At 44.2% G+C, this 57,671-nt stretch carries 45 protein-coding genes and 5 tRNA genes (1 of these 50 running past the window's edge); 19 read left to right on the forward strand and 31 right to left on the reverse strand.

Going from position 1 to position 57,671, the window contains the following annotated elements; translation table 11 throughout:
* Positions 1–883 precede the first annotated feature (883 nt).
* The 8 genes from NI468_RS06725 to secA all read right to left on the reverse strand — a co-directional run bounded on the left by NI468_RS06725 (position 884) and on the right by secA (position 7,245).
* Positions 884–960, reverse strand: a tRNA-Pro gene (locus NI468_RS06725).
* A gap of 17 nt (positions 961–977) precedes the next feature.
* Positions 978–1,053, reverse strand: a tRNA-His gene (locus NI468_RS06730).
* Positions 1,054–1,086: 33 nt separating this feature from the next.
* Positions 1,087–1,163: transfer RNA gene (locus NI468_RS06735), tRNA-Arg, on the reverse strand.
* 34 nt (positions 1,164–1,197) lie between these two features.
* A tRNA-Pro gene (locus NI468_RS06740) sits at positions 1,198–1,274 on the reverse strand.
* A 151-nt stretch (positions 1,275–1,425) separates the two neighbouring features.
* On the reverse strand, positions 1,426–2,493 hold the full coding sequence (gene nadA / locus NI468_RS06745; RefSeq protein WP_253100871.1) for a quinolinate synthase NadA: 1,068 nt from the start codon (positions 2,491–2,493) through the stop codon (positions 1,426–1,428).
* 153 nt (positions 2,494–2,646) lie between these two features.
* Complete coding sequence (gene argJ / locus NI468_RS06750) at positions 2,647–3,867, reverse strand: bifunctional glutamate N-acetyltransferase/amino-acid acetyltransferase ArgJ (protein ID WP_253100874.1); 1,221 nt, start codon at positions 3,865–3,867, stop codon at positions 2,647–2,649.
* A gap of 160 nt (positions 3,868–4,027) precedes the next feature.
* Positions 4,028–4,381 (reverse strand): hypothetical protein, encoded by a 354-nt coding sequence (locus NI468_RS06755; RefSeq protein ID WP_253100877.1) that lies wholly within the window; start codon positions 4,379–4,381, stop codon positions 4,028–4,030.
* Positions 4,382–4,518: 137 nt separating this feature from the next.
* Positions 4,519–7,245 (reverse strand): preprotein translocase subunit SecA, encoded by a 2,727-nt coding sequence (gene secA / locus NI468_RS06760; RefSeq protein ID WP_253100881.1) that lies wholly within the window; start codon positions 7,243–7,245, stop codon positions 4,519–4,521.
* 332 nt (positions 7,246–7,577) lie between these two features.
* Between secA and NI468_RS06765 the strand changes: the two genes are divergently transcribed.
* On the forward strand, positions 7,578–8,219 hold the full coding sequence (locus NI468_RS06765) for a peroxiredoxin (RefSeq protein ID WP_195725615.1): 642 nt from the start codon (positions 7,578–7,580) through the stop codon (positions 8,217–8,219).
* A gap of 208 nt (positions 8,220–8,427) precedes the next feature.
* Complete coding sequence (locus NI468_RS06770) at positions 8,428–9,036, forward strand: dual specificity protein phosphatase family protein (protein WP_005263670.1); 609 nt, start codon at positions 8,428–8,430, stop codon at positions 9,034–9,036.
* On the opposite strand, the gene NI468_RS06775 is transcribed toward NI468_RS06770, so the two are convergent.
* From NI468_RS06775 to trpA, 4 genes are read right to left on the reverse strand one after another with little or no spacing between them, the layout of a single operon-like run.
* Entirely contained in the window at positions 9,033–10,076 is a 1,044-nt protein-coding gene (locus NI468_RS06775; protein ID WP_004281671.1) for an SPOR domain-containing protein, read from the reverse strand. The genes NI468_RS06770 and NI468_RS06775 overlap by 4 nt on opposite strands.
* Complete coding sequence (gene folC / locus NI468_RS06780; protein ID WP_253100884.1) at positions 10,073–11,356, reverse strand: bifunctional tetrahydrofolate synthase/dihydrofolate synthase; 1,284 nt, start codon at positions 11,354–11,356, stop codon at positions 10,073–10,075. Before folC ends, NI468_RS06775 begins: the two co-directional genes overlap by 4 nt.
* Positions 11,353–12,249: an acetyl-CoA carboxylase, carboxyltransferase subunit beta gene (accD, locus tag NI468_RS06785; RefSeq protein ID WP_004645174.1), complete on the reverse strand. Its 897-nt coding sequence runs from the start codon at positions 12,247–12,249 to the stop codon at positions 11,353–11,355. Before accD ends, folC begins: the two co-directional genes overlap by 4 nt.
* The gene (gene trpA / locus NI468_RS06790; protein ID WP_085064171.1) at positions 12,246–13,049 is read right to left on the reverse strand and encodes a tryptophan synthase subunit alpha; all 804 of its coding nucleotides are present in this window, start codon (positions 13,047–13,049) and stop codon (positions 12,246–12,248) included. Before trpA ends, accD begins: the two co-directional genes overlap by 4 nt.
* A gap of 365 nt (positions 13,050–13,414) precedes the next feature.
* Here trpA and NI468_RS06795 point away from each other — a divergent pair, with 365 nt between their 5' ends.
* Complete coding sequence (locus tag NI468_RS06795; RefSeq protein WP_253100887.1) at positions 13,415–14,749, forward strand: Na+/H+ antiporter NhaC family protein; 1,335 nt, start codon at positions 13,415–13,417, stop codon at positions 14,747–14,749.
* 49 nt (positions 14,750–14,798) lie between these two features.
* On the opposite strand, the gene NI468_RS06800 is transcribed toward NI468_RS06795, so the two are convergent.
* Positions 14,799–15,836, reverse strand: a complete 1,038-nt coding sequence (locus NI468_RS06800) for an AraC family transcriptional regulator ligand-binding domain-containing protein (RefSeq protein ID WP_253100890.1) — start codon at positions 15,834–15,836, stop codon at positions 14,799–14,801.
* A gap of 142 nt (positions 15,837–15,978) precedes the next feature.
* On the opposite strand from NI468_RS06800, the gene NI468_RS06805 reads away from it, so the two are divergent.
* Positions 15,979–16,857: a metal-dependent hydrolase gene (locus NI468_RS06805; protein WP_005252814.1), complete on the forward strand. Its 879-nt coding sequence runs from the start codon at positions 15,979–15,981 to the stop codon at positions 16,855–16,857.
* A 63-nt stretch (positions 16,858–16,920) separates the two neighbouring features.
* Here NI468_RS06805 and NI468_RS06810 read toward each other — a convergent pair whose 3' ends face one another.
* A complete protein-coding gene (locus tag NI468_RS06810) occupies positions 16,921–17,913 on the reverse strand; it encodes a DUF2804 domain-containing protein (RefSeq protein WP_005252817.1) in 993 nt (330 codons plus the stop codon).
* Positions 17,914–18,050: 137 nt separating this feature from the next.
* Positions 18,051–18,560 carry a DUF1543 domain-containing protein gene (locus tag NI468_RS06815; protein ID WP_253100894.1) on the reverse strand — a complete coding sequence of 170 codons (510 nt, stop codon included), beginning with the start codon at positions 18,558–18,560 and terminating at the stop codon, positions 18,051–18,053.
* Positions 18,561–19,044: 484 nt separating this feature from the next.
* Between NI468_RS06815 and NI468_RS06820 the strand changes: the two genes are divergently transcribed.
* Positions 19,045–21,276, forward strand: coding sequence for an NADP-dependent isocitrate dehydrogenase (locus tag NI468_RS06820; protein WP_222112251.1), 2,232 nt, complete (start codon positions 19,045–19,047; stop codon positions 21,274–21,276).
* Between the two features lie 260 nt (positions 21,277–21,536).
* Here NI468_RS06820 and NI468_RS06825 read toward each other — a convergent pair.
* Positions 21,537–21,623: transfer RNA gene (locus NI468_RS06825), tRNA-Leu, on the reverse strand.
* A gap of 167 nt (positions 21,624–21,790) precedes the next feature.
* On the opposite strand from NI468_RS06825, the gene queA reads away from it, so the two are divergent.
* The 8 genes from queA (at position 21,791) to secF (ending at position 30,070) form a co-directional block, all read left to right on the forward strand.
* Complete coding sequence (gene queA / locus NI468_RS06830) at positions 21,791–22,825, forward strand: tRNA preQ1(34) S-adenosylmethionine ribosyltransferase-isomerase QueA (RefSeq protein ID WP_005106092.1); 1,035 nt, start codon at positions 21,791–21,793, stop codon at positions 22,823–22,825.
* A gap of 16 nt (positions 22,826–22,841) precedes the next feature.
* Positions 22,842–23,870: a hypothetical protein gene (locus NI468_RS06835; protein ID WP_005106091.1), complete on the forward strand. Its 1,029-nt coding sequence runs from the start codon at positions 22,842–22,844 to the stop codon at positions 23,868–23,870.
* Positions 23,871–23,919: 49 nt separating this feature from the next.
* Complete coding sequence (locus NI468_RS06840) at positions 23,920–24,489, forward strand: LemA family protein (protein ID WP_253100897.1); 570 nt, start codon at positions 23,920–23,922, stop codon at positions 24,487–24,489.
* A 113-nt stretch (positions 24,490–24,602) separates the two neighbouring features.
* Positions 24,603–25,457, forward strand: coding sequence for a DUF4303 domain-containing protein (locus NI468_RS06845; RefSeq protein ID WP_195725605.1), 855 nt, complete (start codon positions 24,603–24,605; stop codon positions 25,455–25,457).
* 118 nt (positions 25,458–25,575) lie between these two features.
* Complete coding sequence (tgt, locus tag NI468_RS06850) at positions 25,576–26,706, forward strand: tRNA guanosine(34) transglycosylase Tgt (protein WP_005252828.1); 1,131 nt, start codon at positions 25,576–25,578, stop codon at positions 26,704–26,706.
* Positions 26,707–26,807: 101 nt separating this feature from the next.
* Positions 26,808–27,137, forward strand: coding sequence for a preprotein translocase subunit YajC (gene yajC, locus NI468_RS06855; protein ID WP_064095203.1), 330 nt, complete (start codon positions 26,808–26,810; stop codon positions 27,135–27,137).
* Positions 27,138–27,188: 51 nt separating this feature from the next.
* On the forward strand, positions 27,189–29,087 hold the full coding sequence (gene secD / locus NI468_RS06860) for a protein translocase subunit SecD (RefSeq protein WP_253100900.1): 1,899 nt from the start codon (positions 27,189–27,191) through the stop codon (positions 29,085–29,087).
* A gap of 8 nt (positions 29,088–29,095) precedes the next feature.
* Positions 29,096–30,070: a protein translocase subunit SecF gene (gene secF, locus NI468_RS06865; RefSeq protein WP_171057021.1), complete on the forward strand. Its 975-nt coding sequence runs from the start codon at positions 29,096–29,098 to the stop codon at positions 30,068–30,070.
* A 58-nt stretch (positions 30,071–30,128) separates the two neighbouring features.
* On the opposite strand, the gene NI468_RS06870 is transcribed toward secF, so the two are convergent.
* The 5 genes from NI468_RS06870 to cysM all read right to left on the reverse strand — a co-directional run bounded on the left by NI468_RS06870 (position 30,129) and on the right by cysM (position 36,383).
* On the reverse strand, positions 30,129–30,779 hold the full coding sequence (locus NI468_RS06870; protein ID WP_004645154.1) for a hypothetical protein: 651 nt from the start codon (positions 30,777–30,779) through the stop codon (positions 30,129–30,131).
* Positions 30,780–30,879: 100 nt separating this feature from the next.
* A complete protein-coding gene (locus NI468_RS06875) occupies positions 30,880–33,189 on the reverse strand; it encodes a RelA/SpoT family protein (protein WP_253100903.1) in 2,310 nt (769 codons plus the stop codon).
* Between the two features lie 32 nt (positions 33,190–33,221).
* The gene (gene rlmD, locus NI468_RS06880; RefSeq protein ID WP_253100906.1) at positions 33,222–34,610 is read right to left on the reverse strand and encodes a 23S rRNA (uracil(1939)-C(5))-methyltransferase RlmD; all 1,389 of its coding nucleotides are present in this window, start codon (positions 34,608–34,610) and stop codon (positions 33,222–33,224) included.
* Between the two features lie 6 nt (positions 34,611–34,616).
* Positions 34,617–35,435: a 3'-5' exonuclease gene (locus NI468_RS06885; RefSeq protein WP_005248065.1), complete on the reverse strand. Its 819-nt coding sequence runs from the start codon at positions 35,433–35,435 to the stop codon at positions 34,617–34,619.
* Positions 35,436–35,453: 18 nt separating this feature from the next.
* A complete protein-coding gene (gene cysM, locus NI468_RS06890) occupies positions 35,454–36,383 on the reverse strand; it encodes a cysteine synthase CysM (protein WP_253100909.1) in 930 nt (309 codons plus the stop codon).
* A gap of 362 nt (positions 36,384–36,745) precedes the next feature.
* On the opposite strand from cysM, the gene NI468_RS06895 reads away from it, so the two are divergent.
* From NI468_RS06895 to rsfS, 5 genes are all read left to right on the forward strand, one after another.
* On the forward strand, positions 36,746–39,553 hold the full coding sequence (locus tag NI468_RS06895; protein WP_253100912.1) for a GacS-like sensor histidine kinase: 2,808 nt from the start codon (positions 36,746–36,748) through the stop codon (positions 39,551–39,553).
* A 107-nt stretch (positions 39,554–39,660) separates the two neighbouring features.
* Positions 39,661–40,449, forward strand: a complete 789-nt coding sequence (locus NI468_RS06900; RefSeq protein WP_071851623.1) for a crotonase/enoyl-CoA hydratase family protein — start codon at positions 39,661–39,663, stop codon at positions 40,447–40,449.
* A gap of 36 nt (positions 40,450–40,485) precedes the next feature.
* Complete coding sequence (locus tag NI468_RS06905; protein WP_247144102.1) at positions 40,486–41,355, forward strand: NAD(P)-dependent oxidoreductase; 870 nt, start codon at positions 40,486–40,488, stop codon at positions 41,353–41,355.
* A gap of 39 nt (positions 41,356–41,394) precedes the next feature.
* The gene (locus NI468_RS06910) at positions 41,395–42,183 is read left to right on the forward strand and encodes a hydroxypyruvate isomerase family protein (protein WP_005101810.1); all 789 of its coding nucleotides are present in this window, start codon (positions 41,395–41,397) and stop codon (positions 42,181–42,183) included.
* An 81-nt stretch (positions 42,184–42,264) separates the two neighbouring features.
* The gene (gene rsfS, locus NI468_RS06915) at positions 42,265–42,672 is read left to right on the forward strand and encodes a ribosome silencing factor (protein ID WP_004645144.1); all 408 of its coding nucleotides are present in this window, start codon (positions 42,265–42,267) and stop codon (positions 42,670–42,672) included.
* 559 nt (positions 42,673–43,231) lie between these two features.
* Here rsfS and NI468_RS06920 read toward each other — a convergent pair.
* From NI468_RS06920 to NI468_RS06930, 3 genes are read right to left on the reverse strand one after another with little or no spacing between them, the layout of a single operon-like run.
* Positions 43,232–44,677 carry an NAD(P)(+) transhydrogenase (Re/Si-specific) subunit beta gene (locus NI468_RS06920; protein ID WP_005252850.1) on the reverse strand — a complete coding sequence of 482 codons (1,446 nt, stop codon included), beginning with the start codon at positions 44,675–44,677 and terminating at the stop codon, positions 43,232–43,234.
* Between the two features lie 3 nt (positions 44,678–44,680).
* Positions 44,681–45,004 (reverse strand): proton-translocating transhydrogenase family protein, encoded by a 324-nt coding sequence (locus NI468_RS06925; protein WP_004281642.1) that lies wholly within the window; start codon positions 45,002–45,004, stop codon positions 44,681–44,683.
* 11 nt (positions 45,005–45,015) lie between these two features.
* Positions 45,016–46,143 carry a Re/Si-specific NAD(P)(+) transhydrogenase subunit alpha gene (locus NI468_RS06930; protein ID WP_005106077.1) on the reverse strand — a complete coding sequence of 376 codons (1,128 nt, stop codon included), beginning with the start codon at positions 46,141–46,143 and terminating at the stop codon, positions 45,016–45,018.
* Between the two features lie 984 nt (positions 46,144–47,127).
* Here NI468_RS06930 and NI468_RS06935 point away from each other — a divergent pair.
* Positions 47,128–48,315: an MFS transporter gene (locus NI468_RS06935; RefSeq protein ID WP_253100914.1), complete on the forward strand. Its 1,188-nt coding sequence runs from the start codon at positions 47,128–47,130 to the stop codon at positions 48,313–48,315.
* A 15-nt stretch (positions 48,316–48,330) separates the two neighbouring features.
* On the opposite strand, the gene NI468_RS06940 is transcribed toward NI468_RS06935, so the two are convergent.
* From NI468_RS06940 to NI468_RS06970, 7 genes are all read right to left on the reverse strand, one after another.
* A complete protein-coding gene (locus NI468_RS06940) occupies positions 48,331–48,975 on the reverse strand; it encodes a hypothetical protein (protein ID WP_253100917.1) in 645 nt (214 codons plus the stop codon).
* A gap of 664 nt (positions 48,976–49,639) precedes the next feature.
* Positions 49,640–50,257 (reverse strand): DUF805 domain-containing protein, encoded by a 618-nt coding sequence (locus tag NI468_RS06945; RefSeq protein ID WP_004281638.1) that lies wholly within the window; start codon positions 50,255–50,257, stop codon positions 49,640–49,642.
* Positions 50,258–50,476: 219 nt separating this feature from the next.
* On the reverse strand, positions 50,477–53,581 hold the full coding sequence (locus NI468_RS06950; protein WP_253100920.1) for a type I restriction endonuclease subunit R: 3,105 nt from the start codon (positions 53,579–53,581) through the stop codon (positions 50,477–50,479).
* Positions 53,582–53,598: 17 nt separating this feature from the next.
* Positions 53,599–54,504, reverse strand: coding sequence for a Kiwa anti-phage protein KwaB-like domain-containing protein (locus NI468_RS06955; RefSeq protein ID WP_062034921.1), 906 nt, complete (start codon positions 54,502–54,504; stop codon positions 53,599–53,601).
* A gap of 2 nt (positions 54,505–54,506) precedes the next feature.
* Positions 54,507–55,064: a hypothetical protein gene (locus tag NI468_RS06960; RefSeq protein WP_253100923.1), complete on the reverse strand. Its 558-nt coding sequence runs from the start codon at positions 55,062–55,064 to the stop codon at positions 54,507–54,509.
* A gap of 16 nt (positions 55,065–55,080) precedes the next feature.
* On the reverse strand, positions 55,081–56,355 hold the full coding sequence (locus NI468_RS06965) for a restriction endonuclease subunit S (protein WP_062034924.1): 1,275 nt from the start codon (positions 56,353–56,355) through the stop codon (positions 55,081–55,083).
* A 17-nt stretch (positions 56,356–56,372) separates the two neighbouring features.
* A protein-coding gene (locus NI468_RS06970; RefSeq protein WP_062034925.1) for an AlbA family DNA-binding domain-containing protein crosses the window boundary here: on the reverse strand, positions 56,373–57,671 show its 3' portion. Its footprint extends 105 nt past the window's final position; the window shows 1,299 of its 1,404 coding nt (coding positions 106–1,404); the start codon falls outside the window, past its right edge — the gene reads right to left on this strand; it ends in the stop codon at positions 56,373–56,375.

Here is a 57,671-nt window from a genome sequence, read left to right on the forward strand (position 1 = left end):
TCTTGGCTCATCAATTTTCTGACAAATATTTCTCAAATAAACTTCGAGTAATTTCTACCATCAATCAATGAAAATAATTTCGATCAATCAACCAGTAAAAATCCACACAAGTTGTTCTTCATAATCTCTTAATGATCTTCTTGCTAATTCGTCACCAGCAAGCTAGGTCGGCTATATTACTCTCTATCTCTAGAAAGTCAACCAGTAATTTAGATTATCTCTAAACTTTCTTTCTAAAACCCAACTCAATCAAACTTAACTAAGTCACTGTTTTATCAGAAGTTTTAATCTTCATCACCGCCGATGGATGTGCATTCTACAGGATTCCCAACCCAATACAACCCCTATTTTTAAATAATTCAGCAAAAACACCACGACTGTTTATTTATTCTACAAAAAATACAGGTTTTTCTATTTTTCACTCAAAATTTATTCAATTATTGATGTTTTAAAGTAGTTTATTTACTTATCAATGGGTATTTCTAGTTAATTTAATTGCTATATCTATCTAAAAATTTTTTATTGTCTTTATTTCAGATCAAACACAACAGATGAGTTAATAAAATAGATTTACTATGGAATCCCTTACCCATTTTAAAAATATAATCCTCATCCATCCATTAAAATTCCATTCAACAAGATAATCACTCTATAGATAAACTCTGGTTAAATTGTTGAATGATTAAAATTAAGAGTGAAGCAATGCGAGAAGAAAGCAATCTTCAATGCACAGTTTTATTAGATGAAAAATAATTTAATAGGAATTCGAGCATTCATCATGATAGCCACCGATAACAATTGTATATTTTTTATTCACATTGAATTTCAGGCATAAAAAAACCGCTTAACGCGGTATCTTTTATCTCGACCATCTTGAAGGAGATGGTCGGAGCAGTAGGATTCGAACCTACGACCCCCTGGTCCCAAACCAGGTGCACTACCAGGCTGTGCTATGCTCCGATTTCAACTTTAAAAGTTGGGGTGAATGACGGGATTCGAACCCGCGACAACTGGAATCACAATCCAGGGCTCTACCAACTGAGCTACATCCACCATCATTTTGATTCTTAACATCAAGCGACCAAATGGCGCGCCTGACAGGATTCGAACCTGTGACCATCCGCTTAGAAGGCGGATGCTCTATCCAACTGAGCTACAAGCGCGTTACTGATGCAAACATCATTTGCCTTGAAGAATTGGTCGGAGCAGTAGGATTCGAACCTACGACCCCCTGGTCCCAAACCAGGTGCACTACCAGGCTGTGCTATGCTCCGATTCATCTCAGCTTTCGTATCGAACATCGTTCGGTACGGTGTGCATTCTAGGCGCGACGCCCGGAGACGTCAACACCTATATTTAAAAAAAACCGAAAAAACGCTTCAAGCGTTTATTTATCAATCGCTTCAGACATTTTTTATACAAATTTTAACGTATTAGTCCGGCACTAAAGTTCAGCATGCGATCTAGAGGCAGTTTAGCTCGTTCAGCAAGTACCGGATCGACATGCACTTCCTGATCTTTATGCTGTAACACATGCAAGATACCATCCAGCTCGTTCATGGCCATCCAAGGACAATGCGCACAAGAACGACAAGTTGCCCCCTCTCCTGCGGTTGGTGCTTCAATCAGAATTTTATCCGGCACTGCCTGCTGCATTTTATAAAAAATACCGCGATCAGTAGCTACGATTAAACGCTGATTTGGCAAAGTTTGTGCTGCTTTAATTAATTGTGAGGTACTACCCACCGCATCGGCAATCTCGACCACAGACATCGGTGATTCGGGATGTACCAGAACTGCCGCATCTGGATAGAGCTCTTTCATATTGGCAATACCGCGTGAACGGAATTCTTCATGCACGATACAGGCACCATCCCAGAGCAACATCTCTGCACCGGTTTTTTTCTGGATATAACGACCCAGATGCTGATCTGGTGCCCAGATGATTTTTTCGCCCAGACTGTCCAGATGTTCGATAATTTCCACTGCACAACTTGAAGTGACGACCCAATCGGCTCGGGCTTTCACGGCCGCTGACGTGTTGGCATAAACCACCACGGTATGATCCGGGTGCGCATCGCAAAAAGCGGTAAACTCATCGACAGGACAACCTAAGTCCAGTGAACAGGTCGCTTCCAAAGTTGGCATCAGCACGGTTTTATTGGGTGAAAGAATTTTAGAGGTTTCGCCCATAAATTTCACACCAGCTACCACAAGCGTTGAAGCTGGATGATCGCGACCAAAACGCGCCATTTCCAGTGAATCGGAAACACAGCCCCCCGTCAGTTCAGCCAGTTCTTGCACTTCAGGATCACAATAATAATGCGCCACCAAAACAGCATCCTGTTTTTCCAGCTCTGCCTTGATCTGTGCAAATTTGTCCAATTTTTCCTGCTGGCTCATTTGATGTTCTTGTGGAACACCTAAACGATCTAAATGCGCCTGCACAATCGATTTAGCTTCATTGGCTATTAATTTGGTCGCATCATTCATAACAACTCTTACTCTACCCTCATGGTTCACTATTCAATGAACCTTTCACCCTACATCCCGGTCATCTCTGGCGAAATGCTATTTTTGACCAGTCATTAAAAATCATTAAGTATAAAAAAAGCCCCACAACGGAGGCTTTATAAACAATCTGAATTATGAGCGATAATCTGCATTGATTTTTACGTAGTCATACGACAGGTCACAGGTATAAACCGTATCTTTTGCCTGACCTCGTCCAAGATCAACACGAATCGTCATTTCAGCCTGGGCCATCACACGTGCACCGGCTGCTTCAGTATAGTCTGCTGCCGCACCACCATCTTTGCAGATTTGTACATCATCTAACCAAACCTGAATTTTTGCAACGTCTAAATTTGGCACACCGGCATAACCAATCGCTGCCAGAATACGGCCCCAGTTTGGGTCAGAAGCAAAGATTGCGGTTTTGACCAGCGGTGAATGCGCAATGCTATAGGCAATATCGCAGCACTCTTGAGTATTGCCACCACCTTCTACAGTCACGGTAATGAATTTAGTCGCACCTTCACCATCACGTACAATCAGTTGCGCAAGGCGTTTCATGGTACGTGTCAATACGTCTAGCACCACTGCATAACGTGGATCTTCAGTCGAAGTGATTTCAGCACCACCGGCCTGACCTGTGGCAATAAAAATACACGAGTCATTAGTTGAGGTATCGCCATCAATTGTAATACGGTTAAACGATACATTGACTGTTTCAGTTAATAACTGTTGAACCAGTTCACGGCTGATCGGTGCATCCGTCGCAACATAGCCCAGCATGGTCGCCATATTCGGGCGAATCATGCCTGCACCTTTGGAAATACCGGTCATGGTATAAGTCACACCATTCAGCTCGAACTGTTCTGACGCACCTTTCGGAGTGGTATCTGTGGTCATGATTCCAGTCGCTGCATCGCCCCAGGCATCATCACGCAATGAATCCAGCGCAGGCTGTAAACCTGTAAGCAAACGCTCCATTGGAAGCTGCTCACCAATCACACCAGTCGAGAATGGCAACACTTCAGCAGCCTGTACGCCTGCAAGTTCAGCTAACTTGGCACAGGTGGCTTCTGCATTTGCCATGCCTGTAGGACCTGTTCCTGCATTGGCATTGCCGGTATTGATTACCAGGTAACGTGGATTTCCCGCTTGCAAATGTGCTTTGGATACATGCACAGGTGCTGCACAAAAGGCATTCTGGGTAAACACTCCAGCAACATTGGAGCCTGCAGCCAGTTCAAATATCACCAGGTCACGTCGGTTCTGATAGCGCACATAGGCTTCAGCCGAACCAATTTTAACCCCTTTCACCACATGCATCTGTGGCATAGATACGTCACCAACTGCCATTTTAAAGTCCAATATTGAAGTTTTAGAAAAATATAGCTTAGTTGATCTGCAACAAAAAATCGAGCCAAAGCCTGAGCCAGCCTGAGATTTGTTATGGGTTTTCACAATAAAAAAACCAGTCATCAAGACTGGTTTCTACGTTTTTAAAATTAAGATATTTTTAATTTTGTGCAAGTTGTCCAGATTCGCTTAGTAAAGCCTGTTTCGCTTGTTGTTGACTTGCACTAGAAAGTGCAGGATTAGTAGCAACAATACGGTCTGCATTTGCCGCATTAGCAGCTGCAATCGCAGCGGTCTGCAACACAATCGGACGATTCTGGTTGGCAAAGGTATAACGGATGCCGGTACGTGGGCTTGCTACAGTCACTTGTGCATCGGTACGTTGTACTTGAGCAGTGTTAGTACCCACCGCTTGCTGAACTTTATCAATTGTTGTGGTCGCTGCAGTTTGTGCAAAACTTAAGGCAGGCATTGCCAAAACGGCAATCATGAGCGTTTTTAATACTTTTTTCATTCAGGTTATTCCACTTTGAGGTGTTGAATGAGCCATTAAATAGCATTTAATTCCTAAGACTGCAAACAGTATTCAATTTCTGAAAAATCTTCATACATAAAAAATCAGAGCCATGGGGCTCTGATTTTTAATAGCGTTTAGATCTTACCATGACACTGTTTGTATTTCAGGCCTGAACCACATGGACAAGGTGCATTACGACTTGCCGGTGCTTCAAAAACTGGTGCTACCGGATTGGCCTGAGCATTTTGCTCGGTCGTCACCTCATGGTCGCCTGCCAACAAGCCGTCAAACTCTTCATGAGATAACTGCAAACGCATTGCCTCAGCCTGTGCCTGCTGCTGTGCTTCCATTTCCGCCAGCTCTTCAGGGGTCGGTACGTGGATGCGTGACAGATCTGTCACGACATCGGATTTGATCGTACCCAGCATGTTCACAAACAGGTTATAAGCTTCTTTTTTGTATTCCTGCTCCGGATTCTTCTGCGCATAACCACGTAAATGAATACCCTGACGCAAGTAATCCATAGCCGCCAGATGCTCTTTCCAATGACGGTCCAGAGAATTCAGCATAAAGTGACGTTCAAGCGATGCTGCAGATTCCCCACCCATTTGTTCACGACGCGAACGGTAGCGGTTCAGCACTTCATCGGTAATACGAACCACCAAAGCTTCTTCATCCAGACGACGGTCCTGTTCCAGCCATTGCCCGATAGGAAGATCCATCGAAAGATCTTCACGTAGCGCCAGTTCCAGACCTTCAATATCCCACTGGTCATGAATCGATTCAGGTGGAATATAGTTGGCGATCACACCCTGCATCACTTCACGGATCATTTCTTCAATATAATCCTGCAGTGAATTTTCTGCCAAAATGTCATCACGCTGACTATAAATGATCTTACGCTGTTCGTTATTCACGTCATCGTATTTCAGCAAGTTCTTACGAATATCGAAGTTACGTGCTTCCACTTTACGCTGCGCATTTTCAATCGAGCGAGACACCATTTTGTGCTCAATCGCTTCATCTTCCTGCAAGCCCATGGCACGCATCATGCCGACTACGCGATCACCGGCGAAAATACGCATCAAGTCATCTTCAAGTGACAGGTAGAAACGTGATACACCCGGGTCACCCTGACGACCGGCACGGCCACGCAGCTGGTTATCGATACGGCGTGATTCATGACGCTCGGAACCGATAATATGCAAACCGCCTGAATCCAGCACGGCCTGGTGATTAACATCCCATTCTGCTTTCAGACGAGTTTCATCTTCAGGAGTCGGGTTTTCAATTTTAGCCAGCAACGCCTTCCAGTTACCACCCAACAGGATATCGGTACCACGACCGGCCATGTTAGTGGCAATCGTCACTGCACGCGGCGCACCGGCCTGCGCAATAATATCGGCTTCACGTTCGTGCTGTTTGGCATTCAGTACTTCATGCTGGATCCCTGCAGCTTTTAGCTTATCCGACAGGATCTCAGAAGCTTCAATGGTGGCTGTACCAATCAGAATTGGTGCAACACCAGCTTCATGCACACGCTGAATTTCTTGAATAATCGCGTTATATTTTCCTTCACGATTTAAGTAAATTAAATCGTTATGGTCTTGACGAATCATTGGACGGTGAGTTGGAATCAGCACCACATCCAGACCATAAATTTCTTTCATTTCCGCTGCTTCAGTATCAGCAGTACCGGTCATACCGGACAGTTTTTTATACAGACGGAAATAGTTCTGGAAGGTTGTGGTTGCCAGAGTCTGGTTTTCTGGCTGGATTTCCAGACCCTCTTTGGCTTCTACGGCTTGATGCAAACCTTCAGACCAACGACGTCCCGGCATGGTACGACCGGTATTTTCATCGACAATAATCACTTCACCATCGTTGATGATGTATTGCACATTGCGTTGATAGAGATAATGCGCACGGATCGCTGCGGTGACATGATGCAACAGGTTTAGGTTCGACGCTGAGTACAAGCTCTCGCCTTCTGCCAACAAGCCCATTTCTATCAGTTCACTTTCAATGGTTTCAAAACCCACTTCAGTAATTTCAACTGAACGCTGTTTTTCATCAATCCAGAAGTGACCGCCATCCGGCACTTTCTCTTCTTTCTGTGCCTGTAATTTTGGTGGAATATTATTGATGGCTGCATAAAGCTGTGAAGAATCTTCACTTTGACCGGAAATAATCAACGGGGTACGTGCTTCATCAATCAGGATCGAATCGACCTCATCGATAATCGCATAGGTCAAACCACGCTGCTTTTTCTCTGCTAGCGAGAACACCATATTGTCACGCAGGTAGTCAAAGCCAAATTCGTTATTGGTACCGTAAGTAATATCGGCACGATAAGCTTCAGCTTTTTCCATCGGATTTTGCATGGAATAAATAATGCCGATGCTTAGACCTAAAAATTCGAATAATGGACGGTTCAACTCGGCATCACGTTGCGCCAGGTAGTCGTTCACGGTAATGACATGTACACCTTGGCCACTCAAAGCATTCAGATAGCAGGCCAAAGTACCCATCAGGGTTTTACCTTCACCGGTACGCATTTCTGCGATTTTGCCTTCGTGCAAGGTAATACCACCGATCAGCTGCACGTCATAATGACGCATGCCCATCACCCGCTTCGCGGCTTCACGACAGACTGCAAATGCTTCAGGCAGTAATTTATCGAGGGTTTCACCCTTATTATATCGTTGTTTGAATTCTTCAGTTTTTGCAGATAAGTCTGCATCGCTAAGGGTAGATATCGTCGGCTCGAGCACATTAATCTTGTCTACGATTTTACGCATGCGTTTGAGTTCGCGCTCATTTTTGGTACCGAAGATTCCTCCGATCAGACTTGCCAACATGAATAGACTCTCTAAATCTTGCTTGTCAAATGAATATGTTCTTAGTCGTTATTATGGTGCTAGAAATTTGAACTACAAGGGTTTTGCTGTAAAACCGCTAAAAAAATCTGATCCTTAGTTCTAGCCCTAAGATCTAAGGCAAAGTAATGTAGCAAATTTTCCCTGTGCAACATAGTCAATTAAGTGACTGATTTTTGCGCTTCTGGATAGATGGATATCCTACTTATGCAATTTACTCATAAAGAAAGCAAAAAACACTATTTTTAATCATAAAAAAATTGGTTCATATTAAATCCTATCTCGACACTAAAAGACCAATTGAGGCTAAAAAGATGAGTTTACGTCTAGGCGATACCGCACCGAATTTTGAACAGCAATCCAGTGAAGGCCTGATTAATTTTTATGACTTTCTGGGTGATAGCTGGGGCATTTTATTTTCACACCCTGCTGACTATACACCAGTATGTACGACTGAGCTTGGCTATACCGCAAAACTGAAAGACGAGTTTGCAAAACGTAGCGTGAAAGCCATTGCCTTGTCGGTCGATGATGTTGAATCGCATCATGGCTGGATTAAAGATATCAATGAAACCCAAAACACCACGGTGAATTTCCCGATCATTGCCGATCAGGATCGCAAAGTTTCTGAGCTGTATGACTTTATTCATCCGAATGCCAGCGAAACGCTAACAGTTCGTTCTTTAGTGGTTATTGATCCCAACAAAAAAGTCCGTTTGATTATTACTTATCCTGCATCGACCGGTCGTAATTTCCATGAAATCTTGCGTGTGGTGGATTCACTTCAACTCACCGATAAACATAAAGTGGCCACGCCTGCGAACTGGCAGCACGGTGATGATGTGGTGATTGTCCCTTCACTGAAAGATGAAGAAGAAATCAAGCAACGTTTTCCAAAAGGTTATACAGCGGTTAAACCTTATTTACGCCTCACGCCCCATCCTGAGCAAAATTAAAAGGACTCCTTTTTAATTTTGCGAAAGACAAGCGAAGTAAAGGATAAGAGAAACTCTATTTTCCACATTTTATGGTTTATCGAATACGACATTGACGTGCCACGGATTCGATTTGTTGATACAGCCTGTCTTCGGATAGGCTTTTTTATATTCAAAATCTCGTATTCACTTTAAACTTGAAATAACAAAAACAACATCTACGCTCTGTATGAAAATCTGCATATTTCCAATTCTCATGAGTGGCTACCTCCTAACCACAGGTTGCATGACTACGCCCGCCCTGCCTGAACCTCAACGTCCTCAGCATTGGGGACAGCCCATTCATCAGAATCATAATTTTCATCAAATCAGCAATTTTGTTTATCGTAGTGAGCAGCCTTCAACTGAACTCATTCCTTTATTAAAGCAGCATCAAATCAATGTGGTTATTAATTTACGTTCACGGGATCAAGACAGCTTTGTTTTGAGCAATGAAAACTTTCAGCTACATCATGTACCCATACATACCTGGGCAATTGATCGGGAAGATTTATTGAAAATTATGCTACTGATTCAGCAAGCACAACAAAATCACCAAAAGGTGCTCCTGCATTGTTATCACGGTTCAGACCGCACTGGTGCAAGTGTCGCCATGTACCGAATTATTTTTGAACATTGGCCGATTGAGCAGGCGCTACAGGAAATGAAACATGGCGGTTATGGCTTTCATGCCATTTGGAGCAATATCGAAAAGTTATTCACGCCTGAAAATGTAAAATGGATTCGCGAGCAACTCAAGAATCCATCTACAGAAACTTTGATTAATACAAAGAATTAACGCTTATCCAGCGGCACCCAGTCATTCACCCAAGCTGATTTCATATTCAGGCTGGCATCAGACGCAATTTTCTTACGAAGTGCATCTGCAGTCTCACGGTCTTTGGACGGCCCCACCATGATGCGTACACCTTTAGACGTTGAGCTTTTGGTGACCTTATAACCTTTGGCACGCAGTTTGGCTGCTACAGCATCCGCATTGGCTTCATTCGCTGCCAGTGCCACCTGTACCATCCATTGCTTGTCCTCTTCACCTTCCAGTAACTTACGCGCCTGCTCAGCTTCTGCTTTCTTCTTGGCTTCTTCGGCTGTAGCCTTTTTCTTGGCTTCTTCAGCTTTACGTTTTTCGTCAGCTTTACGTTTTTCCTCGGCAGCTTTACGTTCAGCTTCTTTCTTTTCAGCCGCTTTACGCTCTTCCTCGGTTTTACGTTTTGCTTCAGCCGCCTTACGTTCTGCTTCGGCTTTTTGCTGTTGCTCTAACTTGCGTTTTTCTTCAGCGGCTTTACTTTCAGCAGCTTTACGCTCTGCTTCTTTCTTGGCTGCGTCAGTAGAACTATTGGCTTTTTGTTGTACCAGCTGCTGCTGGGCTAACTTTTTTTCTTGCACCGCTTTTTCTTCAGCCAGACGTTTCTGCTTGGCCTGTTCATCTTCCACCAGTTCTGGTGGAATATTATCGGAACTTTGCTGTCCCAGGCGGTGTGCATTCAGGGCAGCATATTCTTCAGCTGCTTTACGCGCAGCATCTGCTTCAGCCTGCTGTTGCATCGCTAAAAATTCGGCCGCACGCGCCTCCTGTTCTGCAACCGATTTTTCCCGGTCACGACGTTGCTGTTCAAGTAAACGCTTTTCTGTTTCCACATCGACCGTCAAAGAACCGAGCGAATGATTGCCTGTCTCTTTATTTTCAACTTCCGCAGCCTGTGCCGGATTTTGCTGACGGTCCTGATTGATTTCATCTTGGCCTTTCAGGAGTAATGCTGCCAATAAAACACCACCACCGAGTAAAACAACACCGCCCATCCAGCGCTGTTTGTTATTCATTGACATTCTTCCAAATACTCCCATACCGCTTCTAAGGTATGAAATGATCCACATACCAAAATCAGCTGATTATTATCTGTTTGATCCAGTGCTGATTTAAAAGCTAATTTTACATTGTCAAATTGTTCTACCGCCTCACCGCTTAAAGCATCAGCCAAAACTGTGACCTCTGCCGCACGTGGGACGAATAATGGTGCAATTTTCCACAATTGAACCGTGTCTTTCAATAACTTGACGACAGAATTTATATCTTTATCTGCCAGCATTGAAAATACACAAATGACTTCATTATATTTTTGATTGTAATTTAAATAATCTCGTAATTTTTTCAGCAGAAATTCCACCCCATGCGGGTTATGTCCTGCATCAAAAATCACGGTTTTATTCTGGATTTGACGGATTTCAAAACGTCCCGGCAATTTTGCCGTTTGAATGCCTTGTGCAATTGCCTGCTGGCTGACGTTTAATTCGCTCAGCAGAATGGCGGCCACGGCGGTAGAAATATTATCTAATGCCAGTGAACCTGTAGGGAGTTTTAAGGTCGTACCTGATGAAGCAAAAGCCCAGCTTTGGCCATCTTCAAAGGCTTCATAAAAATAATCCCGGTTGATTGCATACAAGGGTGCTTTACATTCTTGGGCTTTATTTAGAATGGCTTGCGGGATCTGTTGCTGTCCACCAAATACCACGGGAATATCCGGGCGAATAATTCCGGCCTTTTCAAAAGCAATTTTCTCAATGGTGTCACCAAGCCAGTCGGTATGATCCAGACCAATATTGGTAATTACCGCCACATCCGGATTGACCACATTGACCACATCCAGACGGCCGCCTAAACCCACTTCCAGTACCCAGACATCACAGCCTTGATCTTTAAAAATCACAAAAGCAGCCAGTGTGGTGGCTTCAAAGAAAGACAGGCTCAAACCGCATTCGCGACGAGCCTGATCGACCTGAACAAAAGCATCAATCAGCAACTGATCTTCCACTTCAATGCCGCGCAATTTAACACGCTCATTGAAACGGTACACGTGGGGGGATTGATATAGCCCGACCTTGAAGCCTTGCGCATTCAGGATCGCGGCCAGCGTGGTGGTGGTCGAACCCTTACCATTGGTTCCTGCCACCGTCAGCACTTTGGCCTCTGGAGATGTCACGCCCAGCTTTTCAGCCACAGGAATAACCCGTTCCAGACCTAAATCAATACCCGTAACGTGAACATGGCTCCAATAATCGAGCCATGTATTTAAAGAATCTGTTGCTAAGGGTGCTGTGTTCAATGCAAATTCATCAACTTCGTAACGATACGATAAACTGTATCACGTAATGCATGACGGTGAACAATCTGATCGATTACCCCATGATCAAGCAAATATTCCGCGCGCTGGAACGGTTCTTCCAGTTTTTCACGTACAGTCTGTTCGATCACACGTTTACCGGCAAAGCCAATCATCGCTTTCGGTTCAGCAATATGTACATCACCCAGCATTGCCAATGATGCGGTCACACCGCCGTACACTGGATGAGTCAATACCACTACATAAGGCAGACCTGCTTCTTTTAAACGCTGGATCGCAGCCGAAGTACGCGCCATTTGCATCAGGGACAACATGCCTTCCTGCATACGAGCACCACCCGAAGCAGCAAAACAGATCAAAGGTTGACGAGCTTCAATCGCATGTTCTGCAGCCTGAACAAAGCGGTCACCGACCACTGTGCCCATAGAACCGCCCATGAAGTCGAACTCAAACGCACAGGCAATCATCGGTACGCCTTTCAGCAAACCCTGAATTACCACCAGTGCTTCAGTTTCACCGGTTTTCTTTTGCGCTTCAGCCATACGGTCTGGATAGGCTTTACTATCGACAAATTTCAGGGGATCTTTGGCTATAAATTCCTGACCCAATTCTGTTTGTACCTGATCAAAGAACCAGTTCAGACGTTCACGGGCTTTCATACGCAAATGTTCATCACATTGCGGACAGACATAGGCATTAAATGACATGGCAGTACGGGTCACCAATGCATGACATTCAGGACACTCAATCGTAGGCTCGGTAAATGTCGCTTTATATGCCGTTTGCTCATCGGGTACCTGAATGCCCGGAACAGTACGCTCCGTCCATGGGGTCGATGGGCTCAGAATTTTGCCTGATTTCACTTGTTGACTCATACTAACTCATCGAGCGCTGCTCGAAGCTCCTTGACTTTATTCACCGTCGCAATAACGGCTTGTTCTGGTGCGAGCGTTGCAAATTGCTTTACAAACGCACTACCCACAATAACTGCATCGGCAGCAACACCCATCGCTTTCGCAGATGCAGCATCACTGATACCGAAACCTACGCCTACAGGAACATCAGTCACAGCTTTAATCTTTTGAATGCGTGTAGCGGCTTCAGAAACATCTAAAGTTGCTGCACCGGTCACGCCTTTCAGTGACACATAGTAAATAAAGCCGCTGGCCTGTTTTGCTACATGTTGAATACGTGCATCGGTTGAAGTTGGTGCCAGCAGGAAAATCTGATCCATGTCATATTTTTCCAGTACTTCACCCAGACTTTGTGCTTCTTCTGGTGGCAAGTCCACCAGCAACACACCGTCTACTCCACATTCATAGGCATAAGCCACAAACTTTTCATAGCCAATTACTTCAACCGGATTCAGATAACCCATCAGCACCACTGGTGTTTCGCGGTCTTTCAAGCGAAACTCTTTCACCATGTGCAGTGCATCCAGGGTATTGGTTCCACCTGCCAGAGCACGTTCAGCAGCTAGCGCAATCACCGGCCCATCGGCCATCGGATCCGAGAAAGGAAGTCCCAGCTCAATCACGTCGACACCCGCCTCCACCATCTCATGCAGCAAAGGCACTGTGACTTCTGGATGCGGATCACCCGCCATGACATAAGAAACTAAAGCTTTACGCTGTTGAGATTTAAGTTGTCCAAATCGTGTGGCTAAACGTGACATAGGGTGGTATTTTCCTTAACGTGTTTCAAACTTGAGGCATTGACTATGTAGAAATACAAGACATCGCATTGTAACGCTATTTTTTGTCCAATGAACAGTCTGCGATACCGACCTCGAGTACTTCATTTCCTGTGCGAAGATTTCAAAACAATTCGGAAGGGTCTATTTACGATTATTTTGATTTTTTTCACAATGATCAAAGATGCCTAATTTTGCTATTACCTAAAATCTTGAATATTTAGATAAACTTATCTTTATCATATAAAAATTAATAAAAATGCAGATGTTAGTGCATTCATTTAAAGTTTTCTGAAATTGCAAAACCTGCTTTATACTAGTCCTATTCTCTTACTTTTTTATCTCCTATGCAGACTGATTCTGAGGCTACAGTGCAGGCACGCGCCATTGCACTGCTGCCGCTTATTGTATTTTTAACCATATTTTTGGGTAGCGGGATCTATCATTCCCTGATCGGAACCGAGTTCGCGTTCTATCAGGTGAAAGCGCCTGTGGCTGCCCTGCCTGCGATTATCTTGGCTGCATTAGTATATCGCGGCAAACTCAACCAGGGCATTGAGGAATTCCTCAGAGGTGCCAGTCATCCGAACTTAATTCTGATGTTTATGGTGTTTATGCTGGCCGGCGCCTTTGCCAGCGTCAGTAGCGCCATTGGCAGTGTGGATGCTACCGTGCAGATGGGCTTGTCGGTTATCCCACCCACATTTATTCTACCGATGTTATTTGTGATCTCGGCCTTTATTGCCACGGCGATGGGTACCTCCATGGGTACCATTGCGGCCTGCGCACCGATCGCTTTTGGTTTCACCCAGGTTACCGATATTGATGTGATTTATGCGATTGGTGCAGTGGTCGGTGGTGCCATGTTTGGTGATAACCTGTCCATGATCTCAGACACCACCATTGCGGCGACCACCAGCCAACGCGTACAACTGCGTGACAAGTTCAGGGTCAACGTCTGGATTGCGGTTCCAGCCTCAATCGTCACTATTTTGATTTACGTATTGAGTACTGGCAGTAGCAATGCGGTGGAATACAAGGATTTTAACTGGCTTCTGGTTTTACCTTATATCGCCGTATTTATTTTGGCCTTTAGCCGTTTACACGTTCTGGCTGTACTGACCATTGGCGTACTACTTTCCGGCTTGTTTGGCCTATTTGCCACAGCTGAATTCGATCTGCTCAAACTGAATACTTCAATTTACGATGGCTTTGTCGGCATGTTTGAAGTGGCGTTATTGTCGATGTTTCTGGGTGGCCTGTCGGCGATCATGCAGCGTGAAGGTGGTTTACGCTGGCTGATCGAGCGTATTTATAGCCTGACCCGTCTGTTTAAAGTTGGGAAGCAACGTGCCGGCGAAATCGGGATTAGTTTTTTGGTGGTGTTTTCGAATATCTTTGTGGCCAATAATACCGTGGCGATTATTCTGTCTGGTGATATGGCACGTGAAGTTGCCAAAGAATACGGGGTGGATCCCAAGCGTTCTGCGGCACTGATGGATATTTTCTCCTGTGTGGTACAAGGGTTGATTCCCTATGGCGCACAGTTACTACTGGCCTGTTCCATTGCAAAAATCTCACCGGTTGAACTGATTGGTGGTGTGTACTATTGCTGGATTCTGGCCATTTTTGCGATTGCGGCGATTGCGTTTAGATTCCCTCAAATCAAAGCCAACGCTTAACCTCACCATTTTCTTCAAATAAAAAAGCGACCGATACGGGTCGCTTTTTTTAGCTGCGCTGTTTGTGTAACTGCTTTCTGCGCTCTAATAATGTCTGTCCGGCGGCTGCCTTGTAGGCCCGTGCCAATGCCGACTGGTCAGAATAATCTAGCTGCTCGGCGATTTCGGTCAGACCTAATCCCTTCTGCAACAACAGCTCGCAACGTTTGATCCGCTGCTGTTCCAGCAGTTTTTTAAATGAAGTGCCATGGGTACTAAATAAGCGTTGCAAACTCCGTGTCGACATCAACAACTGCCGGGCAAGCTGTTCAACTTTAATGGCCTGATGCTGGGTCCGCAGCTGTTCGGCAATCATTTGCTGCGCCTGTTCCAGGTGATTTTCAAGGGGCGGCTTGGCTGCAATCGCCTGTTCTGCCTGATGAACCAGTAGCTGCAACAGCATTGGATCAGCCTGCTCAGACCCATGTGCCAGTCCTTGCAAATCCAGCTCTATGCCATAATAGTCCTGAGAAAATCTCACCTCACTGGCAAAAAACTTTTGATAATGTATTTTCGCCATGTCAGGCACATGGGCAAAACGTACACAATGCAGTAACAGTTGATGATCCTGCAAAATGACGCGTCCCAATTGCACCATCGCGGCCATGGTCAGCTCATTGAGCAGATTATATTTTTCATCCAGATAGGCCCAAAATAATTTAAGACTGTGTTCACGCTGCTTCAATTGCAAAGGTACAAACTCACTGCCATCAATCACCAGTCGTTGAAAGCGAATGATATGCCGGATCATTTCCGCAACGCTGCTGCTTCGCGAAGCCATATAGCCGAGCACGCCAAAATGTTCTGGACGAATAACCTGCACGATCTCGAAAATTAGTTGTGGACAGTTTAAATGTTGCCGGGTTCTTAACAGAAGCTGATTTAATAATTCCAGCGGCACTTGCGTGGCAAAAGGCTGATCAATCAGGGGGACAAGCGCTTCATGTACATCTTGCAGAAAGTCAGCTTCCAAAGGCTCAATTTGCAGACTGCGCAGATAAGTCGCCCAAAGCTGAATATAACCATTGGATATTTTAATTTCTTGCATGCGCGCTTCCCGCTGCCTGCTTTAGTCTAAGCAGTTTTATTTTCATTTGGCATAAAATGTATAAAAATTGGCAAGCACTGTCAAAACAATTACGGCATTCCCCGACATACTGTCAGCATCGTCACAAAAAAGAATTCATAAGATGAATGCAGTATTAAAATCTTCAATAAAGCCCGTGGTCCGGACCCAGCTTGATTTTAAACTGGATGAAATCCCGCGCTACTGGTTTGGCGGTGACCCCTTTCTGACCCGCATGTTCGATGCCTTGAGCCTGACCTTTCCAGATGGCGAGCGTTATTTTATTCAGAGTGTGCGCCTGTTCCGAGATCAGATCACAGACCCGGAGCTGCAAAAACGTGTGGCAGATTTTATTCGTCAGGAAGCACAGCACGGCATTGCCCATGAGAAAATGAACCAGCTGATGCGTGAACAAGGCATGCCTGTCGATGATTTTATTGAGCGTCTGAATAATATGTTCGCTCATGACCTCAAACATCGTTCAGCACAGTTCAATATTGCCACGACGGCAGCGGCAGAACACTTGACTGCGCTGATGGCTGAAACTTTTTACGGTCAAAAATCCACCTTAAAAGACGGGCATCCTTATGTACGTGCCATGTTTGCCTGGCATGCGATTGAAGAAATGGAACATCGTGATGTGGCTTTTGACGTGATGAAAGATATTGCAAAAACACCTGAATGGATGCGCAAAATGACCCTGCTCAGCACGACATTTTTGATGTTTAGTTATACTGCCTATCGCGCCAATGTCATGCTGAAACATGATGGGTTCAGTGTCTTAGAGCGTTTGCAAATGAACCTGAAAGGACTGCCCTGGTTGTTTGGCCGTAACGGTACCTTGACCCGTATGGGCCCACAATATCGGGACTGGTTTAAAAAAGATTTTCATCCCAGTCAACATCCTGTGATTGCGCAATACGATGTCTGGGTAAAAACCTTAGCCGAAACCAATGATCCAATTCAAGCAGGTGAAGCCTTCTGGCAGGCCGCCAAAGATTAAGCTCAAATCAAAAGAGCCTTCAAAAATTGAAGGCTTTTAAATTAGGTCTTATGTCCTGCACTTTTACCATTTGGCATAATGCTGCTCAAGCAAGGCATATTCATTCAGTAAAATAATTTCCTGATCATCCTGCTGGATCGTTCCGGAAACCTTGGCTTGCCACTGACTAAACTGACTTCCGACCAGACGCAGGTTCAGATTTTCATAACGGCGCCAGCCTGTACTCACCATCAGATTCAATTTTTCATCCAGCGACTGAATCGTCCATTGGTTTTCCGATTCCTGCTGGAACAGCACATCGGCCAACGGATAAATCTTGCCATTGATCCACAGACAGTTTTCATTGCCAAAACTTTCATTCACACCTGAAGCCAGATTAAGTCCAATCCGATTATGGTTCACATCCCAGAAATTACAGGACAACCAGAACCAGGCCGTTTCCGGGCGCAAAAAGCCACAGGTATCATCCAGAGAAGCAAAGCTGCGTTCATTAAACTGAATGGTTTCACCCTGCTTGTTAATGAAAAAGCCTTCACAGCCCAAAGTGGTCAGTTTCTGAGTATAGGTCCAGCCATTGATGCCGGTTGGACTGCACATACTCAGTGGATCAGTTCCGGCACAGAAAATCCGGGCACTGAGTTTAATTTCGCCGTATTTGCTGACGTTGATATAACGCACGCCGTTGGCATGCTGGATATCGATCTGAAAAGGTGACTTGTGAAAATAACTATGATTAAACAGTGGCTGCTCGTCCAGCACCGTGTTACGGGACAGGAAATTAATCGCATTCCATTCCAGCACTTCATTGCTCATATGGTTATAGACATAGACAAAACCATGCCCTGCCCATGCAATATCGGCAATCGCCAGTCCAATCGTATAATGCTCGTGCTGAATACTACAGAATTTGAATTTTTTATATTTTAGATGCTTACGCCAGCCTGACAGCACATGACCATAAGGATTTTTGTATTGATATGCCTGATAGTCAATACTTTTTGGAAGCTCCTTGAAACGTCCATAACGCGGTTGTCCATTTGCCTGAATTAAATCCATTTAAGACATTCCATCTCAGTCAAAACTGTTTTTCCTTGGCAGTATTATGCCAATTATTAAATTTTGATAAAGAGATTTTTTAAACCGCTTATCGAATCATCAAGCCGGGCACAGGTTTAATTCAATCGCAAACTGCTTTAAATCGTGAGATAAGTATTTTCCCAGCGATTGCCGCTAAAACTACCCTCTAGCAGTTGGACGTAGCGGCCATAAACCTGATCGATGGCAATACAGTCATCTACATCCAGCACACGGTCAGTATGCTGTTTTTGCCAGTGCCGGGCGAAGTAAGCTTTACCACACTGTTTGGCCACCATGGCATTCTGTGCAACCACCAGCACATAACGATGCAGCTCGCCAAATTCACGTGGATCATAACCGCCCAGATTAATCAGCCAAAGTTTTTCATCGGATTGCTGTGGCTGTGCATCAGTAAATTGCAGCGTATAGGACTTGCCCTCGAACTCTAGCCCGTTGATTTGCGCCCAGGCATCAACATGCAGACCTTTCTGTTCCGCAAACCAGGCATTTTTTAATTGCGGATAGGTGTCTTCCAGACTCTCTCCCACTGCCAAAACTACATCATGAACTTCTGTATTGGCACGGGCATGACGACCACCGAGCATCACAATAAACAAGCTGGGCATTACATTTCCTTGTTAGCGTCAATCTTTAAGATCATTTCATTGATGCTTGCCAGTATAGCGCAAAGCTATTCCATGATGATGTAGCCATCTGCCAAGGACAAATTTGCATCATCAGCCTGACTGAATTTGCGCAAAACAGCATCCAGTCACTCGGTATCCATCCCCATATCGAGGATCAGTTTAAGCCTGTGTCAGGATCAAAAAACCATTTTCAGTGAATACAATTGGCTAGCGAATCATTTCCGATCATTTTCATCAGGATTTACAGCGATAGAAGATTATTTTTTTGTACAAAATACAAACACGGCTAAATCGCACAAATCTGTACAAATTTTCGCCCAAATTTTAATCTAAAGGGATATTTCGTTGACTGAAATGCGCTGAAAGACGATACTCTCAATGTTTTTATTTAAGCAAATCGGTTCAAAGAGGCTGGGCCAAAAGTTCGGTCCTCAGAAACTCAATCCAACGCAAGGGGCTATATATGGCTGGTGGAAAGTCAACTATCATTTACACACTGACCGACGAGGCGCCATTATTGGCGACTTATTCTCTGCTGCCGATCATTGAGACCTTTACTAAGCCAGCTGGCGTTGAGATCGTCAAAAGTGACATCTCTGTAGCTGTGCGCGTGCTCTCCGAATTTACAGATTACCTAAGCGAAGAGCAAAAGGTGCCTGACACTCTAGCTGAGCTAGGTCGTCTTACACAAGACCCAGACACGAACATTATCAAACTCCCAAATATCAGTGCTTCTGTTGGCCAGCTAACAGCGTGTATCAAGGAACTTCAGTCTAAAGGCTATGCAATCCCTGACTATCCTGAAAACCCGACCACTGAAGAAGAAAAAGCAATCAAGGCACGTTATAGCAAATGTCTTGGTTCAGCAGTAAACCCTGTTCTACGTGAAGGTAACTCAGACCGTCGTGCACCTGCTGCTGTTAAAAACTACGTGAAAAAACACCCGCACTCTATGAGCGAGTGGAAACAGTGGTCGCAAACTCACGTTTCACACATGGACGAAGGTGACTTCTACCACGGCGAAAAGTCGATGACTTTAGACCGCGCACGGAATGTAAAAATGGAATTGATCACCAAGTCTGGTGAAGCGATTGTTCTTAAGCCAAAAGTTGCGCTTCTGGACGGCGAAATCATCGATTCAATGTTCATGAGCAAGAAAGCACTTTGCGACTTCTACGAGAAAGAACTTGAAGACTGTCGTGAAGCAGGCATCCTGTTCTCTTTACACGTTAAAGCAACCATGATGAAGGTGTCTCACCCAATCGTATTTGGTCACTGTGTAAGAATCTACTACAAAGAAGCATTCGAAAAACATGGCAAGCTTTTTGATGAGCTTGGCATTAATGTCAATAACGGTATGGCGGGTCTTTACGAAAAGCTTGAAACTTTACCAACCTCTGTACGTGAAGAAATCATTGCTGATTTACATGCTTGTCAAGAACACCGTCCAGCTTTAGCGATGGTTGATTCTGCAAAAGGCATCACTAACTTCCATTCACCAAACGACGTGATTGTAGATGCTTCTATGCCTGCAATGATTCGTGGTGGCGGTAAAATGTGGGGCGCTGACGGCAAGCCTTACGACTGTAAAGCAGTCATGCCTGAATCAACTTTCGCACGTATTTACCAGGAAATGATCAATTTCTGTAAATGGAATGGCAACTTCGATCCAAAAACCATGGGTACTGTACCTAACGTTGGTTTGATGGCGCAAAAAGCGGAAGAATACGGTTCACACGACAAGACTTTCGAAATTCCTGAAGCAGGTGTTGCGAACATCACTGACCTAGAAACAGGCGAAGTGTTGATGTCACAAAACGTGGAAGAAGGCGATATCTGGCGTATGTGTCAGGTGAAAGACGCACCGATTCGTGACTGGGTGAAACTTGCAGTTACTCGTGCACGTAACTCTGGCATGCCAGCAATCTTCTGGCTTGACCCGTACCGTCCACACGAAAACGAACTGATCAAGAAAGTTGAAAAATACCTGAAAGATTATGACACCACTGGTCTTGATATCCAGATCATGTCACAAGTACGTGCAATGCGTTATACGCTTGAACGTGTTGCACGCGGTCTAGATACTATTTCGGTAACAGGTAACATCCTGCGTGACTACCTGACTGACTTGTTCCCAATCATGGAATTGGGTACATCTGCGAAAATGTTGTCTATCGTGCCGTTAATGGCGGGTGGCGGCATGTACGAAACAGGTGCAGGCGGTTCTGCTCCTAAACATGTACAGCAGTTAGTTGAAGAGAACCACTTACGTTGGGATTCACTCGGTGAATTCATGGCGTTGGCGGTATCTTTAGAAGAAATGGGTATTAAAGAAGGCAATGACAACATCAAGTTACTTGCCAAAACTTTAGACCGTGCAACTGGTAAATTACTGGATAACGACAAGTCACCTTCTCGTCGTACAGGTGAGCTTGATAACCGTGGCAGCCATTTCTACCTGGCGAAATTCTGGGCTGAAGAACTTGCTGCTCAAGACGAAAATGCTGAATTGAAAGCGAAATTTGCACCACTTGCAAAAACTTTAGCTGAAAATGAAGAGAAAATCGTTGCTGAGCTTGCAGAAGTTCAAGGCAAATCAGTAGACATCGGCGGTTACTACGCAGTTGATCAAGAAAAAGTAAATGCAGTGATGCGTCCAAGTGCAACGTTGAATGCTGCTCTTGCTTCTATGTAATGAGTTAAAAAATCGATTTAACCTTAGGTTAAATTGATTAAAAAACCGGCACTGACGTGCCGGTTTTTTTTATGTCCAATTCATGCAGCGCAATCACTGAAGCAATCCATTTTTTAAGCAGTTCTATGCAGTGTTATTTTCACAAGCTATCTTTTAAATCAAGAAGATAATTTTGAAGAGCAGATAAAAAGAAACAGGTTATTATTTTTCAGACAATAAAAAACCCCAAGACTGAATGTGCTTGGGGTTTTTTAGAATTTTGGTCCCGAGGGTCGGACTCGAACCGACACGTCATCTCTGACAGCGGATTTTGAGTCCGCCGCGTCTACCAATTTCACCACCTCGGGAGTGGATGAAAGGTATAATACGCGATTTCTCAGCACTGTCAACGCAGAATATTTTCATTTGTTTATTTTTAAAACAAATCGCATTTTTTCGTTTTAAAATCGAGCAATTCCCGCCATAAAAAAGAAAAAAGTTTATACTAGCCGCAGTTTTTTTAGCGTAAATCATCATGCAACTTTCTGATTTTAATTTTGATCTCCCCGATGAGCTGATTGCTCGCTACCCACTGGAAACACGCAGTGCCTCTCGCCTGTTGCACCTCGATGCCCAAGGTCAATATCATGACCATCAATTTACCGATATTCTGGATTTACTTGAAGACGGCGACTTGTTGGTATTAAACGACACCAAAGTCATGAAGGCCCGTTTAAAAGGTAAACGTGCTTCAGGCGGTGCGGTAGAAGTGCTGGTTGAGCGTATGCAAGATCGCTTTATTGCCTATTGTCATATTAAGGCCAGCAACACTCCGAAAGCCGGTGCAGAACTTTTTATTGGCCCGGATGCAGTGAAAGTGACCGTACAAGGCCGTCATGAAAATCTGTTTATTGTAGAATTTTCACAACCAATTCTCGATGTGCTGGATCAATACGGCGCCTTGCCGATTCCGCCTTATTTCAACCGTGAAGCGGAAGAGATTGATACTGAACGTTATCAAACCGTGTTTAATGACCCAACCAAACTGGCCAGCGTTGCAGCACCTACTGCCAGCCTGCATTTTGATGCCGATCTGTTGGCAAAATTGGAAGCCAAAGGGATTCAAAAAACTTTTGTGACCCTACATGTTGGTGCAGGTACTTTCCTGCCAGTGCGTACCGATGATATTCAAAATCACATCATGCACAGCGAATGGTGCGACGTCCCTGAAACTGCGGTCGAGATGATTCGTCAGACTAAAGCCCGCGGTAATAAAGTCATTTCTGTAGGCACGACTGCCACCCGTGCAGTCGAAAGTGCAGCACAAGCACATAACGGTGAACTGGCAGCCTGGACAGGTGATACCCAGATTTTCATCTATCCGGGTTATCAGTTTAAAGTGGTCGATCGTTTGATCACTAACTTCCATTTACCAGAATCGACCCTGTTAATGCTTGTGTCTGCCTTGTCCAATCGTGACAATATTCTCAATGCTTATAAGCATGCAGTAGACAGCCAGTATCGCTTCTTCAGTTATGGCGATGCCATGCTGATTGATCAGGCGAAATAAGCGAGAACCATTGCCCATGCCGATCGAGTCTGTACAACAGTCCATTCATATTCGCCGCAAGAAAAATGCAGTGGTGTTTCAAAATATCGCTCGGCTTTGGGATCTGGGTCAACAGGCCAAAACGCATCAGCAATTGCTGGATGGGCTGCATCCCTGGAATGGCCCGATTACGCTCAAGTTTGAAAATAACCTGCCGCTTGCGCTTGCCGGAATTGGGCTTTTTCTGATTGGCAGCATTTTTATTGCGCCGGGAAATATCTGGATTCAGGGCAGTGTTTTTCTCGGCTGTCTCTGTATCTTCTGGGCCTATATTTGCTATGAACAGCAGCAGCCCTTAGAGGAAGTCATTGCTTTTCTGGAAGAACAGGCACTGGCCAAAAAATATCAGCTTGCCTTTCAAAAACAGCCACTGCATATTTCCATGCCACTCAATCCCCTGCACTTTATCCGGCATTTAAAACAATTATTTCCAGTATTCAATCAAGGTTCGTTGAGTAATGAGATTCAGCGTTATGCCAGCACGGTCTGGGAAGATGAAAATGGCCAGCAACATCAGGTGCTACTGTTCCAATACCACTATATTGATGAAGTACAGGCCCGAAATAAGGAAGGTCAGCCAGTCAAACTGATGCAGGTCCATAAAGACCTGTGGGGCGTATTTGTGTTTGATATCCAGATTCAGGGACTGGCCGTTACGACTTCCAGAAAGAAATTTTATTATCCTTATAGCCATCCCTGGCACAGCAGCGATATTCGCACCAACCAGAGATTAAGCTTTTATGGCAGTGATCCGCTGCAAACTGCCAAATTACTCAGTCCGGGTTTTGTGCTGCGACTGGCCGACTTTTTTGAACAGCGTCAGGGTGATTTACTGTTTCACCCAGAAAATAAGATGCTGTGCTATCTAGGGCCCCATGATTTATTTCAGGTATCGAGCAAGCAGCAGAATATTAGCGATATTTCCACATTGCGCGGCCACCTGAGAACGTTTAAATTAAAACAGCTCGAAAACTTACAACATGATCTGCTGCAGTTTTTAAAATAAATTTTTCGCATCATTTTTAAAATATAGATATAGCTTGGGGAGATCTCGGATGGGATTTTTGATTTTATGTTTGATCATTGTGGCGCTGATTGTCACGATTATCATGATCAGCAACAGTATTGTCCGTCATCACAACGCCACGATTCGCGCCTGGTCGGATGTCGCCAGTTATGAACGGCAAAAACTGAAAATTCTGGATGGGCTGCAACCGCTGGTCGAGCAATACTCGAGTTTTGAAAAAGGCACGCTAGAAAAAGTCACCGAACTGCGTCAGAACATCATGAACCTGAATATCAAGGATGCCGATATTGGACAATTACAACGCATTGAAAGTCTGAACAAACAGTTAATGCATAGCCTGAATGTCGTGATTGAAAATTATCCGGAACTGAAAGCCAATGACATCTATCTGAAAATGATGGCTGAAATTGAAGAACAGAATGAAAATGTCGGTGCGGCGATTACCATTTATAATCGCAATGTCGAGCTGTTTAACAACCAGATCCAGATTTTTCCGCACAACATCATTAATAATATGTTACTCAGAAAAAAAGTGGTACGTCCATTCCGTGATCAAAGCGTGACACAGAATTTTGATTACCGTCCGAACTTTCACTGAGTGAACAGCAAGATCTGATAAAATTTTGCATCCTTGGCGCATTAACTTATTATAAAAATAGCCAAGGATGCGGCTGTACCTATCTAAAACTTATAATATAAAGAATAAAAATTATGCTGGATTATTTAGAGCACTTGCAACAGACGCTGGTCGAGGAATTTTATCGGTTATACGACCATTATCAGGATGATCAAATCTATGCCTGTAGTCTGGTCTTTGACGAATTTTTACTGCTGGATGATCTGGCCATCTCGACTGAACGCAGTATTTTTAAAGATCCGGAAAATCCACAGCAATATCTGGCGGAACAGGATCGCTGGAATGTCCGGAAGTGGCGTTATCGGGCCCACGCTTTGCCCGACTCTGGACTTATCCCCTTTAAAACCTTACTGGCCGATTATTTTAAAACCCAGCACAGCTTTGGCCATCCGGTATTGGCACAGCAAAAACAGCTGCACGCGACGCATCTGGATTTATTGCTGGAGAGTTTTAAACAGGCCAAACATCGTCTTTCTGAAGCCTATGGTCTGGATCTGGATGGCATCCTGTTTTTCATGAGCCTGCCCACCCAAGTCGAATTTGAATGCCAATCTGCACAGACACTTAATCCTGAGCATATTCATTTACAGAAATTTCTGGCATCCAGACAAACTACTCATTTACCTGCCATGCAGAAACGCTTGAAACTCTCGCAAAACGACAAAGATATCTTGATTGATCTAGAGCAGATGCTGGTGATGGAGCCTTATGACTATCTACAAGTGGCGCAAGATGCCTATTTGCTAACCTTGGAATCCTACTTTGTCGATAGCAATATTTATATCCAGAAACTGATCCAGCATATCGCTGCAATGGCCTCAGAACCGGATGGCAGCTGCGCCCTCAGCCGGGAAGATATTCAGCAGCGCTTACAGCAGTTTTCTACACATCCCCCAATATCTCCGAATGTTCCCTTGCTTCAGCGATAAATAAAATTACAGAGCGAATGCTCTACAATGCTGGCGTTTAGTGTAAGAATCAAGGAAAATAGCGCCCTTTAGCTATAACAATCAGCGAACTGTTTTTTCGCCTTGATGTGGAACTCCTATGAAGTTTGAAAAATTAGGTCAGTCGGGCCGTGCCCGTCGTGGTCGTTTAACGCTTGAACACGGTGTGGTGGAAACCCCGATGTTCATGCCTGTGGGTACGTATGGTACGGTCAAGGGCCTGTTGCCACGCGACATTAAAGAGATCAAATCTCAAGTCATTCTGGGCAATACCTTCCATTTGTATCTACGTCCAGGACTGGATGTAATTCGTGAACATGGCGGCCTGCACGGCTTTATGAAATGGAATAGTCCCATTTTGACCGATTCAGGCGGCTTCCAGGTCTTCAGTCTGGGCGCAATGCGTAAAATTAAAGAAGAAGGTGTCACCTTCCGCTCGCCGATTGATGGTTCAAAAGTATTTTTATCTCCTGAAATTTCAATGGATATTCAGCACACGCTGAACTCTGACATTGTAATGATTTTTGATGAATGTACCCCGTACCCTGCGACGCATGAAGAAGCGCAAAAATCATTGCAACTTTCTTTACGCTGGGCCAAACGCTGTAAAACCCAGCATCATGACGTGCTGAAAAACCGTAATGCGCTGTTCGGTATTATTCAAGGCGGCATGTATGAAGATTTACGTGATGAATCCTTAAAAGGCCTGCTAGAAATCGACTTTGATGGTTATGCGATTGGCGGCCTGTCCGTTGGTGAGCCAAAAGAGGAAATGATCAAGGTACTGGATTATCTTCCAGAAAAAATGCCTGCAGACAAACCGCGTTATTTGATGGGTGTCGGCAAGCCTGAAGATATTGTGGAAGCGGTACGTCGTGGTGTGGATATGTTTGACTGCGTGATGCCAACCCGAAATGCACGTAACGGTCACTATTTTGTGACAGACGGCTTGGTGCGGATCCGTAATAGTAAATATCGTCATGACCAGAGTCCACTCGATCCGCATTGCGACTGCTATACCTGCCAGAACTTTACCCGTGCCTATTTATTCCATCTTGAGAAATGTGGAGAAATGCTCGGCTCTATGCTCGGTACGATTCATAATCTGCGCTATTACCTGCGTTTGACTGAAGCGATGCGTGATGCATTAGACAACGGTACATTTGACGAATTTGTTCATGACTTTTATGCCCGCCGTGGCCTGGAAGTGCCACCTTGTCCGCAAGATTAATCCATCAGTATTTGCGCTGAGGAAAAAGACAATGTAAATTGCAAGAATATATCAATTTATTATCGAGTTGATCACCAGTTTTTTTATTTTAGGAAAATGTAATGAGCCTTTTTATTTCGACTGCTCACGCTGCAGGTGAAGCTGCACAACAACCAAGCATGATAGCGAACCTTTTGATGATTGCTGTTTTTATTGCAATCTTCTATTTCTTGATCTGGCGTCCTCAATCTAAACGTGCCAAAGAACACCGTGCTTTGGTTGAAAGTCTGGGCGTTGGCAGTGAAGTGGTATTTGCAGGCGGATTAATGGGCAAAATCACCAAGATTGAAGGTGACTTCGCAGTGGTTGAATTGAGCCGCGGTGTAGAAGTCAAAGTTCAACGCGCAAGTGTAATCTCAGTTCTACCTGAAGGCACTTTAAATAACCTTTAATCAAAAATAGTCGTGCCCTCGCACGACTTTTTCATTTTAAGAAGAAAACGAATGCGTTACCCAGCATGGAAATATGTACTGATCCTGGTTGTCCTGGTGATCAGTACCTTATATGCCCTGCCAAGTTTGTATCCAGATGAACCTGCTGTACAGATTTCGGGTGCCAAAGCCGGTACTCAAATTGATGCAAGCATCGTACAAAAAGCAGAGCAAATTTTAAAAACTGAAAATATTGCCACCCATGACAATAGCTTTGGCAACAATGCAGCCTTATTACGTGTAGATTCAAGTGAATCGCAGCTTAAAGCCAAAGAGGCTTTACGTCGTGGTTTAGGTGATGATTACGTGGTTGCACTGAACCTTGCCCCGACCACCCCAGAATGGCTGCAAAAAATTGGTGCCAAACCAATGAAGCTCGGCCTGGATTTACGTGGTGGTGTTCACTTCTTGCTTGAAGTGGATATGGACAAGGCCATTTCCCAGCGTATGGAAACCTCTGCGACGGATCTACGTCGTCAGTTGCGTGATAACAACCTGAAATTTAATAGCCTGAATTTAAGCAACAACACCATTGTGATGCAGTTTGCCAACAATGATGATCGTTCTGCAACGATGGACTTCTTGCGCCGTAATGGCAATGAGTTTACCCAGCAGGCTGTTGCGACCGAAACCGGTTCGACTTTACGTTTGAACTATACTGATGTGCGTAAGCAAGAAATTGAATCTTATGCAGTCAACCAGAACTTGACCACTTTACGTAACCGTATTAACGAGTTAGGTGTGGCGGAAGCAATGGTTCAAACTCAGGGCAGCAACCGTATTGTGGTTGAGCTTCCGGGTGTACAGGATACCGCTGAAGCGAAACGTGTCTTGGGCCGTACCGCGAACCTCGAGTTCCGTTTAGTGTCTGACCTGAATGATCAATATATTGATCCATATACCGGTCAGGCAACGGGTGCATTGCCACCAGGCACAGAAGTATTCGCTTATGAATCACTGGACAGTGGTCGTCAGCTCCTCCTGAACCGTAACCGTATCTTAACCGGTGAACGTGTTCAGAATGCCTCAAGTGGCTTTAGCCAGGATACAGGCGGTGCAGAAGTAAATATTACCCTGGACAGCGCAGGCGGCAAACTGATGTCGGATGCCACCCGTAATGCGGTCGGCAAACGTATGGCCGTCTTGTTCATCGAGAACAAGCAGCGCATTAATTATGTGGAAGACCCTGCGACCGGCACTCAGACTGAAGTTCGTACGCCGTATACTGAATCTGTAGTCATTAACGCTGCAACCATTCAGGCAGTACTGGGTTCTCAGTTCCGTATTACTGGCCTGGACTCGCCGCAAGAAGCTGCTGAACTTGCCTTGATGCTGCGTGCAGGTGCGTTGGCTGCGCCAATGTATTTTGTTGAAGAACGTGTAATTGGTCCAAGTCTGGGTCAAGAAAACATCGATAAAGGTGTACTTTCAACTCAGATCGGTTTCCTTCTGGTCGCCATCTGGATGGTGGTATTCTTCCGTCTGTTTGGTGTGATTGCCAACTTTGCCTTGGTCTTTAACCTGGCGATGATTCTGACAGTCATGTCTTGGATTGGCGCTTCCCTTACCCTTCCGGGTATTGCCGGTATCGTCATTACCATCGGTATGGCGGTCGATGCCAACGTACTGATCTGTGAACGAATACGAGAAGAAATGAAATGGGGAGCTTCGCCAAAACAGGCGATTGTGGCCGGTTATGATCGTGCCTATAACACCATTTTCGACTCGAACTTGACCACATTCCTAGTGGCGTTCATTCTGTTCGCGATTGGTACAGGTCCGATCAAAGGCTTTGCCGTAACCCTGATGATTGGTATTGTCTGCTCGATGTTTACTGCCATTACAGTAACACGTGCCGTGGTACAGCTCATTTATGGCAAAAAACGTAACTTGAAAAAGTTGAGCATTTAAGGAGATCACTGATGACTGAAAATACTCAACTGAATCAAAAACAGTACGGTCGCCCGGAAGACGAACGCATTATTCCGTTTATGAAGATTGCGATGCCTGCGGCATTGTTTTCAATCCTCTTAACTGTTGCGAGTATCTTCTTTATTGCCACCAAAGGCCTGAACCTCGGTTTGGACTTTACCGGTGGTGTGGCAGCCGAATTAAACTATACCAATCCGGTCAAACCTGAAGATGTCTCCAAGGCATTGAATCAGGCAGGTTTTAATGATGCTGTGGTACAAACCTTAGGGTCTGAACGTGACCTGATGGTGCGTATGCCGGTTCAGGAAGATATCGAAGCTGAAGACTTGACCAAGGCTGTTACAGCAGCGGTTCAACTGCCAAATAATGCGGCAGAAGTACCCAAGGTCGATGTCGTCGGTGGACAGGTCGGTAACGAGCTCTATGTCCGTTCTGGCGGTGCTGTGGCATTAGCACTCCTGTTGATGCTGGTCTATGTCACTATCCGCTTTGAGTTCAAGCTAGCCATGGGCGCCGTGTTGTCGCTATTCCATGACATCATCGTCACCCTCGGGATTTTTGCGATGATGCAGTGGCCATTTGACCTCACTGTACTTGCGGCACTCCTTGCAATCATCGGTTTCTCACTCAACGATAATATCGTGGTTTCTGACCGTATCCGTGAGAACTTCCGTAAGATTCGTGGTGCCGAACCGGTCGAGATTATCAACATTGCCCTGACTGAAACGTTGCGTCGTACCATTCATACCTCCATGACCTTATTGCTCGTGGTGCTTGCCATGATGCTGATGGGTGGTGATGGCCTGAAATGGTTCTCGATCGCGATGTTTGTTGGTGTCTTTGTCGGAACATATTCGTCGATCTATATCGGTACAGCCTTTGCCCTATGGCGTGGTCTGAACCGTCAGGACTTTATTGTTCAGGTGAAGCCAGAATTTGAAGACGAGAACCAGATTCCATAATCTGTTCTATTTCATTTTCATCGTTCAGCCCATCTTTTGATGGGCTGAATTATTTCTGCTATTTGAATATGCTCGCAGTGGGAAGAATCGCAATGACTGGATGGATTTTCTCAATATCGTTTTTTTGGAAAACCACCTTTCTGTTTTCATCCAGACTTTGAAATTCATAATGATCCCGAGCTTCGCTCACCAACTGCAAAATGAGCTGCAGGCCATTGAGCAGATACACACAGAGTATGCCTGTAGTGGATAACTCGGCCTGTTTGTCACAAATCAACCACCAGCCCGGTTTTAAGCTGGGAAAATAATACGGCCCTGCTACCTGAATCGCATAATGCTGTGCTTGCAAATGAAAAATATCCTGATTGAATGAGAGCGCTGAATCTATAGGAATAAGTGCAAATGCCTGCTGTTGCACCACCTGCATCTGAAATAATACGCCTTGCTCTGGAATTGGAGCTAATTCAACTTTTGGTTCAGCCGACTGATCTAAAATAAGAGTATCCAGACCCAGTTGTTGTTCCAGTTCCCTTGCTGCCTTTTCCCCGATCTGGCGTTTGCTATTCAGCAATTGCGCAATATATGACGCAGACAAGCCGAAATACTCACAGATCTCTTTGCCGGTTTTAAATTGCTGCGTCTCGATCAGCAGATCAATCACCTTGGCCAGATTATTTCGTCTACGTTCAAATATTTCGGTCGCGCTCATCTTGGTTTGCTGGTCTATTTTTTATGCATGTGATTCAAATACATTACAATAAAAAAGCCCGCAATTGAATTACAGGCTTTTTAAACTTACATAAGGGGAATTAAGTGCCCTGTACCAGACGGCGCGCGCTGATAATTCCCGGCTGCTGCTCAAGACGGGCCAATAGCTTGGAAAGTTGTGCCAGACCTTTGACTTCAATCAGCAGCTTCATATTGGCAATACCGTCCGCTTCCGAAATGGTATTCACCTGACGGATATTGATCTGATCCGAGAAAATTACCTGGGTCAGATCTTTGAGCAACCCACGTCGATCGTAAGCTTCCACCACAATCTGTACGCTCTGACCACGTGTTGGCTGCATTTCCCAATCAGCTTCTACAGCACGTTCAGGCTCTTGGGTGATCATGCGAATATAATCTGGACAGGCCACCTTATGAATGCTCACCCCCCGATTCAGAGTGATATAACCTGCAATTGACTCACCATGCACCGGTTGGCAACATTGCGCGACATGCAATTCCACGTTATCCAGACCGTCGATCAGAATCCCGTGCGCTGACAGCGTATGACTGGCACGCGGGTTCAGGGCAGGTTTTAGCACCAGTTCAGGTTCGTCCTGATCCAGATGCATATGGCGGTTCACCTGATTAATCAGAGCATGCAAGCTGATATCGCCATTGACCAGATTCACCAGAATGTCATCACCGGTTTTGACATTGAAGTGGTTGCAATAATCACTCAGATCAATCGATTTCGGATGAATTGCCAGACGTGACAATTCTTTGTTCAGTACTTCACGGCCGACTTCCAGGTTCTTGCTGCGATCCTGTTGACGGAACCAGTGACGCAACTTATCTCGCGCACGGGCAGTCTTGATATAACCCAGCGAATTAACCAGCCAGTCCCGGTTCGGTTCCCGGTCTTTTTTGGTCAGAATTTCGACCTGTTCACCAGTTTTCAAAGTATAGGTCAGCGGCACATAGCGCTGATTCACCCGTGCGGCATAGCACTTGTTCCCGACCTCGGTATGTACATGATACGCAAAGTCTAGCACGCTTGAATCACGTGGTAGCTCTTTGATATCACCATCACGGCTAAACACATAGATCTTTTCGAAGCCTTCAAAATCTTGAATATGCTCAAAATTCTCTATTTCATCTTCAGATTCTTTATGTGCACTGCTTTCATTACGCTCCTGATAATGCTCAAGTACCGCACGTAAGGAATGTAGACGATGGTTAAAGGAGCGATCTGTGGTTTTTGCACCTTCTTTATAATTAAAGTGTGAACACACCCCAAGTTCAGCTTCGTCATGCATTGCATGGGTACGAATTTGCACTTCAAGTGACTTGTTCTCGGCAATTACTGCTGTATGTAAAGAACGATAGCCATTGGCTTTCGGATTGGTAATATAGTCATCAAACTGATGCGGAATGTGGCGCCAGATCTGATGCACAATACCTAAAGTGTGGTAACACTCCGGTACACTTTTCACCAGTACCCGTAGCGCACGAATATCATAGAGCTGGTCAAAGCTCAGGTTCTTGCTTTTCATTTTTCGATAAATCGAATAAATGTGTTTCACCCGGCCATTAATTTCAGCTTCGATGCCATGCTCAGCCAATTCATTGCGTAATTTATCAATCACAAACTGAATATACTGTTCACGCTCCAGACGCTTTTCATTCAGTAAGGAAGCAATTTCTTTATAACGTTCCGGCGCAAGATAACGGAAAGCCAGATCCTCCAGCTCCCACTTCAACTGAGCAATGCCCAAGCGGTGTGCCAGTGGCGAGTAAATGGTCAGAATTTCTCGGGCCACCCGTTCCTGACGCTCACGCGAGGAATTGGCCAGTTCACGCAAGGCATAGGTACGTTCGGCCAGCTTGACCAGAACGACACGTACATCTTCGGTGACCGAGATCAGCATTTTGTAAATGCCAGACAGATGTTCACGCTGGTTATTATTGAAATGATCTTCCAAGCGTTTATTTTTTTCGATCAGCTCAGACAGCTTACCCATGGCAAGCGTACCTTTGACCAGGCTATGCACCTGTTCGCCGAACTGTTCCAATACTTCACTGAGTGGCATGACGCCTTCACGAACAGCACGATACAGCATGGCTGCGGACAAAGTATCTTCATCGACATGCAGATGCGCCAGAATATCCGCCATCTCAATACCAGTATAAAAGGTATTGGAGCGGTGCTGAACCGTACTTTGCAGCTCTCTTTCTAATGTTAAGTGGGCGACTTCTTCGAGCTGCGTTAAAGGTGCGCCATCTAATATGCCACGAACCCGATCCAACCATTCAGTCAGATCCTGGTGTGCTTGTTCGGCATGTTCTACAGTCGTCTCCTGTGACAACTCATTGAGTCGTCCAGGGAGTTGCTCACGTACTGTGACCATACCCGTCTCCTACTTTTAAAAACATCATTTCTTTAATCGTTTATTTGATTTTCTTTTTCGAACAATGCGATTGATTCAACATGTCCAGTATGTGTAAACATATCCATCACGCCCGCTTGGGTGAGACGATAGCCCTGTTGTACCAATAGTCCTGCATCTCTGGCGAGTGTCGCAGGATTACATGACACATAAACGATTCTTTTAGCTCCAAACTGAGGAATATAATGCATCACTTCTTCTGCCCCGGCACGTGGCGGGTCGATTAATAATGCATCAAAACCTTGATTTGCCCAAGTGTGGTGCGAGAAATCTTTGGTTAAATCTTGTGAATAGAACGATATTTGTGCAATACCATTGTTTTTGGCATTTTCCGCACCACGTCGAACCATTTCATCACTTCCCTCGACCGCAATCACCTGACCCGACGCACCAACACAGCGCGCAAGAGGTAAGGAAAAGTTTCCTAATCCACAAAAGAGATCCAGAACCCGTTCACCCTGTTGCAGTTGTAGCAAATCACATGCCAATCGTACCATTTGCGGATTGATGCTTGAATTTACCTGAGTAAAGTCCAGAGGATTAAAGCCGAATTTCACATCAAAGTCATCAAGACCATAGTGTAAGCGTGCAGATGCTTCTGTATCATCTATTCGCGAAAGCGTTTCTTTGCCGGCAGGCTGCAGATACAGTTGCCAGCCTTTCTGTAACGTAAATTCGCGCAATTGGTTGACATCATCGGCAGATAATTTTGCAGTTTCACGCACCAGCAGCGCAATGTCCTGATCCCCCATGGCCAATTCTATATGACCGATGTCGGGCTTACCATTCAGACCTTGCAGCAATTGTTTAAGACGTGTAACCGAGCCAAACTCGCGATCCAAGATCATACAGCGATCAATCGGTGTCAGTTTGTTGGACTGATTCTCACGAAAACCCACCACCAGCTGATCCTTGGAAGGTAGATAACGCACCCCAATCCGGGCTTTACGGCGATAATCTTCACGTTGTGAACGTAAAGGCGGTAGCCATTGATCAGGCTGGATTCCAGCAAAATGCTGTAGATGCGATTTCAGCACATTCTGTTTCAGTTCAATCTGCGCATCCGCAGCGATATGCTGCATATTACAGCCACCACAGATCCCAAAATGCGGACACACCGGCTTCACGCGAATCTCGGAAGCGTCGCTCAACAATTCAAGACTGTCGGCTTCTTCGAGTTTTTTAACTTCACGGGTAATGCGGGCACGCACGGTTTCACCCGGCAAGGCATAACGGATAAAGACTTTCTTGCCATGTTTATGCTGCGGATGATCCGGATGTGAACCATAATGAGCGATACCACGTCCCTCATGCGATAGTGACTCAACCTGAAAAATGTACTCGGGTTGCTGGATAGGACGTGCTTGTGCTCGATGTTTCATGAAAACCTAGGGTATGGAGATGGGAAAATCAAATTGGGTAAATTCAGTTCGTTGCGAAGTCTCACGCCAAACTGATAAAAAGTCCGCATGCTGCGGTTGAGTCTGCAAATATTGAATCGTGCTTTGCAGCAGATGCTGATAATCCGGCAGTAACAGCTGGCCTTTTAACAGCAACCAGCGGATATACACCAGCCAGGTATTCAGGACATCACCTTCACAATAAGACGTCAGTTCGGTCCATTGCTGATTGCGGACATATTCCGGAACCCGATAGGCTCCGTCACCGCGCTTGCCTGGATAACCCAGCAAATGTGCAACATCATCCAGCTTCTGGAAATGACGGGCATGAAACATGGCCATCACATCCATCAGGTCAACATGACGATGATGGTAACGATTCTGGTAGTTATTATAACGCTTTTGCGTATCAATTTCGCCCTGATCGAACAGACTCGGTGCAGAGAGTCCATGATACATGGCGCGGTATAAAATTACTGGTAAATCAAACTGTGAGCCATTCCAACTCACTAGAGTCGGATGTCGCTTGTCAAAAATGGACAAGAATTTTTTCAAAATTTCTGCTTCAGAATGCTGTTCCCGGCTAAAGGAAAACAGCTTCATGCCCTGCTCATCCATCCACAAACCGGAAATACAGACGATTTCATGCAGCGGCAAACGCTGAAAATCCGAGCCTGAATCCTGACGGCGTAATTTGGTCAAGGCCTGATCCAGATCTGCTTCGGGCAGGTCCAGACCAAACAGATGCGCGCCTGATTTGAGATCGGTTTGGGTTTCAATATCGAAAGTTAAAACAGGCAGGCGCATAAAACAGTGCTCAAATAATTATTCAGGATCTTGTACAGAGAATAACCCTGTAGACAAGTAACGGTCACCACGGTCACAGATAATACACACAATCACTGCATCCGGATTTTCTTCTGCCAGTTTAATCGACGCCCACACTGCCCCACCAGAAGAGGTGCCGGCACTGATGCCTTCTTTCTGTGCCAGCTTGCGCATGGTTTTTTCAGCTTCAATTTGTGGAATATCAATAAGGCGATCCACGCGACTGCGGTCGAAAATGGTTGGCAAATATTCTTCTGGCCAGCGACGAATTCCGGCAATGCTTGAACCGTCAGATGGCTGTAAACCCACGATCTGAATATCAGGATTCATTTCTTTCAGGTATTTTGACACACCCATGATGGTGCCGGTGGTGCCCATTGAGCTGACAAAATGGGTAATCTTGCCACCGGTTTGCTGCCAGATTTCTGGACCCGTAGTCAGGTAATGCGCTTCAACATTGTCCGGATTTCCGAACTGATTCAGCACCAGACCCACGCCATCATTTTGCATTTGAGCAGCAAGATCACGTGCACCTTCCATGCCCTGCTCTTTGGTTACTTCAATCAGCTCGGCACCATAAGCACGCATCGCATCCTTACGTTCCTGACTCATATTGTTCGGCATGATCAGCTTCATTTTATAGCCACGCATTGCTGCGACCATCGCCAATGCAATCCCTGTATTTCCGCTCGTTGCCTCAATCAGGGTGTCACCCGGTTTGATCTGACCGCGTTTTTCCGCTTGCATGATCATATTATAGGCCGGGCGGTCTTTCACCGAACCTGCCGGATTATTGCCTTCGAGTTTCGCGAGTACTGTAGCTTGAGTGTGACTTGCCAGGCGCTGCAAACGCACCAGTGGCGTTTTGCCTACATAATGGTCTAACAAAAATTCATTTGCTTGAAAATCAGGGGTGGTATTACTCATTATTTGCACCTATATCGAGGTGCGGCTATTGTATGAAAAAATGCTTTTCCCTGCACCCATTTAGCAAGGCTTTTTCAGAAAACTCACTAAAACTCACACACTATCAAGCCATAAACTACATTTCCCGATAATTTAGCCAGGTGAAGCAGCTCGCTAATGAAGATGAAAATACTATTTCAGTCTGGCACTTTTACAGATTGAAATTTCGTGCGTCTTAGTCTTGCTGTACCTGAGCAAAATTAACTGAAATCTCTTGTATTTTTAACTGCTAATCCGAAGCTTTATAAAAATTATGCTTAAATTTTAACTGTCGATTTAAAGCATGCTAATATGCCAGGCATAAAGAAAATACTGCTTAAATCATGTCAACGATCAACAAAAAGCTGTTTAAACGCCTACACTTAAATCATGCCTATGGACAGCTGATTGCGCTGATTTTTGTGCCGATTACCATTTTGGCCTGTGTCGGTGCCATGCTGGTGTTGACTGAGACCTCGAATGCCGCACGTGCCCAGCAGAAGCAGATGGCCATTGCGATTCTCACCCGTTTTCAAGGCACCTCAGAATATGCACTGGATATCTTGAATCTGTATCCATGGCAATATGACCAGGCTCACAACGCCATGCAGAACATGCTGAATGAAAAGCATCTGGTTCGGGCAGCAGTTCTGGATGAAAATGGCAAGAACCGTTTGGGCATTGGTTTTCAGGAACAGGCGCCTTGGCCAGAATTTGAGAAAAGCGGCAATTTTGTTGGTCCGATTCTGCATCAAGATAATCATATCTATGCCATTAAAGTGAATGAAAACACTTTTTCTACCGGCTGGCTGGCGATTGAACTGGATAACCAGCCGCTAGCAATTGCCCGTTACCGAGTACTGATCGTACTGATTGCGACCGGATTACTCACTTTATTATTATTGTTGCTTTGTCTGAATTTCTACTCACGGCGCTGGATTGCACCGATGTATGAGATTCGCATGCAGTTGCAACGCCTGAATGCCGATACCCTCGGCCAGCATATGGTGATTAACAGCACCGGCGAGCTGCGTTTATTGCAACGTGATATTGCCAATGTGGTGAAACGTCTGCATTTCAGCTTTCTGGAACTGCGTGAACATACCGAACAGACCGAAGACGATTTACGCCGCACCCTCGACACTTTAGAAGTCCAGAATATTACCTATCGTCAGGCACGCGACCAGGCGATCTCGGCCAACCAGGCCAAGTCGGTGTTTCTGGCCAATATTTCCCATGAATTGCGCACCCCGCTGAACAGTATTGATGGTTTTATTCATCTGTTGTTACGTCAGGGCAATCTCAGCAACGAGCAGAGCCTGTATTTGCAGACCATTCGTAAGTCTTCGGCGCATTTGCTGGCACTGATCAATGATGTTCTGGATTTTTCCAAAATTGATGCCGGCAAACTGGAACTGGAAACGGCACCTTTTGATCTGGAAGAAGCGATTTTTGATGTGATGGACATGTTGTCACCTCTGGCAGCACAAAAACATATTGATATGGCCTTCTATTATGCAGATGGTGTGCCAAAACACATTATTGGTGATGCGCTACGATTTAAACAGATTCTGACCAACCTGATTTCCAATGCGATCAAATTCACTCCGGATGGAGAAATCATTGTCCGGGCACGCATGGAACATGATGGAATGGATCAGTGTGTGCTGCATTTTAGTGTACAGGATAGCGGCATTGGCCTGAGTGGTACCGACCGTAAAAAGCTGTTTGAGTCCTTCTCGCAGGGTGATACCTCGGTGACCCGTCAGTTTGGCGGTACCGGTCTTGGTCTGGCAATTTCCAAACAGCTGGTCAGCCTGATGCATGGCCAGATTGGTTTTGAAGACAATCAGGAACGTGCTCCAACCGAAAAAGGCTCTACTTTCTGGTTTACTGCCCAGTTCCTGGTCGATGAAGATACCGTGATTGAGCATCCTGATTTTAGCGAATTGACCGTGGTGTCTTATCTTGCACATCCGGCAACTGCGAATGTGCTGCGGCATTATCTGGAAAATTATCAGGTCAAACACATTGAATGTGCATCGATTCTGGATCTGTTTAGCCGTCTGAATCATTTACAGGATAGCGAAAATACCTGGCTGATCGTCGATCATAGTGGTGACAGTGAAGTCTTGTTACGCGAAATCCGTTCACGTTATCAGGGTCATCTGGCTGTCTATGGTTATCAGATGCAGCTAGATCCGAGCATGCTTAATGACCATCGTGCCCGTGCCCTGCATCAGCCACTCAGCCGCAGCGCGCTGATTCAGTTACTCGGCAATCAGCTGGTCTTCGATCAGGAACAGCATGAAGAATTCAATGGCCAAGGCCTGCATATTCTGGCCGTGGATGATCATTTGCCGAACCTGATTGTTCTGGAAGCCTTGCTGGGCGAATTAAATGTCACCACGACCAAAGCCCTCAGCGGACAGGAAGCGATTGATATTATCCAGCGCCGTTATGAACAGGAACAGCCGGCGTTTGATCTGGTCTTTATGGACATTCAGATGCCAGTCATGTCGGGGATTGATACCACCCGTGCCATTCGCTCGCTGGAATCGACCTTTGAAAATCATAGCCGCCTGCCGATTATTGCCCTGACAGCGCATGCGCTTTCTGATGAAAAGCATAAACTGCTGCAAAACGGCATGGATGATTATGTCACCAAGCCGATCCAGATCGAGCAGATTATCCAAATTTTGACGCACTGGACCACCGAGCATTTTAAACGGATTCCGGTACTGGAACGCGCCAATGTGATTGATGCTCTGGATCCGAATATTCTGGACTGGCAGCAAAGCCTGCAACTGGCAGCCAATAAGGAGGATCTGGCGGTAGACCTGTTACGCATGCTGGTAGACAGCTTTGCAGATGAACTCGATGAAATGCAGCAACTGATTGAACTAGAAGATTTCCCACAACTGGAACATGTACTGCATCGTCTATATGGCGCGACCCGTTATGTCGGTGCACCGACTCTGCAGAAAGTCACTGGTGGCTTTGAACAGTTCGTTTCGACCCTGCGCAAAGAACGTCGTAAAGCCGATGAAAGCTTTGTCCAGGACGTGCTGAAATATTTTGATGAACTCAAAGCCGTGGTTGAACAGGTTGAACAGGCTGCCCAGCAAATTTTGAAGCAACATTTAAATTAAAGCTTTGAAGCTGCTCAGTCCTTAACTTACTCAAGTGTGACTGGGCTGTCATGCAAGGCCAAAGGCTGCATGCTATGCTCAAGCCAGGAAAAATAAGGAAGAATGCCATGTCACTCGTGCGCTTGGAAAAAAATAACGGCATTGCCACTGTTACACTGAATCGTCCGGATAAACGCAATGCCATGAGCTTTGCCCTGCTACGCGAACTGGTCGCGACTGCACAGAAAATCAAAAAAGATAAAAGCATCCGTTGTGTGATTTTAACGGGTGAAGCTCAAGTCTTTAGTGCCGGTATTGATCTGGCAGATTTAAATAATCCTAAAAATCGTGCTTATGCCGCATGGGAACTGATTCGTCCTGGTCAAAGCTTATTTCAAAAAGCATTTCTGGTCTGGCAAGAATTACCAGTTCCGGTGATTGCCGCAATGGAGGGCTTCTGTTTTGGTGCCGGGATGCAGCTTGCTCTGGCCGCAGATATCCGCATTGCCCATCCTGACACCAAAATGTCGATTATGGAAACTCGTTGGGGACTGGTGCCAGACATGGGACTCAGCCGTTCACTGAAAGGCCTGATTGGGATTGATCTGGCCAAAGAACTGACCTTAACTGCCCGGATTTTTGATGGTGAATATGCCAAAGAAATCGGTCTGATCACCCATGTCGATCAACAACCTTTAGCTAGAGCACAAGCCTTGGCTGAAGAAATGCTGCAACGCTCTCCAGATGCGCTGATGGCCTCTAAATTTGTACTAGATGCCATGCAGCATCATCCAAATAAATCCCTGCGTATGGAAAAAATCTGGCAGCTGAAATTATTACTGGGTAAAAATAGTCAATTGGCTCGTAAAAAAGACAAAAACCCAGATATTCAGTTTGTGCCACGCCAGTACAAATAAACCAAGTCTGAATCCAGGAAAGGAATAAACCAAAGCATGCAGTTGAATCTTGATACTAAAATTGCCTTCTTAGGGATGGGGCTAATGGGCACTCGTATGGCCACACGTCTGCTTCAGGCAGGTTTTCAGGTAGCGGTCTGGAATCGCACACCAGCAGCCTGTGAGCCCTTGCTGGATCTAGGGGCAACTGCGCTATCTTTAGACCAGATTGCCGACTATCCGGTGATTCTTACCTGCCTGGCAGATGATCATGCAGTGCAATCGATCTTTGCTCAGATCGAACCGTATTTGGTTGCGGAGCAAGTGATTGTGGATTTTTCCAGTCTTTCGGTACAACAAACTCAAACACTTGCCGCGCAAGCACAGGCCAAGAAAGTGACCTGGATTGATTCTCCGGTTTCAGGCGGTACAGTTGGAGCCGAACAAGGCAGTCTGGTGATTTTTGCCGGTGGTGATGCCGCGACGATTGAAAATCTTAATCCGATCTATGCAGTACTTTCACAGCGCGTCACCCGTATGGGTGATACGGGTACCGGTCAGGCGACCAAAATCTGTAACCAGCTGATTGTGGCTGCCAATAGCACCTTGATCGCAGAAGCGGTCGCCTTGGCTGGACTTGCCGGGGTAGATACACGCTTACTGGCACCAGCGCTAGCGGGTGGTTTTGCCGACTCCAAGCCTTTTCAGATTCTGGCACCCCGTATGGCCACGCAAACCTTTGAACCGGTGCAATGGAAAGTACAGACCTTGTCCAAGGATCTAAATAATGCCGTACAACTGGCCCAAAGCTTTGACTTGGATGTTCCGGTGGCGACTCAAGCTTTAACGCAGTTAAATGCCCATCAAGCCCAAGGCTTTGCCGAAGCAGATCTGGCCACTGTGATCCAACAGCTTAAACACTCATAACGCTTGATTGATGCAGCCTTGAATATTGAAGAGACATACATGATTAAACTTGCCGTCAACCTGTCGATGATTTTTACCGAAGTGCCGCTGATTGAACGCTTCGCGCTGGCTCGTGCACAGGGCTTTAATCATGTGGAAATCCAGTTTCCTTATGAACTCACAATTGGCCAGATTCAAAACCAGCTCAGCACGCATCAGCTGAACTTGTGCCTGATTAATGTGCCAGCGGGCGATTTAATGCAGGGCGGTCATGGTCTGGCCGGCATTCCAGGACAGGAAATCGAGTTTCGTCATGCGGTTGAGCAGGCCATCCAGTATGCTACCGCATTGAATGTACCTCGGGTGAACATTCTGGCAGGAAAACAGCCTAGGGATTGTGATCTTTTACCCTGCCTGAATACGCTGGCGAGTAACCTAAAAATGGCCTGTTCAATGCTGCTTGAGCATCAAATTGAACCGGTCTTCGAAATGATCAATGGCACCGATATGCCACGTTTTTTGATTCAAAATGTTGCCCAAGCCCAGGAAATGCTGGAAGCGGTACATCATCCGGCCTTAAAAATGCAGTACGACTGTTACCACATGGCAATGATGGGCGAAGATGTCTTAGAAACTTTGCAAGAAAATATTGCCTCGATTGGTCATATCCAATTTGCGGATTGTCCGGGACGGCATCAACCCAATACGGGTTCAATTCAATATCATGATATATTTCAGTGGTTAAAACATAGTCAATATCAAGGTTATGTCGCTGCCGAGTATAAACCTAGCGGACATTCCAACGATTCCTTTGACTGGAAAGCTGAGTTCTTTCCGGAGCATGACTGAGTGGACTGCGGCTTCATTTGAAATTCAGGACTAAAACCGCTATATTAGACCATGCATAATTGTTAGGAAATTACACTCCCCATGAATTTAGAACCATCGCCCAGCGCTTCTAATTCTCACGATCTTACTATGAATTCAAATTCTCAAGCTGTACAGGACTGCTTAAAAGTCGTACATGCTGCACTTGAAGATGTAAAAGCAAAAGAAATTGTTGAGCTTGATGTCAGCGGTATCAGTAATGTGGCTGATGCTATGGTCATTGCAAGCGGTACATCGACACGTCACATCAAATCATTGGCCAATAACGTTGCTGAAGAAGCACGTAAAGCTGGCTTCCGCCCTCTTGGTATTGAAGGCGAACGTGATGCTGAATGGATCCTCATCGACCTTGGTTATGTGGTGGTTCATTGTATGCTTCCAACAGCGCGTAAATTCTATGACCTAGAAAGCTTATGGCGCAATCCTACAGATACTGACTCTGTAGCGTAAAAACCGAATATTCAAAAAAGCGACCTGTGTAGGTCGCTTTTTTTATGTGCGTATAAAAAGAATGCGAAATAAAAAACCACCCGAAGGTTAATGCCAGTCAGTTAAGCAATTGACTGGAATTTTCTTTTTAAATTCATGATTATATATGATAGCTGGAAAAGTCATCCGCAACTGTCTGAGGCAGGACTACATTAAAAAATGATTGTTTCTGCGACAAATTTGCTAGTGGATGGTGGCTGACGAGTTTTGCGGATGACAAATGCTTTTGGTTACTTTGGGCGGAACCAAAGTAACAAATGATATTGCAAATATTTGATTTAAAAAGTTAAGACTCTGTCGTGAACGACTGAAAAGTTAAAGAGTCTATTTCTAAATTTCTTAACTGATCAGCATTAACCCGAAGGTGGTTTTTTATTTAATCCTCCCCGACCCTCCTTTTTCAAAGGAGGGAGCCTTTATCAAAAAAGTCCCCCTTTAAAAAAGGAGGACTTACCTGACTAACCAATTTGATTTTGGAAGTTCCCCTCTTTATTAAAGAGGGGTTAGGGGAGATTTTGAATTAGTGACCCGTACCATTAATGGCTTTGGTCATATCCTCCACCACTTTCTTGGCATCACCGAAGATCATCATGGTCTTGTCATTATAGAACAAGTCATTGTCCAGCCCTGCATAACCGGTTGCCATAGAACGCTTGATCACCATAATCGTACGTGCCTTATGCGCTTCCAGAATCGGCATGCCATAAATTGGCGAGGTTGGATCATCTTTCGCCGCAGGGTTCACAACGTCGTTCGCACCAATGACCAGCACCACATCTGTTGCCGGGAAGTCCGAGTTGATCTCATCCATTTCCAGAATGTCTTCATACGGTACGTCCGCTTCAGCAAGGAGTACGTTCATATGACCCGGCATACGACCTGCTACAGGGTGAATCGCGAAACGAACCGTTACGCCCTGCTCTTTCAGCAAGTTAGCCAATTCTTTTACCGCATTCTGTGCACGGCCTTGCGCCATACCATAACCCGGTACAATCACCACGCTGTCTGCATTTGACATCAGGAAGCCTGCATCATCTGCCGAGCCAGAACGGTGATTACGTTGAACCTGTTCACCTGCTCCTGCTGTCGGCGCAGCTGCACCGCCCATCGCACCACCAAACAAAACGTTGATGATTGAACGGTTCATCGCTTTACACATGATGTAAGACAGAATGGCACCTGAAGAACCCACCAGCGAACCCGCAACGATCAACATGTTGTTTTCTAGGGTAAAACCAATACCAGCTGCCGCCCAACCCGAGAATGAATTGAGTAGAGATACCACCACTGGCATATCCCCACCACCGACTGGTGCAATCCATACCCAGCCGAATGCCAGCGCAAGGCCTGTCATCGCCCAGAACGATGTCATATTGCCAGTCAGGAAGAAGTGAACACCAAAACCTAACATTGCAATAAAGATGATTGCCTGAACCGGTTTCACCCACGCACCTGAAATGGTTTTCGCCCATTTCTTAGCAGCCAGTTTGCCGTAAGCAAAGACTGAGGCGGTAAAGGTAATCGCACCCACGAAACAGCCCACAAACAGTTCAAATAAATGAACACGACTCATTTCATGAAAATTGACACCATTGGCAGCCAACAGGTCTGGACCTAGTTCAATCAGTTTGTTGTTGTGAATAATGGCAGCGACAGCAATCAGGACCGCAGCCAGACCTACCAATGAGTGCATCAATGCTACAGTTTCAGGCATCTGGGTCATTGGAACTGTACGTGCACGGGCAATCCCCACGATTGCACCCAGCACCATTGCGCCAATGATCATCCAGACCACCGGATTCTCAGCTACAAAGAAGGTAGTCACGACCGCAATGGCCATCGCGATCATCCCGTAACGGTTACCGGCAATCGCAGTTTTAGGACCTGATAAACCACGTAGCGTCAGGATAAAAAGAACGGCACCAATCAGGTAGAACCAATCCGCATATTCTCGAATCATTTCCATGGATTAACCCTCTTTTTTCTTTTGCTTAGGTTTAAACATTTCCAGCATACGTGCAGTCACTGCAAAGCCACCGAAAATATTAATGCTCGCCAGGAATACTGCAATCGCGCCAAGTACGCTCACCACGTTAATGGTCTGGAAATCCACGCTACCTTCAACGCCAATCACCGGCAGGCCAACGGTCTGAATCATTGCACCGACAATAATGATCGATGACAAAGCATTGGTCACCGCCATCAACGGCGTATGTAATGCTGGTGTTACCCCCCACACCACGTAGTAACCTACGAAAATGGCAAGGACAAAAATCGTAATTGTTTCAACCATGAGTCTTCTCCTTAACCACGTTTCAGCAGCACTTGGCCGCCATGAGTGACAAGTAGGGCTTTTTGAATTTCTTCTTCTGGATTCAGGACAAAATTCTTATCCGCATCAAATAGTGTTTCAACGAAGTTAAATACGTTACGAGCGTATAAAGCAGAGGCTTCAGTTGATACAGTCGACGGAATATTTGGAATGCCGAGAATTTTGACGCCATTGTCGGTATGCACGGTTTCACCGCATTTAGAACCTTCGACGTTGCCGCCAGATTCTACTGCCATGTCCAGAATCACTGAACCCGGTTTCATTTTCGCAACTGTTTCAGCACGGATTAAACGCGGTGCATCACGACCCGGTAAAAGCGCTGTGGTAATCACGATGTCAGCATTTGATACCGCTTTATCAACAATTGCAGCCTGATCGCGGATGTATTCTTCACCCGGCATCCAGCCATAACCATTTTTGGCAGCATCAGCCGCTTTTTGCTGCTCTTCAGCAGACATCGGTACGTCTAGCCATTTACCACCTAAAGATTCAACCTGATCTTTGGCAGTTGGACGCAAGTCCGTGGCTTCAACGATGGCACCTAAACGTTTTGCTGTTGCAATCGCTTGCAGACCCGCTACACCGACCCCCATGATCACCACACGAGCCGGTTTAACCGTACCCGCAGCAGTCATCAGCATCGGGAACATGCGCTGGTATTCAGCCGCAGCCAAAAGCACCGACTTGTAACCTGCAAGGTTGGCTTGAGAAGACAAGACATCCATATTCTGCGCACGAGACAAGGTTCGTGGCAAAAGTTCCAATGCAAATGCAGACACGTTTTGTGCCGCGAATTGGTCAAGCTCAGTATTACGGTAAGGATCAAACATTGCCACGATAGTGGTGTTCGGGTTGAGTTTTTGAATTTCCTCACCTTTCGGTGCACGAACTTTTAAAATCAACTGACTGCCGGTGTAGGCATCATCCGTAATTTTGGCACCAACTTGTTCATAGGCACTATCGATATAGGCAGCTTTAACACCTGCACCACGTTCGATAATCACGCTATGTCCTGCGCTGATCAATTTCTTTACTGTCTCTGGCGTCGCAGCGACGCGATTTTCACCGACAACAGTTTCGGCTGGAATTCCGATCTGCATGAGCGTTCCTCAAGCTAATTTTTCTTAAGTAAACATCGTGTAAACGATGCTTCCCCTCAGGATGTGTTCTTGTTGAATTTTTGGATTCTAATCAAACTGTTTGAAATTACCACCTACTATTTATTTAATAAATACCTATATTTTGAACTGATGATTCATAAAAATGATGCTGTGATAGCACATTTATTTAATTCAATGGCTATTCATATTCGATGCTTTTATAAACGATATTCATTCTGCTGAATGAAATATCCAGATTTTTCTGGTGTAAATAAGCGCAGATTTCTGATTTATTTTGTTACATTGATGATTCTGACAATGATTGCTGTATTTCTTGATTCAGAAGTAGATTTTTAATTTCTCTAGTCCCTATAGATAGCGGCACTTTAGCTGTACCGTTTCTTTTGTTTTGACTTTTTTGACAAATTTAGCACTCACGCAAGAACACTGGTTTTAGATGTTAAAATCTTATTTTATGAAATGATAGAATTTGTTCTGAGCAGATCTTCATCAGACAGAATTGATACATCTGACAAAAAAATAATCGTTAAAATTTTATAAGACTCAAGGTTCACACAGCCAGATAAAGGGTAGAAAAAAACCTGGAGGACTATTTATTATATTAATGTTCTGAACTGGATTAAAAATGGAAAATCCCATTTTCGCACCAAATTTGCGCAACAAAGTAGAGTAAATATTCCACTTTTTTGGCCTCGGTGCTCCTTTTTTATTGTTTCTAGATCAAGCTGCGCTTTAATGCAGCAACCCCATTATCAAAAGATAAAAAATTCTGCAAACATTCACTCATATTTTCTATTTAAAATTGCACTTCTTTCTTTAAGCTGCCTGAGTTCTGACAATTTTCAATGCTGGCAATATTTCTCTACTTTTAAAGCGAGAACTTCTGGCCTATAGTGCCCTAAATTTGAACATTATTCTTATTCCTCATTTCAATTCTTCCGGTCTGAATACAAGGTTAGCCCTATGCACACGCCTCTCGATATTAGTCAAAATAAGCCCTTATTATGGCTGATGGCGATTGCATGCGGTTTATGTGCCGGCGCTAACTATTATTGCCAGCCGCTGATTTCATCGATTCAGCAGTATTATCAGGTACCTGAATCACAAGTGGCGCTTACTGTCACTTTTGCTCAAATCTCTTATGCCCTGGGCCTGCTTTTTATTGTGCCTTTAGGGGACATGCTGAATAAAACCAAACTGATCCCTTTCCTCATGCTGGGTGCAGCAGCAGGTTTATTTATTTGTGCCAGTGCAGTGAATCTGCCAATGCTCTGGGTCGGCACTATCATTGCCGGACTGTTTTCCGTAGCTGCACAGATTCTGATTCCCTTGGCCACCATGGCGGTCAAACCGGAAAAAACTGGAGAAGTGGTGGGCTTCCTGATGAGCGGATTACTGGTTGGCATTCTACTTTCGACCAGTATTGCCGGATTACTTTCCGACCTGTTTCACTGGAAAATGATTTATATCCTCAGTGGCATAAGCATGTTGGCCTTAAGTTTTTATTTGAGAGGAAAACTACCGAGCCTGCCACGTCTGAGAATCAGCTATACAGCGATTTTTAAATCTATGGGGATATTACTCAAGCAGGAACCACGACTGGTTTTGCGTTCACTTACAGGCGCCTGTGCTTTTGCTGCCATGAGTATGTTGTTCTCCACCATAGCTCTACTGTTGACGCAGGAACCTTTTCAGCTTTCTGATGTCATGGTCGGACTGGTCACGCTGGTGGGTGTATTTGGCGCACTTTCCACGCAGTTCATTGGCAAATGGGCCGATCGTGGCCATATCAAAACACTGAGCTGGATCGGTTGTTCTATCCTGATGGGAAGCTGGCTGTTTTTATATTTTGGTGCGGTATCCTTGCTCAGTTATATTCTGGGTTATGGACTGATAAATCTGGGGCTCGCGATTACGCACAGCTGTAACCAGAACGTGATTTTCCGCCTGCGCCCGGATGCCAAATCACGGGTCAATTCACTGTATATGACCTTGTATTTTATAGGCGGTGCCTGTGGTTCAGCCTTAGGGGTTTATGCTTGGCATCACGGGGGCTGGAGCATGACCTGTATGACAGGACTTGGGCTAGCTTTGTGCGCTACCCTGTTCGCCCTGCTGGATCAATGGTATCAGGCCAGAACAACCGCATAAGTATTTTACCTCTATTTAGCTGACTTGCGCCGCCGGATAATAAGGCTTATTCAGATCAAGAGTTTGTGAATTTTCCAATAAAATACAGATAAAAACCGGCAATAAGGCTGCCAGAATCCGGCAGCTTTCCTCTAATGATTTATAATTCAGCGAGCTGTGATACGTGGCGCCACCCTGCATTATCTGATGGTGCAAGGTAGATAAACGCTGAAATATTCCAGCTAAAATTTCAACAGAATTTCGTTCTTTTAAAGCATTCTCTATATTCTGTTTCTGTGCTTCCAGATCAGCTTGACAGCTTTCCAGACTAATTTTCTGATGGCGATAATCCCAAAAGCTTTGTTCCACATAGGGATTAGCCAAGAGTGAGCAGATCGGCTGGTTATATTTTTCCCAGAGAATATGATTAATTTTCTGATCCAGATCCTTTTGGCAGAGTGTTTCCAGAAACTGCTGCAGTTTGCTCTGATCTTGAACCAGATCACGTTCATCTGCATAAATCGCCTGAAAGCTGATCCATAGGCTGATAAACTTAAAATCCAGATCCTGATCCAGGTCTAGCGATTTTTTAAACCAGCCTAAGCCCCGATGAATTCTTAAATTAAAATGTGCCGAATTTTGTGCTTTATGGCTTTTATAAATTTCCTCCAATAACAACATGATTATTCTCCTTATTTCTAAAATTTTTATCTTCATCTTTCTCCTATCAAAATATACCATTCCAACCTGACTGGGAATTCCAATTTTATTTCTTGTTTCATTCCTTGGATTTACTGACCTGGCTCAAGTTGGCCGAGTGGTTTTTCTGATTTTATGCTAGTATTACGCCCTCTTTTTGCGACGTCAGCCGATCCGGTTTTAGCCAAAAACCAATAGCTGAGTGATTGCATGGATTGCTTCTTCTTTCTTCCATTTCGTTAAGGCGTGATTTTGAATGACTGATCTAACCACCATTGAAAATAAACTTCAACCACGAATCAGTATTGCGCCGATGATGGATTGGACATCATGATAAATTTTACCCTTTAAAAACAATTATTTATAGTATTTTTGAATTTTAGTGGCGTAAATTTGGTGTAAAATATCCAGTCATTATTATTTATTCTGATAATTTAACAGGCAGTCAAAGCTAAAAAAGTTAATAAAATATGCTTGAGATTAAAACACAGCATCCTCAAAGTCTACGAATACTTAAAAAGCAATGCTTATCTCAATTACGTGCCAAGGTGATAATCATAATTTATTGTATAGCATTCACTTGATGCAGCATAATTTGAACAGAAAATAAGGCTTCCCACAAACTAGCAGAAAGCCCTTAGCTCAATTATTTTGCAGGTTGTCCCCATTGGTTTGATTCTTGCTTTGTTTCTGAAACCAACCAAATAAATAGAGGAATAAGTCCAATAATTGTCAATGAAATAAGCATCCACCATCCAGAACGATTCACGTCATGCAGTCGGCGTGCAAGAACAGATAAGTTCGGTAGTAAAAAGACTAAATACATCAAAGCCATAATACCATTCAACCCATCATCACTTAAGTCAAGTATGGCAGCAATTATCCCTAGACCGAATCCGACAATAATCTGGAATAGGTAGAAATACCAATACTCTTTACGTCTTGCACGCCCAGAAAAATCGACATACTTCCGCATACATTTCATTGACCAGTCGAGAAGGTTATAATTTGCTTCATCTTTTAATTCTACAGCTGTGCCTGTTGATGCAGAAATTTGTTTTTTTGCTAGAGCTTGAGCTGGATACTCAAGATAAATACCAACAGCCTGACCAGACTCACTGACTTCAAAATCGACTTGCTGTCCGCGGCTTGGGGAAACATTTTCTTTCCACTCAGCACCTGTAAACTTATATCGATTATTATCTTGACCAGTAATAATCCCTTCATTTGTTTGAATACTAAAATCTAATAATGTACCTTTCATTCTGGTGCTACCCCTTAATTTAATATTTTAATTTTCATTAAAATTTCGATTTTACAAAAAAGTGTTATATTTCATTTAATCAAATTGCTATTTTAGTATTATTTCCTCACTAAAGACAATGAATTATAAGGATAAAAAATATTTTATCCTTATAATTCATTTAAAAAATATGTATGGAGTTTTGGATCATTTACAAGTCTAATATTGATTGAATTTGACTTATCCACTCGTCCAAGCATTCGACAACTGCTCAGCCTGCTTCATCACTAACTCAATCGCTTCAGCTGCTTTATCAGGTGGATACTTCCAACGCTGCAAAGTACGACGTACTAATATTTTCAGCTGAGCACGCACACTATCCCGAACCTGCCAATCCACTGTCGTTGACCTCCTAAGCTTCTCGGTAATTTCGCGGGCGATCTGCTTCAGAGTATCGTCTCCAAGCTCTCTGACAGCACTTTCATTATTCGCCAAGGCATCGTAGAAAGCGATTTCATCAGGATTCAAACCAAGTGCAGCTTCACGCTGCATCTCGGCCTGAAACTCTTTCGCCATTTGAATAAGTTCCTCAATGACCTGAGAAGTTTCAATCGCTCGGTTATTGTATTTCCTCAAGGTTTCCTGCAAACGGTCAGAGAAGCGTTTTTCCTGTACCACATTGTTTCGAGTCTTTGCTTTAATGCCGTCATTCAACAACTTTTCCAGAAGTTCAACTGCCAAATTACGGTATGGCATCTGCCGTACATCTTCCAAGAACTCATCTGAAAGCAAGCCAATATTGGGTTTATCCAAACCACACATTGCAAAGACATCTGTTACACCATCAGCAATGACAGCATTATCCAGAATCTGTTTTAGCGTACTGTCCTTTTCAGCTTGCGACAGTTTACGATCTACAGAGGTATGCTTGCTAATGACCGCTTTAATGGCTGAGTACAAGGCAATTTCTTTGTGCAGGTTCTTCGCTTCATCCAAGGTGCTGCATAAAGAGAAGGCTTTATTGATTGCCAGAACTAAATCAAGAAAACGCTTTTTACCATCCTTCAAGCTCAGCACATAGTTAGCTGCGGGGATAATCAGTCGGTGTGCCTGAGTTTCGTAAGCACTTAAATCCATGCCTACCTGTTCATTGGTTTTGGCAAACATTCCTCGTATGGCATCCATCTTTTCAGCAAGAACTGCATAGGCTTCTTCTGCACGTAAAGTCGGCTCACCTTTACCTTTCGCATCGGTATAGGTTTTTAAGGCTTGCTTCAATTCATTAGCAATGCCGATATAGTCGACAACTAGTCCACCCTGCTTATCTTTAAAGACACGATTCACACGTGCAATGGCCTGCATGAGGTTGTGCCCCTTCATCGGTTTGTCGATATACATGGTGTGCGTACACGGTGCATCAAAACCTGTAAGCCACATATCGCGTACAATCACCAGTTGTAAAGGATCGTTTACGTCCTTAAAGCGTTTCTCAAGGCGTTTTTTAGTTTGCTTATTGTAGATATGCGGCTGTAATAATGGTTTATCTGAAGCTGAACCCGTCATCACAATTTTGATTTTGCCTTTTTCAGGATCAGGGTCATGCCAATCTGGACGTAAGGCAATAATCTCATTGTAAAGGTGGACACAGATCTCGCGGCTCATGGTCACAATCATGCCTTTACCCGCCGTGGCTTCTGTACGGGCTTCAAAGTGTGCGACTAAATCAGCAGCAATCTGTTTCAGCCGTGGTGTGGCACCCACCAGCTTTTCTAGTCGGCTCCACTCACTTTTAGTCTTTTCTCGGTTACCAACATCTTCTTCATCTTCTACAACCTCATCAACTTGATCAGATAGCTCTTCGATTTCAGCCTGATTAATATCTAACTTTGCCAAGCGTGATTCGTAGTAGATTGGGACTGTTGCACCATCATCGACGGCATCCTGAATATCATAGATGGAGACATAGTCGCCAAAGACGGCTCGGGTGTCTTTATCTTCACTTGAGATTGGAGTTCCAGTAAAGCCAATAAAAGCAGCATTCTTTAAAGCATCACGCATGTGCTTGGCATAGCCGAACTTGTATGTGCCATCATTGTTTAGTTTTGCTTTCAAACCATATTGGCTACGATGTGCTTCATCTGACATCACAACAATATTATGGCGTCCATTCAATAATGGATGCTCACTCTCACCATCTAATAATACAAACTTTTGTACTGTAGTAAAAATGATTCCACCAGACTCACGCTCAGCCAAAAGCTGTCTTAGCTCATCACGGTTATTGGCTTGTACTGGGGTTTGCTTTAATAATTCTTGAGCATTGCTAAAGGTTTCAAAGAGCTGTCCATCCAAGTCATTACGGTCAGTCACGATTAACAAGGTTGGGTTGTGCATAGCGGGCTGCTGTAAAAGTTTACCTGCATAGCAACACATGGAGATACTTTTACCCGAGCCTTGGGTATGCCACACAACGCCTGCTTTTTTGTCCCCAGTTGGATGGGCTGCTGTAATGGTCGCTTGAACCGCTTCCCTAACCGCATGGAACTGATGATAGCCTGCAATTTTCTTAATGGTCTTTTCACCATCAGTTTCAAATAGCACAAAGAATCGGATGTAATCTAGAAACAGCTCTCTATCAAAAAAACCTCGAACAACCGTTTCCAGCTCCCACTCTAAGGCAGGTTTATCATCTTCATTCTTGATCGTACGCCACGGCAAAAAACGTTCCTGATTCGCTGTGAGTGAACCGACACGTGCTGTTACACCATCACTGACTACCAAAGCTTCATTAAAGACAAACAGATCGGAGATTTCTTCTTTGTAAGTTTGCAGCTGGTTAAAGGCATCCCAGATATCTGCATTTTCATCGGTTGGGCTTTTTAGCTCCAACACGGCAAACGGAATACCATTGATAAAACAGATGATGTCAGGGCGTCGAGGTTGTTTAGTGCCTAGAATCGTAAATTGATTGACCGCAACAAAACGGTTTTGCTGCACATGGTTGAAGTCCAGCAAGAAGGCATGGTCATGTACCCAATCGTCCTGTTTCTTATACGTGACAGGCACACCTTCCAGTAACATGCGATGAAAAGCACGGTTATTGGTGATCAAGTCCAGACTTTCAGGTTTGCTCAATTTCAGTAAAACTTGTTCAAAACAGCTCACTGGCAAATGTGGATTTAAGCGTTCAAAAGCGGTCTGTAAGTCTGCTTCAATCAAAACTTGTTTATAGTCTTTGCGTAAAGGATTGCTACTGTCAGGCGCAATATCAACACCATGAACGACTTCCCAGCCATTTTCAGAGAACCATTCTAGGCATAGGTTTTCGAGTTGTGTTTCGTTCATGGATTCAATCTCAATTTTTATATTTTACTTCTGCTTGATGCTTTGAAATTTTCAGCTTGCCCATCAATTAACTCTAAACGATAGCGACGTCGATCTAATACCTCTAGAAAACCCATTTCACATCCACTTTTAACGAATATTTTACCATTTTGAATATCTAAAGAAACGCCAGTATGTCTGCACAATAGCTCTAAACGTCCTTGATTAATATTTTGGGTTTCAGCCTGAGACTTAATGGATGCAATATATCTAGCAGCACGAGGTCGCTGCTCCGCATATGCCTGTAAACTTGTAAAATCAACATATGTAAGATCAGCTGCAATTGATGCAATATTCATTGGAACAGCTTGTAATATTGCTTCTTGTAACTTTCCAGCAAACTCAAATGCACTCGGTCTGATCATGTAAATATTAGTATTATCAATTAGAAGATCAAAATCTGTATCCAATTTAAATATTTTATCCTCTACTATTTTCAAACTATCATCACAAATCCTAACTAATTTATTTTTCAAAACACCCTTAAACTGGATTGCTCTACGTAAAGCAGTCAATTTTTTACCTGACTGATCAGTGAATCTAGCAAAATAGCAAAATATCTCTGTTGTATTATCGAGAGCATTGGAATTTATTGTTATATTTGTTGCCTCATGCAAGCCTTTCATTGTTTGAGCTAATTCATTGGATAAAGGTAAATATAAATATTCAATCCCAGCATGTTTTTCAGATGGCTGATAAATATTAAGATTTGGACTATGATTCTGCATTATATCTAAAGTATTAGAGACCATTTCTAGTAATGCAGTTTGTACAGTAATATCTATCGGTACTACTTCAAAACATTGTTGATTATTAGGTTCAACTTCTCTGCCTACACCAAATTCAATACACGTTACATTATTTAAATCAAAATCCAGCGCCACAATTATATCTCCAGAAAAACTGTATTACTTAACCGATAAGCTATTATCGAGTCCCCTTTTGAAACTATAGCTCTCTTTGTTATCAATACTTGAGGAACTTTCCCACTTACAGAATTATTATCGTCTATTGGACAAATTGTAAAAATTCGATAGCCCACGATTGCAAAAATTATATTCATGTAATGTAAGTTCAAATGTAAAAATAAAAAAAACACAAAAAACAAAGCTACTACAGTTGTCCAAACATCTCGCATACTCTCTATACCGACAGAGTAGAACGGTAGCAAAGTTGCAAACAGGTATACCAGAATATGATCCTTATGGTCATCTGCTGTCCCAACCTCAAGTGTCCGTTTATCATTGTTCTTTTTAGCTAATGAAATTCTAAGCCATAAAAAAAAATTAGGAACAATAACAAATAAAGCACAAATAGGTATCAGGTATAAATCTGATACTTTTTCATTTCCCCTTAACGCCCATAGAATAAATAATGGTGAAAAACTACTTAACACCATCATTACACGTATAAATCCTAGGGTTTCAATTCTACTATTTATCATCTTTAAACCTCACTAATTAGGTTAAAACCTCCAACTCACCCGATAATAACTTCGGCAATAAAGTATCTCTTAAATTAATTAAACTCTGATTTTCTTCTGCTTTTAATGAAATTTCATCATATAGCGTTTTAGCTGTTTTAGTATAAACAGTAACTACTTTTTCATCTGAGCAAATAAAATTAATTTCTCTGAAGTTTTTCTTACTTATTTCCAGAAATGTCGTACCTGATGCACGTCCTTTGATTTCAGCCATATTAGCTTCACACCACTGAATTAAATATTCAGCCGAATATTTCGTATTTGGCAAAATTGCTATATAGCCTTGGTTAATAGCTACTTCAATTTTAGCTAGAGCCAAATAACCAACTGGTGCACGGGATGACATCAACACCGTATTTTTTGGTAATAATCCTGAGCTAATTTTTTTCAGTCCAGTATCAGTTAGTTTTCTTTCTGTATTTAACAGAATTTTATCTGTTAAATTTGATAAGTCTTTAGGTGTTGTCCAATAATGAATTCCATTATCCCAAAAATCAGCGTTTTTAGTTGAAGGCGTCCCTCCTCCAACTGCTTGGACTTGTTCTCCAACTGTTGAAACCTCCCACCCCTTCGGCACTTCCCCTAACTCACTTTCTACGAACTCTTCAGGAAACAGTGCGGCAGTCGCTTGTAACTCTGCAAAGTCACCTTCAGGCATTTGCTGAATCTCGTCTTCACTTTTACCGCTAATAATACACATCGCAGCAAGTTCAGAATCTTTGCCTTCTTGTTTTGCTGCAATTTTGGCACGGACAGGATCGAAGTCGACAAACCAACTTTTAAAGAGGGCTTGGGCAATAGATTCTAAAGTTTGGTTGATTTGGTTGTTGAGATGGATTTTGTCATCTAGATCAGAAAGGATTTTTGCTATTTGTTTTTGCTCGTCAATATTTAGAGGCACCAAAATAGATGCTTTATGCAAATGATTCCGATTAACCCCAGGAACTGCTGCTTTATCACTGAATTGCAAGTAATTAATAGTTTTCAAAAAATAATAAATGAACTTTGGATGATTCCCTTTAAAGTCCTTTACATAAAGCGTCGTGTTAAGCGGCCAGAAATCATCCTTAATGTAAAAAACTTCTCCAATTGTTCCATATCGCCCAGTTATCACACCAGGCCCTTTAACCTTTGCCTCGTCATGACAATCAGATAGTCCAGCAGAAGAAATGAGTGGAACATGTCCTGCTACTCGTTGTTTTTTAGGTAAATCATATCCACGTTTTAGCTCAATGAGATCACCTAATAGCATATGACTCCAACTAGCATTCACACCTCACCCCCAAACTCTTTCTTAATCGCCCAATAGCCTCGCGTTCCATCTACACGCTCAAGCCAACCCGTATCTTTTAAATGATTCAAATGCTTTTTTACTGCTGACTCATTAATATCGAGCTGCTCTGCCATATAGCGATAGGAAACTTTCGGGTTGTGCTGAATTAAAACCAAGATCTCTTTTTGCCGATCTGTCAGCATACTCTCTTGGATTGAGCCACCGATTGAGCCACCGATTGAGCCACCTACTTGCTCAGTCGAAGGACGATAAAACTCCCAATCGACAAAATCACCTTGTGCTTTCAATTGAGGTTCGGCATTACCTGCCTGTAAACATAGATCTTTAATACGAGCAATCCCACTGCCCCACTGCTCGATATAACCCAATTCTTTAAACACACGAGCCAAGACACGGTTACGAATCTCTGAACGACCTTGTGCCAAATCTTCTTCAGTCAGTCCATTTGGCAATCCACCTGGCGATACGATATTCAAAATGTCATCATAAATGCCAACCTTGATATCACGCCCTGCATTGCTATAGTCACGATGCAACACTGCATTCACCAAGGCTTCACGAATGGCTGGGATTGGAATTTCATAACTTTCTGTACGTTGTAACCCTAAAATTTCAGCACGTAGATGCAGATGGTTTTTGATGAATTGCTCTGTTTGCTTTAACTGACTAAATAAGTCTCCACGGTATTCTTTTTTATCCAAAAACACCGTCATGGTCGTGCCTTTAAAGCGGCTACATTTAATCTCAACCTGCTCATAAAGCCCCAACAAAATGAGTAACCCATGACTTGGGTAATCCTGTCCATTCTGCTGAATGATCAATTTAAGATTACGCATTTTCTGCAAAGACAATTCTTTACCTACCCCAGTAAAGGCTTGTTGTAAAGGTTGTAAATCGATGTCATCTAAACTGTATTGTGGATTCGGCTGTTCATCAAAAGTTTGGTTCAGACGTTGCAATTCAAGTTGCTGGATATACTCAGGCGATGCCAAACGATTGCTTGCACCTAAACGGATATACGTCCCCTGTGCCTTGCCTTGCGGCTTGAGATAATAAGGCAACAATGAACCACGACTGACTTCAATCACCAGCAACTCAATGCCTTGGATATTCTCGATATAGATATACGGCAGAATATTGGGCGCACACAGTTCATTGATCATCGAAGTGATCTGATCTTGCAACTCAAAAATATCATCTTGAATACCTACGAGTTGGCGATCATCACTTACACCAACTACCAGCTTACCACCACTGGTATTGGCAAAAGCAAT

Source organism: Acinetobacter lwoffii, from assembly GCF_024129355.1.
GTDB classification, from domain to species: domain Bacteria; phylum Pseudomonadota; class Gammaproteobacteria; order Pseudomonadales; family Moraxellaceae; genus Acinetobacter; species Acinetobacter lwoffii_I.

Excerpts from the sequence above, each read along its gene's own strand:
- nadA (WP_253100871.1), bottom strand. The coding sequence starts at position 2,493 with ATGAATGATGCGACCAAATTAATAGCCAATGAAGCTAAATCGATTGTG.
- argJ (WP_253100874.1), bottom strand. The coding sequence starts at position 3,867 with ATGGCAGTTGGTGACGTATCTATGCCACAGATGCATGTGGTGAAAGGG.
- NI468_RS06755 (WP_253100877.1), bottom strand. The coding sequence starts at position 4,381 with ATGAAAAAAGTATTAAAAACGCTCATGATTGCCGTTTTGGCAATGCCT.
- secA (WP_253100881.1), bottom strand. The coding sequence starts at position 7,245 with ATGTTGGCAAGTCTGATCGGAGGAATCTTCGGTACCAAAAATGAGCGC.
- NI468_RS06765 (WP_195725615.1), top strand. The coding sequence starts at position 7,578 with ATGAGTTTACGTCTAGGCGATACCGCACCGAATTTTGAACAGCAATCC.
- NI468_RS06770 (WP_005263670.1), top strand. The coding sequence starts at position 8,428 with ATGAAAATCTGCATATTTCCAATTCTCATGAGTGGCTACCTCCTAACC.
- NI468_RS06775 (WP_004281671.1), bottom strand. The coding sequence starts at position 10,076 with ATGAATAACAAACAGCGCTGGATGGGCGGTGTTGTTTTACTCGGTGGT.
- accD (WP_004645174.1), bottom strand. The coding sequence starts at position 12,249 with ATGAGTCAACAAGTGAAATCAGGCAAAATTCTGAGCCCATCGACCCCA.
- trpA (WP_085064171.1), bottom strand. The coding sequence starts at position 13,049 with ATGTCACGTTTAGCCACACGATTTGGACAACTTAAATCTCAACAGCGT.
- NI468_RS06795 (WP_253100887.1), top strand. The coding sequence starts at position 13,415 with ATGCAGACTGATTCTGAGGCTACAGTGCAGGCACGCGCCATTGCACTG.
- NI468_RS06800 (WP_253100890.1), bottom strand. The coding sequence starts at position 15,836 with ATGCAAGAAATTAAAATATCCAATGGTTATATTCAGCTTTGGGCGACT.
- NI468_RS06805 (WP_005252814.1), top strand. The coding sequence starts at position 15,979 with ATGAATGCAGTATTAAAATCTTCAATAAAGCCCGTGGTCCGGACCCAG.
- NI468_RS06810 (WP_005252817.1), bottom strand. The coding sequence starts at position 17,913 with ATGGATTTAATTCAGGCAAATGGACAACCGCGTTATGGACGTTTCAAG.
- NI468_RS06815 (WP_253100894.1), bottom strand. The coding sequence starts at position 18,560 with ATGCCCAGCTTGTTTATTGTGATGCTCGGTGGTCGTCATGCCCGTGCC.
- NI468_RS06820 (WP_222112251.1), top strand. The coding sequence starts at position 19,045 with ATGGCTGGTGGAAAGTCAACTATCATTTACACACTGACCGACGAGGCG.
- queA (WP_005106092.1), top strand. The coding sequence starts at position 21,791 with ATGCAACTTTCTGATTTTAATTTTGATCTCCCCGATGAGCTGATTGCT.
- NI468_RS06835 (WP_005106091.1), top strand. The coding sequence starts at position 22,842 with ATGCCGATCGAGTCTGTACAACAGTCCATTCATATTCGCCGCAAGAAA.
- NI468_RS06840 (WP_253100897.1), top strand. The coding sequence starts at position 23,920 with ATGGGATTTTTGATTTTATGTTTGATCATTGTGGCGCTGATTGTCACG.
- NI468_RS06845 (WP_195725605.1), top strand. The coding sequence starts at position 24,603 with ATGCTGGATTATTTAGAGCACTTGCAACAGACGCTGGTCGAGGAATTT.
- tgt (WP_005252828.1), top strand. The coding sequence starts at position 25,576 with ATGAAGTTTGAAAAATTAGGTCAGTCGGGCCGTGCCCGTCGTGGTCGT.
- yajC (WP_064095203.1), top strand. The coding sequence starts at position 26,808 with ATGAGCCTTTTTATTTCGACTGCTCACGCTGCAGGTGAAGCTGCACAA.
- secD (WP_253100900.1), top strand. The coding sequence starts at position 27,189 with ATGCGTTACCCAGCATGGAAATATGTACTGATCCTGGTTGTCCTGGTG.
- NI468_RS06870 (WP_004645154.1), bottom strand. The coding sequence starts at position 30,779 with ATGAGCGCGACCGAAATATTTGAACGTAGACGAAATAATCTGGCCAAG.
- NI468_RS06875 (WP_253100903.1), bottom strand. The coding sequence starts at position 33,189 with ATGGTCACAGTACGTGAGCAACTCCCTGGACGACTCAATGAGTTGTCA.
- rlmD (WP_253100906.1), bottom strand. The coding sequence starts at position 34,610 with ATGAAACATCGAGCACAAGCACGTCCTATCCAGCAACCCGAGTACATT.
- NI468_RS06885 (WP_005248065.1), bottom strand. The coding sequence starts at position 35,435 with ATGCGCCTGCCTGTTTTAACTTTCGATATTGAAACCCAAACCGATCTC.
- cysM (WP_253100909.1), bottom strand. The coding sequence starts at position 36,383 with ATGAGTAATACCACCCCTGATTTTCAAGCAAATGAATTTTTGTTAGAC.
- NI468_RS06895 (WP_253100912.1), top strand. The coding sequence starts at position 36,746 with ATGTCAACGATCAACAAAAAGCTGTTTAAACGCCTACACTTAAATCAT.
- NI468_RS06900 (WP_071851623.1), top strand. The coding sequence starts at position 39,661 with ATGTCACTCGTGCGCTTGGAAAAAAATAACGGCATTGCCACTGTTACA.
- NI468_RS06905 (WP_247144102.1), top strand. The coding sequence starts at position 40,486 with ATGCAGTTGAATCTTGATACTAAAATTGCCTTCTTAGGGATGGGGCTA.
- NI468_RS06910 (WP_005101810.1), top strand. The coding sequence starts at position 41,395 with ATGATTAAACTTGCCGTCAACCTGTCGATGATTTTTACCGAAGTGCCG.
- rsfS (WP_004645144.1), top strand. The coding sequence starts at position 42,265 with ATGAATTTAGAACCATCGCCCAGCGCTTCTAATTCTCACGATCTTACT.
- NI468_RS06920 (WP_005252850.1), bottom strand. The coding sequence starts at position 44,677 with ATGGAAATGATTCGAGAATATGCGGATTGGTTCTACCTGATTGGTGCC.
- NI468_RS06925 (WP_004281642.1), bottom strand. The coding sequence starts at position 45,004 with ATGGTTGAAACAATTACGATTTTTGTCCTTGCCATTTTCGTAGGTTAC.
- NI468_RS06930 (WP_005106077.1), bottom strand. The coding sequence starts at position 46,143 with ATGCAGATCGGAATTCCAGCCGAAACTGTTGTCGGTGAAAATCGCGTC.
- NI468_RS06935 (WP_253100914.1), top strand. The coding sequence starts at position 47,128 with ATGCACACGCCTCTCGATATTAGTCAAAATAAGCCCTTATTATGGCTG.
- NI468_RS06940 (WP_253100917.1), bottom strand. The coding sequence starts at position 48,975 with ATGTTGTTATTGGAGGAAATTTATAAAAGCCATAAAGCACAAAATTCG.
- NI468_RS06945 (WP_004281638.1), bottom strand. The coding sequence starts at position 50,257 with ATGAAAGGTACATTATTAGATTTTAGTATTCAAACAAATGAAGGGATT.
- NI468_RS06950 (WP_253100920.1), bottom strand. The coding sequence starts at position 53,581 with ATGAACGAAACACAACTCGAAAACCTATGCCTAGAATGGTTCTCTGAA.
- NI468_RS06960 (WP_253100923.1), bottom strand. The coding sequence starts at position 55,064 with ATGATAAATAGTAGAATTGAAACCCTAGGATTTATACGTGTAATGATG.
- NI468_RS06965 (WP_062034924.1), bottom strand. The coding sequence starts at position 56,355 with ATGCTATTAGGTGATCTCATTGAGCTAAAACGTGGATATGATTTACCT.